Here is a 56,510-nt window from a genome sequence, read left to right as displayed (position 1 = left end):
CCCTCGTATGACCATCGGCGAGATTGTCTCTGAGCCCATGACCATTCATGGCGTGGGTACCAAGGAAGAGCGTATTGAGCGCGTCCGCGAGCTGCTGGACGTCGTCGGTCTGAACCCCGAGCACATCAACCGCTATCCGCATGAGTTCTCGGGCGGCCAGCGCCAGCGTGTCGGCATCGCCCGCGCATTCGCTCTGAAGCCCAAGCTGATCATCTGCGACGAGCCTGTCTCTGCACTTGATGTATCCATTCAGGCCCAGGTTCTGAACCTGCTCAAGGAACTGCAGGACAAGTTCGGTACCGCGTATCTGTTTATCGCTCACGACCTGTCTGTCGTGCAGCACATCTCCGATCGCGTTGCCGTTATGTATCTGGGTAAGATGGTCGAGGTTTCGGACTGGAAGACACTTTACAGCGAGCCTCACCATCCGTACACGCAGTCGCTGCTGTCTGCCGTGCCGGTTCCCGATCCTGATATCCAGAAGACCCGCAAGCGCATCATCCTCGCCGGCGATCCGCCGTCACCGCTGGATCCGCCGACCGGTTGCCGTTTCCACACCCGCTGCCCGATCGCGCAGGGTATTTGCTCTGAGAAGCTTCCCGAGTTTAAGGAAGTCGCACCGGGTCACTGCTGCGCCTGCCACTTCGCGGAGCCGTTCCCGATCAAGGAATCGCACATCGACCTGTAGTCGGTGAACTGTCCGGGCCCGCTCTGGAGTTGCCTTTCAGGACGTCCTCGACCATGGAAGCCCCCTTATCCTGCTCCTTCTGAGCTGCGGATAAGGGGGCTTCCTGGTCTGTGGAATGTCCTGAAAGGCAACTCCAGAGCGGGCCCTACGTTAACGCGGCGGAGGGGAGTGCGATTCCTTGATCGCTCACTTAATCTAATAGGAAATTGAGCGAGGCCGGAGCTTTAGCTCCGGCCTCCTTATATAAAGGGTCGGCAAAGCCGAGCCACAAACTTCTATTCAGCCCCAGAATAAGCTTGAGAATCGTACTTGGAGTACGTGGCTGTAGGGGCGGAATGGGGGTAACTTCCCAACGCATTCCGCAGGGGGCGGTACATTTTGTAGCGCGAAGCGCGAATCAAAATGTACCGCATGCCCGAGGACGCGTTGGGAAGTTACCCCCACTCCGACCCGGACATAACCGTCTACCAGCGCATTCACAAATTCGAAAACTTTTTTCAAAAAAGTGCTTGCACAGTTCTCGAATCATAGGTTATTATCTTCCTCGTTGAACGCGCGGGTCCAACAAAGCGAACCGTAAGTCAACAACATAGCATGTCGGAGTGGCGGAATTGGCAGACGCGCTAGCTTGAGGTGCTAGTGACCGCTTTTTGGTCATGCGGGTTCAAGTCCCGCCTCCGACACCATCGCATTTGAGAAGCCTCTTCGGAGGCTTTTTTGTTACCGATAGACGGTGGGGTCCACGATGGAAACGCTTGAACGCAACGAGTGGGCAGACGTTGCCCAACTAGTCGAGATCACGAGCGATGCTGTCATCATCTGCGAGCTCGACGGAACAATTCTGCATGTGAATAATCGCTTACTTGGTTTGATGTGCGAGGAACGCGCCGACGTCATCGGTGGAGATGTTAAAGACGTCCTGTACTCGTCCGCTTTTGAACGTGCGACGGAACATCGTCTGCCATTTGAAACTGATGGCTCCGAGAACGAACTGATGCTCAAGCTGAGTGACGGCTCCTTTATCCCCGTCTTGGTTCGTGCGGGCTCCGTAACGCCTCCACGCATCTTTGGGCGCCGCGCGCCACGTGTCCTGGTGGCGCTCCATAGCATCGAAGAACAGTATTCGCACGACCGTCAGCTCAAGCGTGCGCTTTCGGAGCTTAGAGTGGCGAACAAGCGCCTCTCTGGCACGCTCTCGGTCATTATGAGTACCGTTGGCTCCGATGAGCTGCCCAGCCTACTTGATACCGTTTTGAACCAGCTTGTAGGAACGCTCGATGCTTCGGGTGCCGCTATCTATTTTTCTGAGAGCGGCGGTTTTAAACTTCGCGGTGTTTCCAAGGAGCTGTACGACAGCTACCTGCCTGAGTTTTTGCCGTATGGCGCTGGCATTCCGACGTATGTTCTTCGTGAGTCGCGTGCCTGTCGCTTATCGATTCAACAGGACCTTGAGGGTGATAAGGCCGCCTCCGGTATGTTCATGGACTTGGACAATCGTTCTAAGCACCTGTTGCGCATGCAAGATATGCCTCCGTACCGCAGCGAGATCTGTCTTCCCGTTTTTTACGGTACGCAGATTCTTGGCGTGCTGGAAGTTGGTTGGAAACGCCCTCAGGCACCGCTCGCCTATGACGTTAATGTGCTCGAGGTCATTTGCGATTATCTATCTATCCAGCTGGTCGGCATGGCATCGAGCCTTCGCTCCCGTCGTACGGCCGAGCTTGGCCGCTCGCTCAATGTCTTGCGTGATGAGTTGTTTACCTTTCTAGACGATTCTGCCGCGGCTACCCAGGCGGTATCGTCCGAGATCTGCAAAATGCTTAACTGCCATTTTTGCCCTGTTGAGTATGACGCCAGTCTGGATTCCTACGTCATAGATTTTGAAGGCGGCAGTCGCGTTGCCTTGCCGGACGACCCTGAGAAGCTTTTCTTTTCCACGACGGCGCCAGCGGCACGTCTGGGGGCTGGCCCTGATGGCTTTGAGGCATCTGTTTTGGGCGGTACGAGTGCCGAGGACCTTAAACACGTCCGTATAACTCGCGTTGACGAATCGATGCCTATGGGAGGCTGGCTTAGGGCGCATGGTCTGCCTTGTCAAGGTCTCTACGTCGACTCCGGTATCGAGGCGGGGCGCCCGCGCTCTGAGGGTGATGGCAAGCACAGTAACGACGCGATTGTTCCTGCTTCTGTTGCGAAGAGCCCGACGACGCGCGCACTGCTGCTTCGTGATGGTAGCCAAGAGCCGATTGATGATCTTGAATATGACTACTTGGTGCACTTGGCGCATGACTTTGAACTGATCTACGAAGGCGAATCTCAAAAGCGCGAGGAGCGCCATATCGCTCAGACCCTTCAGATCGGCATGAGAAATTCCCTGGGGGATGTTCCGGGTATCGCAACCGATTCGGTGTACCTGTCGGCCACGAACTCGGCGTTGGTCGGCGGCGATTTCTATACGCTCATCCGTCTTCCCGACGACTGCGCCGTCATGATTTTGGGCGATGTGTCTGGCAAAGGCATTGAGGCTGCATCGATGTCCGCGCTCGTCAAGACGGCCCTGACGGCATATGCCTGGGAGGGCGCTGGACCGGCCCGCATGGCACGCTCCCTTAACAGCATGCTCATGGGCTTCTCGAGGGTCGAGACGTTCGTGACGGCCTTTATCGCCAAGATTGACCTTAAAGCCGGACGCGCAACGTATTGTTCGGCGGGCCATCCTCCGACCATGGTCATCAGGCCAGAGTCGATGCCGCTGGGTGGCGGCGAGGCCCGTGGGGGAGAGGTCGAGCTGCTTGGATGCCAATCGGGCGTAATCGGTGCCTTTGAGAGCATGGTGTACGAGACGGGAGTGTTTACGTTCGCTCCTGGCGACATGCTCTTCATGTATACGGATGGAACGATTGAGGCCCGCGACCGCACCGGAGCGTTCTTTGGCGAGCAGTGCCTTCGTGACCTTCTGCTCTCTGTCTCGGGTGAGGGCGTATCGGGAATCTGCGGCAAGGTCTTGGGCGAGCTTGACCGATTTACCGAATCGGCGCTGGACGATGACATTGCATTGGTGTCCCTTGAGTTTTTACGGGGTCGTTCATAGACGACGCTGGGCGGGCTGAATCCGTACGATTGGGGAAACGAATGCATCGAGTGGGCTTTTTTGGGGAACCATGGTCGTATGAATGAGTGGAATGACATAGCGGTTTTGACGCCACCAGGCGATATCGACATCGCCACGGTGCCTGCGCTGCGTCGGCGGCTGGATGCTTTGATTGGCCGCGGCGTGCGTCGTGTCGTCATCAACTGTCAGGCTGTTAGCTTTATCGATTCGACGGGCTTGGCATTCCTGCTTACGCGCGCTCGTGAGCTCATGAGGCGAGAAGGCCTGCTTTCGCTCGTCAATGCATCAGGTGAAGTTGTTCGCTTTTTGGAGATTGCTCGTCTTGTCGATATCCTTTATATCGCGGGGCCGGCGCGGGAGTCTATTCCCGCCATTCCGGTGGGGGAGCTGCCTCGCTGGAGTAAGAGCGTCGAGGTCCGTCAGGGTATCGAGAATCTTCCATACTACCGACATCGCATCGCCGAACTCCTTGAATCGCTTCCGTTGCGCCGTGACGAGCGCTACGATGTCGCATTGGCGTCGGGGGAGGCGCTGGGTAATGCCTATGACCATGCGGGCGGTATCGGGTGCGTCCTGACGGTTCAGGCCTATGGCGATCGCGTTGTGGTTGAGGTGCTTGATCGAGGTGTCGGCTATTCTATCGATGAAACGAGCGAACCGGTCGCATCTGAGGAGCGCGGCCGTGGCATCAAGCTTATGCGTATGCTCGTCGATAACGTGGAGGTTGCTCGTCGTACGGACGGCGCCGGCACGCGCGTGCAGATGGTGAAGCTGTTTAGCGGAGCGCTGGAATCGTGTGCCTAGCCAATCGCTTTAGCGCGTTTAGCTACTAAGAACATGCGGCAGACAAGTTTTTTGAAAAAAGTACTTGCGTCTTTTGGACAACTCGCGTAAATTAATAACCCGCAAGCGGACATGGCTCAGTTGGTAGAGCACAACCTTGCCAAGGTTGGGGTCGCGGGTTCGAGCCCCGTTGTCCGCTCCATTGCATTTCCGGACCGTTTAGGTGGTCCTTTTTCGGCGAAGTGGCCAAGTGGTAAGGCAGAGGCCTGCAAAGCCTTTACCCCCGGTTCGAATCCGGGCTTCGCCTCCAGGCAACATCCGGGCGCTCCGGCGCCCGTTTTGTTTTACATATGCGGACATGGCTCAGTTGGTAGAGCACAACCTTGCCAAGGTTGGGGTCGCGGGTTCGAGCCCCGTTGTCCGCTCCAAACGCAACAGCCCGGCTACTACGGTATCCGGGCTTTTTTGTATCCATCGCATGGGCTCGAACCCGAGAGGGAGCGAGCGTTTTGGGGCGTGGCTGTGGCGTTGTTTGCTGCGAATGTGCGCTTTGGGCGTATCATCGTGGGCATCTCGCATAACCTCGTTGCAAGGGAGATACGCCCCATGGTTACAGAAAAGTCTTCTTCGCGTTCATGGATGTCCGATGCCGCGATCTATCAGATCTACCCGCGCTCGTTTAAGGATTCGACTGGTTCGGGTCTGGGCGATATCGCGGGCATTACCCAGCAGATGGACTATCTTGAGCGGCTGGGTATCGAGGCCATCTGGCTGAGCCCGTTTTACCCATCGCCTCTTGTCGATGGTGGCTATGATGTGGCGGACTACTGCGATGTCGATCCACGTCTCGGCTCGCTTGACGACTTCGATGACATGATCGCTGCGGCTCACGCGCGCGGCATCAAGGTCATCGTCGACATCGTGCCCAACCATTCATCCAGCCAGCACCCCTGGTTCAAAGCCGCTCTTGCCGCCGGCCCCGGATCGCCCGAGCGCGCCCGTTATATCTTCCGCGATGGTCGCGGCGAGCATGGCGAGCTGCCTCCCACCAATTGGAATGCCAACTTTGGCGGCCCCGCATGGACGCGTGTTGCGGACGGTCAGTGGTATCTGCACATGTTTACGCCCGAGCAGCCGGACTTTGACTGGTCATGCCCTGAGGTTCACGCGCTCTTTTGCGACGTCCTGGCGTTTTGGAGCGATCGAGGCGTCGACGGCTTTCGCATTGATGTGGCGCAGGGTCTCGCCAAGGATCTCGACCGCGATGACCTCGACCGGTGGCATCTCGCCGAGGGCGATGACATGGTTGACGACGGCACCCATCCGCTGTGGGACCGCAATGAGGTCCACGAGATCTATCGCGAGTGGCGCCGCGTGTTCGACCGCTATAATCCGCCGCGCAGTGCCGTTGCCGAGGCGTGGGTGCTGCCCGAGCGCCAGTATCTCTACGCGCGTCCCAGCGAGCTTGGCCAGACATTCAACTTTGAGTTTGCCAAGGCCGCTTGGACCTATGATGACATGCACACTGCAATCGAGAAGGGCTTGAAGGCAGCCGTCGAATCCGATTCCGCCTCGACTTGGGTACTCTCCAACCACGACGTGCCGCGCGTGGCGACACGCTATGCCCTGCCGCAAATCAAGGCGACGCGCTACCACCAGATTGCGCTCGACTGGCTCTTACGCGACGGGTCGTCTTATGACGAGGACCGTGAACTCGGCGAGCGCCGCGCGCGGGCGGCCCTTTTGCTTGAGCTGGCGCTTCCGGGCTCGGCATACGTGTATCAGGGTGAGGAGCTCGGCCTTTTTGAGGTGGCTGATATCCCGTGGGCTGCACTCGAAGATCCCAGTGCGACCAATACGCACGGACCGAAGCGCGAGAAGGGGCGCGACGGCTGTCGCGTGCCCCTGCCGTGGGTGGCGGCGGACGATCCCGCGCAGGGCGGATCGTTTGGGTTTTCGCCGGCAGACGCCGATGCGGCGCCCCATCTGCCGCAGCCTGCATGGTTTTCCGATTATGCTGCCGATAGGGAAGAAACGGACCCGACATCGATGCTTGCGCTCTATCGTGACGCCCTCTGGCTGCGGCGCAAGCTGCGCGGGTGCGCCAACGATCTTGCGTGGCTCGATCTTGACGGGCGCACCGGTCTTGCGGATGGTGCCGAGGGCGCTGAGGGCGGCGTCATCGCCTATCGCCGCGATAACGGCTGGGCGTGTGTGACGAACTTCGGTGCAGCACCTGTGGAGCTGCCGGCGGGCAGGGTCCTGCTCACCTCATCACCGCTTGCAGACGGCAGGCTCACGCAGGACAGCTCTGCCTGGATCATGCTCGGCGAGATGTAGGGGCCTCTTGCGGCGAGTTTGCGTTTGCCTGCGCCTTCCGTGGTGGCTGATGTCCTCGCGAGGTTCGCGAGGGCGTCGCAAAACTTTTTAAAAAAAGTTCTTGCATTTGGGTGGATCATCCCGTATATTAAATCCTCGCAGGCGGACATGGCTCAGTTGGTAGAGCACAACCTTGCCAAGGTTGGGGTCGCGGGTTCGAGTCCCGTTGTCCGCTCCATTTGGGCGTTTAGCTCAGGGGGAGAGCGCTTCCCTGACACGGAAGAGGTCAGAAGTTCAAATCTTCTAACGCCCACCAAATGTTCGCAGCCCAGAGGCTATGTCCTCTGGGCTGTTTTGTTTTGCCACCAAGCACGCCGCCAATATAAGCCACCAAATATTGATCCAAGGTCTGTACGCGATGGTCTTCGCATCCCGTAGAGGTGCCGGCAGATTGCATACGTCCTGGCCGATCGTGACCGCAACATGTTGGTCAAGCACAATCTTTTGGATTCTTTTGGCGTGAGCGGTTTGGTTTTGGTAGGATTTGTCAGCGGCTTGACTAAGGGGGTTTTATAACTGCCATGCAGGTAGCCGTGTTGGTAACGTTTTACCGACTTGCCAAGAACCCCTCATTTTTAATGCGTCTGCAAAATGACTAATTGCTTTGACCTGCTGAAACACTATATGTTGTGTTTGACCTAAAAAAAGAATACAGGATATAGATGCTTCTTTGTCGTATGATAGATGGCGGACAGAGAACGAAGACCTTAACTGCCTCTTTTGAACGTGTCCCTGAGCCGCTTGATCGGCTCCAGGGAATGTCCGCATGGAGGCTTATGGTTTATCGAGAACACAGATTGCGCGACGGCGCCGCAAGACAGGGGCAAGCCCTGCCGGGTATCGTTTGGCTCTGAAGCGCGATGAGGCTACGATGCGAAAGAGGCAAGAGGATGAAGATCATCAAGCGCAGCGGCACCGAGGTTGTCTTTGACATCGATAAGATCGTCAATGCCATCCGCGCCGCAAACTTGGAGGTCGAGGAGAGCTCTCGTCTTACCGACCGCCAGGTGGTTTACGCGGCACAAAACGTCGCCGAGGCATGCGAGAACGCGGGCCACACCGTGTCGGTCGAGGAGATTCAGGATCTGGTCGAGGACGAGATCATGCGTCTCGACTGCTACGAGGTTGCCCGCCATTACATCATCTATCGCTATGTTCAGAGCCTGAAGCGCCAGAAGAACACGACCGACGACAAGATTCTGTCGCTCATCGAGTGCAACAACGAAGAGGTCAAGCAGGAGAACTCCAACAAGAACCCGACTGTCAACTCCGTTCAGCGCGATTATATGGCCGGCGAGATTTCCAAGGACCTGACCCAGCGCGTGCTGCTGCCCCAGGAGATTGTGGATGCCCATAATGAGGGCCTGATCCATTTCCACGATTCGGATTACTTTGCCCAGCACATGCACAACTGCGATCTGGTGAACCTGGAGGACATGCTCCAGAACGGCACGGTTATCTCGGGCACGCTGATCGAGAAGCCGCACAGCTTCTCGACCGCCTGCAACATCGCGACGCAGATCATCGCCCAGGTTGCTTCCTCCCAGTACGGCGGCCAGTCTATTTCGCTGACCCATCTCGCCCCGTTCGTTGAAGTGAGCCGTCAAAAGATTCGCGGCGAGGTCGCTCGCGAGCTTGAGGAGCTCGGCGTTTCCGCATCTCCCGAAAAGGTCCGCGAGGTTGTTGAGGACCGTCTGCGTGACGAGATCCGTCGCGGCGTTCAGACGATTCAGTATCAGGTCGTGACCCTTATGACCACCAACGGCCAGGCGCCGTTCGTGACGGTCTTTATGTATCTCAATGAGGCCCGTACGCCCCAGGAGAAGCATGACCTTGCCATGATCGTGGAGGAGACGCTCCGTCAGCGCTATGAGGGCGTTAAGAACGAGGCCGGCGTGTGGATCACCCCGGCGTTCCCCAAGCTTATCTATGTGCTCGAGGACGATAACGTTTACGAGGATTCCCCGTACTTCTACCTGACTCAGCTGGCTGCGAAGTGCACCGCCAAGCGCATGGTGCCCGACTACATCTCCGAGAAGAAGATGCGCGAGCTGAAGCTGTCGAAGGGCGAGACCGCCGGCAATGGCGATTGCTACACCTGCATGGGTTGCCGTAGTTTCCTGACGCCCGACCGTTCGGGCAACGGCTTTAACAATGTCGCCAACGCGCTGAACTATGACCCGACCAAGCCTAAGTACTATGGCCGCTTTAACCAGGGCGTTGTGACCATTAACCTGCCTGATGTCGCGCTGAGCTCGCACCAGGATATGGATAAGTTCTGGAAGATCTTCGACGAGCGCCTTGAGCTGTGCCACCGCGCCTTGCTGTGCCGTCATGAGCGTCTGATGGGTACGCTTTCTGACGCCGCACCGATTCTTTGGCAGTACGGTGCCCTCGCCCGTCTGAAGAAGGGCGAGACGATCGACAAGCTGCTCGTGGGCGGTTACTCCACCATTAGTCTGGGTTATGCCGGCCTGTATGAGTGCGTCAAGTACATGACGGGCCACAGTCACACCGAGAAGGAAGGCACGCCCTTTGCCATGGCCGTCATGCAGCGCATGAACGACAAGTGCGCCGAGTGGAAGGCTGCGAGCGACATCGATTTCTCACTGTACGGCACGCCGTTGGAGTCGACGACCTACAAGTTCGCCAAGTGCCTGCAGCGTCGTTTTGGCATCATTCCGGGCGTGACGGACAAGGGCTACATCACCAACAGCTACCACGTCCACGTGTCCGAGGAGATCGACGCATTCGACAAGCTCAAGTTCGAGGGCATGTTCCAGCAGCTTTCGCCGGGCGGTGCCATCTCCTACGTCGAGGTTCCCAACATGCAGGACAACCTCAAGGCTGTCATTCGCGTGATGCAGTACATCTACGACAACATCATGTACGCCGAGCTCAACACCAAGAGCGACTACTGCCAGGTGTGCGGCTACGACGGCGAGATCAAGATTGTCGAGGATGACGGCAAGCTGGTGTGGGAGTGCCCTAACTGCGGCAACCGCGATCAGGAGAAGATGAACGTCGCTCGTCGTACGTGCGGCTACATCGGTACCCAATTCTGGAACCAGGGCCGAACCGAGGAGATCCGCGACCGCGTGCTGCATCTCTAATAACCATCCCAGGCCGCCCCGTAGCGAGGCCCCGGACCTTTACTCGCTATTTCGGACAGTCCTGGCTCACGACGGAGGCGCCACTGGCGCCTCCTGTTCGTGCGGAACTCATATCGAGCAAAGGTCCGGGGCCTCGCTACGGGGCGGCCAAGTTGACGTAGCTGAGATGCAGCATGAGGCCTGCTCACTCCTCGAAGTTCTTAGCGGAAATAATTTGAGCTGCAGCTGCGATTTACTTGCGATGGCGGTTGAGCTGCAACAAAGTTTTTATTGGACCTCGAACCCTATACTCGATGTTCGCTTCGTTCATTGAGTTGCCCTTTGCATGAGGCCGGGACATATCGTCCCGCCCGCAGTTTCGCAGGCCGAAGGCCGAGAATGTTTGAGGACGGGATGATATGTCCCGGCCTCCCGGGAGAGTTACCTATGAACTACGCGAACATTAAGTATTTCGACATTGCTGATGGGGAAGGCGTTCGTACTTCTCTGTTTGTGAGCGGGTGCCGTCGCGGGTGCAAGAATTGCTTTAACTCCGTCGCGTGGGACTTTGCCGCGGGTGAGCCGTTCGATCGTGCCGTCGAGGACAAGATTATCGAGAGCCTCGACCATCCCTTTATCGATGGCCTGACGATTCTGGGCGGCGAGCCTATGGAGCCCGAGAATCAGGCGGGGCTTGTTGACTTTATCGAACGCGTGCGTGCGGCCTATCCCGCGGGGTCGGGCAAGACCATTTGGTGCTTTACCGGCGACGTGCTCGAGGAGCTTATGCCGGGTGGTCGTCACCATACCGAGGTGACGGACCGTATCCTTGCCTGCCTCGACATGTTGGTGGACGGCCCGTTCGTTCAGGATCTGTACGATATCTCGTTGCGCTTTAGGGGCTCGAGCAATCAGCGCGTGATTGATATGAACGCCACGCGCGCCCGTGCTGTGCGCGAGGGCGTTGCGCTTTGCGACGCTGTGGAGCTTTGGCGGGACGATCCGGTCTATTCGACCCATACTATGTAGCTTGTGGCCGATGCCAAAGGGCGTGGTACCATAGCGCGAACGTGAAATCGGAAAAGTGAGGCCCAGATGGTCGATCAGGAAAAAGTCGAGACTGCCATTAAGCTGCTACTTGAAGGTATAGGCGAGGACCCAACTCGTGAGGGCCTGCTGGAGACCCCGGCGCGCGTTGCCCGTATGTATGGCGAGATCGCCGGCGGTATGGACCAGAGTGCCGAGGAGCACCTGTCCAAAACTTTTGCCGTCGCTTCGAACGATTTGGTTATCGAGCGCGACATCACGTTCTACTCGCTGTGCGAACATCATCTGCTGCCGTTTTACGGCAAGGCTACCATTGGCTATATCCCCAACGGCCGTGTCGCAGGGCTCTCTAAGCTTGCTCGCACGGTTGAGGTTTATGCCCGCCGTCTGCAGCTGCAGGAGCAGCTGTGTGCGCAGGTTGCCGACGCCCTCATGGAGTATCTCGCTCCCCAGGGAGCGATTGTGCTCATGGAAGCTGAGCATATGTGCATGACCATGCGCGGCGTGCAAAAGCCCGGTACCAAGACCGTGACGCTCGCTCGCCGCGGCGTCTTTGAGACCGACCCCGCGCTCGAAGAGCGTTTCTTTAGGATGCTGGGACGCTAACCATGAGAGTCGTTAACGACTTTACATCGAATACTGACGAGGGAACGCCGCGTCGCGGTTTTATGGCTTCGGGCCTGGCGCCTTTTGGCGTCATGCCTCGTATCGATTACATCTGTGCCAACGGCCTGTTCCGGCGCCACCTGGGCAACATTGCTCAGCTGGAATCGGGACGCATCTTTTGTCGCCACGGTATTGACCATCTGCTCGATGTCGCCCGCATTATGTGGATCAAGAATCTCGAGGAACAGCTCGAGTTTGACCGCGAGGTCATCTACGCCACGGCACTTCTTCACGATATCGGCAAAGATGAACAGTATGAATCGGGTATATCCCATGATGTTGCAAGCGAACGCGTCGCTGATGCGATTCTCGGCGGCATGCCCGATGATGTGGCGTTTGAGCCGGCCGATGCCGCAGCCATTAAGACGGCCATTCTGGGCCATCGAAAGCTGCGTGTGAACAGCCAACCGCTTGAGCGTCTGCTCTATGCAGCCGACAAAGCGTCGCGCGCCTGCTTTGCATGCCCCGCGCGCAATGCTTGCAACTGGAGCGAGGATAAAAAGAACCTGTCGATTCGCGTGTAGTTAGTTTGCGCGGTCGGGGTTCTAAACGAAGGAGACGATCGCGATGAGCAACAAGAAACTGCCCGAGAATGCAACCAAGACTGAAGGCGCCGAGCTCGCCCGCCGTGGAAGGGGCGAAATATCCACCGCAACGGCGGTACCCCACGTGAGCTATGACGATCTGCGCCATGCCGACCGCATCACCGTTGAAGGTCTTGAGGTTTTTGCTAACCACGGCGTATATCCCGAAGAGAACGCGCTGGGCCAGAAGTTCATCGTGTCCCTGGTGCTCTATGCCGACCTGCGTGCAGCGGGGGAGCACGATAACCTGGACGCCTCGATTGACTACGGCTCGGTATGCCACGATGTCGATGGCTATCTGCGCGAGCATACGTTTAAGCTCATCGAGGCTGCAGCCGAGGGTGTGGCCCAGATGCTGCTGCGTCGTTACCCCCTGCTGCTTGGCGTGCACGTTAAGCTCGATAAGCCTTGGGCGCCCGTCGGTCTTCCCCTGGCAAGCTGCGGTGTCGAGATCGAGCGCGTGCGCTAGTCGACGCTAGAGCTTGTTGAGGGGCGGCTGCTTGAGCCGCTGCGACAGAGCTCTATTGTTGGGACAGTACGTGTCGAGCAGGGTGTGAAACCGCTGATTGTGGCTTGGCTCGAGCAGGTGGACGAGCTCGTGGGCGACAACCATGTCGAGACACTCGATGGGATAGGCGGCAAGTTCGCGTGCGATGCGAACGGCACCGGATTTGGGCGTGCATGAGCCCCAACGCGTTTTCATGCTACGTACGGAAACGCGGGAAACGGCGACACCCATTGCGATTTCGTACGCGCGCGCCATATCGCGCAGCGCCGTGGTGACCTCGGATGCATAGAGCTGGTCGATGCGGGTCTGGAGCTCATCGGACGTCAGGCCGTCGAGGGTTGCGCGCCGCTTGGCCTGTGGGCGTTCGTTCGATTTGTCGGCACCCATAAAACTTGCGAAGGTGGCCTGCTTGGGCCGCGGTGCGGGTGATGCAAAGTTGCGATCGAGCGCATCTTGTACCGTGATGGGCTTGCCCCAAAGTGCAATGATGGACGAGGGGCTGAGCGGCTCTCGTGCCGTCGCCTGACGTTGCTCGCGCTGGGCAAGTCGACTGATAATCCAGGCGCTGTTGCGCTTCACAAACGCTTCGATACGCTCGCGGCTGGCGTCGAGCGGTGCACTGGCGTGGACCTCACCGCTCGATGTGACGCGTAGGTTGAAGTTCTTGACGCGCTTTTTGGTAACGACGACGGGGATGGATGTGCCATCCGGTCGGGATACGGTAATCGTAAATTGCTGCGTCAAAAGCGGTCCTTCAGATTGGGGACGGGCCGCATGTCGACCGTTCGGCATGCGGCCCGCTCAGGGGATGTGAAATTAATAACGCTCGAAGAAGGCAAGGGCATTATCGCTGCAGAGCTTCTGCATCACGGTCTTGCCAAAGTGCTTGGAGAGCATGTTCTGGAACTCGGGCATCTTGCTGGCATCGGAGAGGAAGGCGGGCACCGTGGCACCGTCCCAGTCGCCGCCGAGCGCGATGACATCCTCGCCGCCCAGGTCGAGCCAGTGCTCGATATGTGCCGCTAGCTGGTCGAAGGTGACGTCTGCGGCGGTCTTGTCGGTTGCGTCGTTGGAAAGGAACTCGCTGCAGTAGTTGAGGCCGACGATACCGCCCATGTCGCGAATGGTGCGGAACTGGTCGTCGGTAAGGTTGCGTTTGATGCCGCAAACCGCGCGGGAGTTGGAGTGGCTGGCAACGAAGGGGCGCGTGGCGTGGGCGACAACCTCGTCAAAGCACTCATCGTTGAGGTGGGAAACGTCGAGCACCATGCCGGCGTGCTCCATCTGCGTAAGCGCCTCGATACCGGCGGCGGTGAGGCCGGCGTGGGTGTCGTGGCCGCTCGCGAGCGGTCCCTGCGCGTTCCAGCTGAGTGACGACATAAGCACGCCCAGGCTCTTGAGCACCTCGATCAGCGCGGGGTCCTCGGCAAAGAACGTGGCGTTTTCGATGGTGTGGATGCAAGCGACCTTGCCGTCTTTGAGCGCAGGGCGAATGTCTGCGGCGCTGCGTACGTTGACCATGCGGTCGTGGTTGAGCATTGCCTGGCCGCTCATATGCGCCATGATTTGCGCCTGGAAGCGCGCGGCGTGGGCGGTGGGAATCTCGTCGGGGACAAACGTGGCGAAGCACTGTGCCCACGGCGTGTTGCCGATCTTTGCGAGCGAGATGGCGCAGGCGTTGCCCTCGATGAGGTCGAAATCTTGCGGATGCGTTTCGTCGCCGGGGAAATAACCGTCGGTGCCGGCGGTAAAGCGCAGGTCGAGATCGAGCGTGGCCCAGCCGATGCGGTCGGCGGTGTCGCAGTGTAAGTCAAATACGGGATATGCCATGGATCCTCCGGTTGCAGCGTTTCTTTGCAAACTGTCTTTGAATTGTATGACTAGGGTATAGTTAGCGCCATATGTTCACGGCGGCCCGCGTTGTGCGCCGCCCTTATCACGGAGGTTACCATGTCCAACCAGGGCAAGAAGGTCAAGACTCATTATCGCGGCACGCTCGACGACGGCACGCAGTTCGATAGCTCCTACGATCGCGGCGAGCCGCTGGAGTTCACCTGCGGCGCCGGCCAGATGATCAAGGGCTTCGACGCCGCTGTTGTCGACATGCAGGTGGGCGAGAAGAAGACCGTGCACATTCCTGCTGCCGATGCCTACGGCGAGCACAATCCCGAGATGGTTATTACCTTCCCGGCCGAGCAGGTTCCCAACATCGAGCAGATCGAGAAGGGCATGAAGCTCTTCCTGTCCACGCCCAGCGGCATGCCCGTCCCCGCCGTGGTCATCGACGTGACGCCCGAGGCCGTGACGCTCGATGCCAACCACGAGCTTGCCGGCAAGGACCTCAACTTTGATATCGAGCTCGTCGAGGTCGAGGGTTAGAGTATGCCTGAACGCTTGGTTTCGACGACATGCTTGGGAAATCTCAACGACCCGTCCTATGAACTCCTGCTTCGCCGGGAGCTGGGCGGTGTCTTTGAAGTTGACGAGCTACTGCTCGATTGGGACCAGGCTGATGTATGCGCGTTTGTTGGCGTGACGGAGCTGGGGCGCACGATCGATGTTCGGCTGGATACTGCCGACGGCGGTCGTCTTGCCGATGGCGACGTGCTCGCCATTGACCGTTCGGGCGTGGTGCCTGTGGCGGTTATTGTGCGCCTGCGCAGCGCCGAGGTTTATTTGGTCGAAGTCGACCGCATGGATCCGATTGCACTCGCGCATGCGTGCTGGGAGATCGGCAACATGCATGCGCCGCTCTTCCGGGGCGACTCGGACGAGCATACCGTGCGCATGTATACGCCGGTGCAGCCTGTTTTGGGCCGCATGCTCCGGGGTGTCGAGGGTGTTCGGCTCTCGGTGGTCACGCGCGAGCTCGATGCCAGCCGACGCTTTGCGTCGAGTGCGGCGGAGGTCGTCGTGAGCATGGCTCCCGACTTTACCATCGTAAAAAAGACGCGCGGCTAAGCGCACGTATGCGCAAGACGGGCTTTGAGGGGCGACCAATCAAAGTCCGTCTTGCTGTTGATGAGGTGCTTTGGGGGAAAGCATATGGGTCTTGAGGGAATCAAGCTGATTGCATGCGATTTGGACGGCACGTTGCTGCATCCGGGGGAGCGCGAGCCGCGTTCCGAGGCCTTTGAGCTTATCGATGAGCTGCATCGTCGCGGTATCGTGTTTATGCCGGCGAGCGGCCGTCAATATGCGAGCTTGCGCCACCTGTTTGCCCCGGTGGCCGATGAGCTCGCATATGTATGCGAAAACGGAGCCCTGGTGATGAGCGAGGGACGTGCCGTTGTCAAGCGTTCCATGGAGCGCAGCCTTGCTATGGATATCGCGAATGCCGTGGTTGCGTATCCCCATGCCGACGTGACCCTTTCGTGCGAGGGGCACCTCTACACCATGAGCGGCAATGATGCGTTCGTCGACCATTTGCGCTATGAGGTCCACTGCGATGTGGCGGTGGTCGACCGTCCCGAGGACATCGACGAGGACGTCATTAAGATTGCCTTCCAGACGCCCGAGGTTGATCAGCCGGCGGCGCTGGAGCATTTTGAGCGCCTCTTCAGCGACCGTGTCGACGTGATGACGTCGGGAACCGAATGGACGGACTTTATCGGTTTCGGTTCGGGCAAGGGCTCCGCGCTTGCCGATTACGGTCGTGCCCTGGGTATTTCGCCCGATGAGATGATGGCGTTTGGCGACAATGAGAACGATCGCGACATGCTTAACGTCGTGGGCCATCCCTATCTGATGGAGAGCTGCAATCCCTCTATGCGTGGCATCAACGACCGCGTCCGCTACGTGCGCACGGTCGAAGAAGAGCTGCGTCGTCTACTTGCTGAGTAGACATTTGGGACATGTCTAGAAATCTACTTTTTGCTGCAGAGTGCGGAAAGGTGGATTTTAAGGCATGCCCCAAACATCTGCCGGCAGTCGGGGCAGAGACCCTCGAAGATGGTGTAGTGCGACGTGACGTGCCAGCCGATTTGCTCGGACGCCTTGGCGTCGAGCTGGGCATCGAAGGGGAGCGGTACGTCGATGACGCGGCTGCACGAGGTGCAGATAATATGCGCGTGCGGCTCGATGGTGCGATCGAAGCGACTGCCGCCCGGTGTCTTGATGGAGAGAATCTCGCCGGCGTCGGCCAAGAGATTGAGATTGCGGTAGACCGTACCGCGGCTGATTTTGTCATCCTGCGCGCGCACGGCGTTGTAGATTTCGTCGGCGGTGGGATGGTTATAGCTTTGGCGCACAGCGTCAAGAACCAGCTTTCGCTGCCTGGTATTCCTTCTTTGCACCGCCATGCGCCTCGCCTCTTTTCTATCAACGGTCGTAGGTAAATGATACCGTATTTAGCACACAATACTAATAACGAGGACTGAAACCGTGCTCATTGACAAGTAGGGCTCGGGTCTGGGCGTCTACGAGGCGAAAACGCGTCCCCATGCGCTCGTAGGAGGTATGAAGCGCCTCGAGATGAGATAGGATATTTGCCGGAGCTCCCTGTATCTCCATCTCGACTGAGCCGTCTTCCATGTTACGCACCCAGCCGGTGAGCGCGCGTGCCTGCGCGAGGTTGGTGTTGGTAAAGCGGAAACCGACGCCCTGGACCTGCCCCTCCCACCGCAGGAAATAGCGCTGCGGGGCGTCTTGAGTGGCCTCGTCACTTGCGAGCACGGTGAGCCTACGGCGCAGCTCGAGCTCGACGCCAGAAGGCTTTTGGGGTTCGCGGCCGCCGCCGGCGACGCTGGAGAAGAACGTATCGAAGAAGCCCATCGCTATGCCTGCTTGCCTGCGTCGGCCGGGAAGGTTATGCCGGCCTGCTGGCGCACGGCATCCATGATGCGCAGTGAGACGAGCGTGACATCGCGGTAGTGGCCAAGCTCGTGACGTCCCGCCGGGGTCTCCCAAATCTCTTCCTTGACGTTATCGATGCCGCCGATGGCGGTGATAAAGTCTGCGAGTTCGTATTCCATGGTGTTGCTCGATTTGGGCAGGTCGAGCATGCGGCCGTTGTCGCTCTGTTCGCGCGGCGCCTCGGTCGCCGAGCCGCGTACGACATCGCCGCGATAGTCGATGCGGACGTTGCGGGGCGTGGACAGATGGTCGATCTGGATAGTGCCACGCTCGCCTTCGATCTGCGAGGGCAGCAGGTCATTCGTAATTTTGGAGTGCGCGAGCTCGACGGAGATGCGGCCTCCGCCATAGCTGGCGAGTATGGAACCGCAGCCGTCGATGGGGCCGTGCGTGAGCTGTCGCGTGGTGGGGTCGAGCAGAGTAGTCATGCTCGTAAGGCCGGAGGGCATGCCGAAAATCTCGACCATGGGCTCGACGGCGTAGACGCCAATGTCCATGAGGGAACCCGATGCCATATTGCAGTCGAAGATATTGGTGGCGCGTCCCGCGAGAATCTCGTTGTAGCGCGAGGAATACTTGCCAAAGCGCAATGAGGCGCGGCGGATGGGGGCGATCTCGCCCAGGGCGTCCTCGATGGCGTGGAAGGCGGGATCGTGGAGGGGGCGCATGGCCTCGAGGGCTACGACGCCCGCCGCCTCGGCTGCGCGAAAGACCTCGAACGCCTGTGCCTCGGTGGCACAAAAAGGCTTTTCGACGATAACGTGCTTGCCGCCGGTGATACAGGCGAGCGCCTGCTCGTAGTGGAGCGCATTGGGGCTGCCGATGTAGACGGCGTCGACGTCGGCAGCGGACGCAAGCTCGTCAAGTGCGGTGAAGTTACGCTTGCCGCCGTGCTTAGCGGTGAAGGCGGCGCCGCGATCTGCATCGCGCGAGAGCGTGCCCACGAACGCGGCTTGGTCGTTGGCGTTGACGACCTGGATAAAGTCGTCGGTAATCATGGATGTGCCGATGGTCGCTATACGCAGCATGTATCCCCCTCGTGCCGTTCGGTTTACAGGATGAGTGTAGCGCGAGGGGGCAGGAAATAGCGTGCGAAAACGCCGTTACAGGTCGCTCTCGTTAAAGCCGGTGTCGATATCGAGGTTGCTGCCGTCGGCCGCCGTGGTGGCGAGCTCGTCGCAGCGCTCGTTGAGCTCATGGCCGGCGTGGCCCTTAACCCAGATGAACTCCACTTTGTGCTTGCTCTTTGCGGTGAGCAGGCGCTCCCACAGGTCGCGGTTCTTGACGGGCTGCTTGTTGGCGGTCTTCCAGCCGCGTTTTTTCCATCCGTCAATCCAGTGCTTGTTGAAGGCGTTGACGACGTACTGCGAATCGGAATGGACCTCGACGTCGCAGGGGCGGTTGAGCGCTTCGAGCGCTACGATGACCGCCATGAGCTCCATGCGGTTGTTGGTGGTCTTGGCGTAGCCGCGCGAAAGCTCGGAGGTGAAGGTCTTGCCGGCGGGGTTGGTGTATTTGAGCACGGCGCCGTAGCCGCCGCGTCCCGGATTTGATCGGGCCGAGCCGTCGGTATAGATGATGACCTTCACATGGTTCCTTTCGTTGGGTATGTTTCGTGCGAGTGACCATTGTAGCGCCATGCCCGCCGGGGGCTAGCAATCTGCGATTTCTACCCCGTCTTCCGACAGTTAGTTGGCATGGATGATGCGGTTGAGCTCATCGAGGTATTGCTGCAAGAGGGGAGAGGGCTTGCGCTCGTCGTGCATGATATAGCCTACGTGCATCGTTGGGGCGTCTGCTAACGGGATCGATGCCATACCCCATTGCATTTCATTGGAGAGGACGCCGGTCGACAGGGTGTAACCGTTCGACGTGATAAGTAAGTTGGTAAGTGTTCCGCGGTCCGAGATTCGTATGTTGCGGTCGCAAGGGATATAGCTAAAAGGTTCCTCGGCGTAATAGAAGGAGTTTGAGGTTCCCTGCTCAAAGCTGTAGCGCGTATAGGGCGTGAGGTCGGCAAGGGACAGCTGAGGGCGGCGTGCGAGCGGGTGGCGCTCGCTAACGAAGACGTGGACCGTCGCGTCGAATAGGGGATGGAAGCTTGCACGGGCATCGGCGAAGGCCTTCTGCAGAACGCGGGCGTTAAAGTCGTCCAGATAGAGGATGCCGATATCGCTGCGAAACGCGCGGACGTCATCGATAATCTGCGATGTGGTGGTCTCGCGCATGATGAACTCGAACTTGCTGTCGCGGCAGCGCTCGACCACGTTGACAAAGGCCTCGACCGAAAAGGCGTAGTGCTGGGCGGAAATGGCGAGGCGGGCTTGCGGGGTGCCGCCGTCCTCGTAGCGTGCCTCGAGCATGTCGGCCTGCTCTACGACCTGGCGCGCATAGCCCAAAAGCTCGGTGCCGTCGTTGGTGAGTGCAACACCGCGGCTAGAGCGCGTAAAAATTTCGATATGAAGTTCCTGTTCCAGGCTTTTGACGGCGTTTGAGATGTTGGACTGAGCAGTATAGAGGCGCTGAGCTGCGGCGTTGATTGAGCCGGACTCTGCCACGGCGATCAGAAAACGAAGCTGCTGGAGGGTCATCGGCGCTCGTCCTTTCGATTGTTATCTATATAACAGATAACAGGTTAGCGCTTTTAAGTGATTGACCGAGGGGAACAATGCTCGTACTATTCAAAACACACAAAGGCGGTAGGTAATTAAGCCAACCACGGAACCGGGATGCGAAAGGAGGCCCGCATATGAATTGCTTACCAAGACGAATGCCGGGCTCCTGTTTGCGCCCGTTGGCGTGATCAGGAGACAGCGACTTACTTCTCTCTTTTTATTTACTTTCGTTCGATCAAGGAGATCATCATGAGCCAGTTCATCAACAATCCCGAGCACACCTTTGGTTTCGATACCCTGCAGTTGCACGTTGGCCAGGAGAGCGCCGATCCTGCATCCGACTCCCGTGCCGTGCCTATCTACCAGACCACGAGCTATGTGTTCCGCAACTCCCAGCACGCCGCCGACCGCTTTGGTCTTGCCGACGCCGGTAACATCTACGGCCGTCTGACCAACTCCACCCAGGGCGTCTTCGAGGACCGTATCGCCGCACTCGAGGGTGGCGTTGCTGGCCTCGCCGTCGCCTCCGGTGCTGCTGCCATCACCTATACCCTGCAGGCTCTTGCCCAGGCCGGTGACCACGTGGTGGCTCAGAAGACCATCTACGGTGGCTCCTACAACTTGCTGGAGCATACACTCTCCCAGTTTGGCGTCGAGACCACCTTCGTCGATGCCCACAACCTGGACGAGGTCGAGGGCGCCATCAAGGACAACACCACGGTCATCTATCTCGAGACGCTCGGCAACCCCAACTCCGACATCCCCAACATCGACGCCATCTCTGAGATCGCCAAGAAGCACGGTCTGCCGGTTGTCGTCGACAACACCTTCGGCACCCCGTATCTGTTCCGTCCGCTGGAGCATGGTGCCAACATCGTCGTCCACTCCGCAACCAAGTTCATCGGCGGTCACGGCACTTCGCTGGGCGGTGTGATCGTCGACGGCGGTAACTTTGACTGGAAGGCGAGCGGAAAGTACGCCCAGATCGCTGAGCCCAACCCCTCCTACCACGGTGTTTCGTTTGCCGAGGCTGCCGGTCCCGCCGCCTTCGCGACCTATGTCCGCGCTATCTTGCTGCGTGACGAGGGCGCCTGCATCAGCCCGTTCAACGCCTGGGTCCTGCTCCAGGGCACCGAGACTCTGTCGCTGCGCGTTGACCGTCATGTCGAGAACACCAAGAAGGTCGTTGAGTTCCTTGCCGGCGACAGCCACGTTGCCAAGGTGAACCACCCGAGCTTGCCCGAGCACCCCGACCATGAGCTCTACAAGCAGTATTTCCCCAACGGCGGTGCCTCGATCTTCACCTTCGAGATCAAGGGTGGCCAGGAAGCTGCTTGGAAGTTCATCGACCACCTGCAGGTCTTCTCGCTGCTTGCCAACGTGGCCGACGTCAAGTCGCTCGTCGTGCACCCGGCTACCACCACGCACTCCCAGCTCTCTGCAGATGAGCTCGCCGAGCAGAACATCACGCCCTCCACGATCCGTCTTTCCATCGGTACCGAGAACGCCGAGGACATCATTTGGGACCTGAAGCAGGCCTTTGCCGCACTGGACGAGTAGGGCGACTTGTGCAAGGACCCCTTGCGACTCGATAGGTATAACTGTATAAAATGCCTGCTCAAGGCGTCTGCGCAAGCAATGGTTGCGCAGACGCCTTTTTGCATAGGAAGGGCGCTATTACAGGGTTTTTGGCATGCTTTATGCAATCGAGATGTGGAAAACTCCTGTTGAGAGGATGTGAGTTTTACGCAATTGACGTGCACCTTTTGAGAAAAACCGCAGGTCGCGATTTGCTCGGGGTACTATGCAGCGCGATCGAATCACACGCAGCTCAAACGCAGCAAAAAACGCACTACGGAGGTTTCCAGCTACATGAGGATCGATTCACGAAAACCGAAAGCCGCCGCCCTTTCCGCCGCTCTGACCGTGGCACTTTTGGCGGGCGCCGGCGCAACCGATGCCCACGCGGCAACACTGTCCGACACGGTCGGATCCACGCCGTCCGAGGCGACGCTGATGCAGCCCGTCGACTACCGCGGCGACGGTTATGGCTCTATGCAAGAGTGGAACGCCTCGATGGGGGCAAAGCGCGATTCCCTGGAGATGCGCGCTCAGATCATTATGAATATGTATGGCGACTATGCTACCGATGACGAGCGCGCTGTGTTGCAGGGCTGCATCGACGGTGCGGGTAGCCTGTTGACGATGGGGGAGGTCGACGCCAAGTCGACCGAGCTCGACGAGCTTCGCTCCACGCTTGAGGATGCCAAGCGCGAGGCGCTCGAGGCTGCCGCAGCCGAAGCCGAGGCCGCTGAGGCCGTTCAGGCTTCGTATTACAACGCCGGCTCCGGCTCGTCTTACACGTCCGCTGCGTATTACGCGAACGGCTCGGGCCTGACGCGCTCGAGCGGCGTCAATAACTATAACGGCCGCCGCGAGACTTATTACAGCAGCAACGTGTTGTATCACCACCGCACGGGCGAATGGACGCAGGATTCCGAGGGCTTTTGGCGCGATTCCGATGGCTACTACGTCGTGGCCGCGGGTGATAAAGCTCAGGGCTCCACGTTTACCGGTTCCAGGGGCGAGTGCAAGGTCTATGACTCCGGCTGCGCAGCCGGAACCACCGACTACTACACCGGTTGGTAATTTTTCTGCATCACGGATATTTGGCGGATGGGCGTCTTTACCGAGCTTTAGGGCAACGTAAGGACGCCCGTTCTATGTATGCGTTTGAGCTAACAGAGCCCTTACCGTGACGGTACGTCGCGCATATGGGCGCGGGGCACACTAGTTCATGAGAAATAAGGTCTTTCTCGTGGAGGAAGTGGTCTTGTGAACGCTCGAGATATTGCCATTGCCGCCGTCGCATTGGTGCTTGGCTGCCTTGGTCCTACGGCCGCGCTCGTTGCGGGCATGCAGGGGTCTTGTGGGGCTGCCTCTATCGTGGTCAGTGCGTTGGTCGCGGCCGCACTGCTGGGAAGTGCGGGTGTAGTCCTTTGTCGCGACGATGAGGACCAGGCGTCGGAGTCGCAGCTCTAACCGTCGGGACATCGACTACTGGTTATAGATGAAGATGAAAGCCGCCGTAAGGGGAGTGCTCCTTGTGGCGGCTTTGCTGTTGAGCCTGTTGACGTGGTGAGCCGGGCGCTACCAGCTTTTCTCGATATCGCGGATGCGCTGATAGAGCCAATCGTTTTGCGGCACTTGGATATCGTGTTTGACGGCCAGGCGGCAAATGGTGCCCGCGAACTCCTCGACTTCGGTTTTTCGTTGCGCGATGCGGTCCTGCGCCATCGAGGGCATACCGGTGGGGTCGATTCCCTCGATGAGGTGCACCATCTGCGTCAGGTCTGCCTCGGTCAGCTCAATGCCCTCGGCGTTGGCGACCGCAAGCGTTTCGCGCATGGCAGTAACAAAGCAGCGACGCTGTTCGGAGCCCGGCTCCGTGGCGCTTCCGTAGGTCCCGCCGTAGGCCATGCACGTCTGGTTGATGCCGTCGTTGAGCATGAGTTTGGCCCACATGCGGTGCGCAACGTCGCTCTCGACGGTATGGGCGATGCCGCAGCGCGTGTAGAGCTCGTCGATGGCGGTGACGGTTGCGGGCTCGGTGCCGGCCGCCGCGCCAAAGCGGATTTCGCCCGCACTGGTAAAGGTGAGCTCTCCGTTGAGGAACACGGCGTCCATGCCCTGGCAAATACCAAGAACGGTATGCTCCCAGCCAAAGCGCTCGGCAATCTTCTGCTCGCTCGTAATTCCGTTACACAGCGAGGCGATGAGCGTATTGGGCCCCACGACGCGCTCCATAGTCTTGAGTGCCGCATCGAGTCCAGTCGTCTTGACCGCAAGAATGACCAGATCGACGGGCGTTGCCTCGCTGGCGCGGACGGACTTGAGCGCACAGGGCTTGCCATTGACGGTGAGCGCATCGCCCGCGTGACGCTCAAAACGGGCGTCATCCATGACGTATTCGACGGCATCGTTGCCGAGTGCCTGGGCGATCATGCTGCCGTAGAGTAGCCCGACGCCGCCCTTGCCGATAAAGGCGACCTTGTTGATCTGCATGTGAATCATCTCCCCATATAAAAGGCGCCCGCGTGGGGGCGCCTGATGGATTGTATGCTGCCAGCGCACCTTGTGCATGCAGGGTGGCGATTTTTAAATGAATGGACGCGCGGAGCTTACGCTGCGGGGCAGACCGCGAAAACGCGTGCGGGATATCCAACGCCATCGCGTACCTTGGGGAAGGTGCAGAAGATGACGGCGCCTGTGGCGGGAGGCTCGTCCAGATGGTCCATGACCTCGATCTGATAGCGGTCGACCGAGAGGATGTATTGCTCGCCGGGGTAGGGGTAGGCGTCCTCGCGCGTGGTCATGCCCGGCTCCTTTCATCGGGCTTTTTGCTGATGTTAAAGCGGTGCCGTGACAGCTCGATTTCTGCTGCGTTACGATACGTTCTCGATTGCGATTCCACGATGTTTCGGCTGCGTGACCATTGTGTTTCGCCTTGCCGGGGCGCTGATGGCGAAGGGAGGGGCCGTGCAATATCGCGTTGACCCCAAAAGCGGCAACCGTATCTCGGCGTTGGGTCTGGGCTGCATGAGGTTTCCCGGTGCGCCGGGACGTCCGGATGCGAAGACAGCCGATGCCATCATTTCCCGTGCGGTGGAGCAGGGGATTAATTATCTGGACACCGCGTATCTCTATCCCGGTAACGAGGCGTGCGTGGGCGCCTCGCTTGAGTGCTTGGGGCTGCGTGACCGGGTGTTGCTGGCGACCAAGTTGCCGCATGCTTCGTGCAAGTGCGCGGAGGATTTCGACCGGTTCTTCGATGAGCAACTGCGGCGCCTGCGGACCGACCATATCGACTATTACCTCATGCATAACATTACCTCGCCCGCCCAGTGGGAACGTGTGGTGGCGTTGGGCATTGAGGACTGGATCGCGTGTCAAAAGGCGGCGGGGCGCATTCGCCAGATTGGTTTTTCGTACCACGGCAGCGCGGTGGATTTCCTGACGATGCTTGACGCATATGATTGGGATTTTTGCCAGATACAGTACAACTATGCCGGCGAGCGTTACCAAGCGGGAACGGCAGGACTCATGGCGGCTGCGGAGCGCGGGCTCGCGGTGTTTGTGATGGAGCCGCTTTTGGGTGGACGCCTGGCGGGCAAGCTACCTCCGCGGGCCCGCGCCGTGTTCGATGACGTACGCGATCCGTATCTGAAGACGCCGGCTGCTTGGGGCCTTTCGTGGGTGTGGAACCATCCTCAAGTCACGATGCTGCTTTCGGGCATGACCGATACCGCGCAGGTGGACGAGAACGCGGCATTGGCGGATCGCGCACTGCCGGATTCGATGACGACAGAGCAGCTCGATACCATCGCACGCGTGCTGGGAGAGTTTGAGAAATCGAATCGCGTGCCCTGTACGGGGTGCGGCTACTGCATGCCGTGCCCCAAGGGTATCAATATTCCCGGCTGCTTTGGCGCCTACAACGCGAGCTATGCGCATAGTTGGTTTACGGGGCTGTCTCAATACTTTACGGCGAGCGCGGTGCGGACGAACGAGCCCAAGCTGGTGAGCAATTGCGTCAAGTGCGGCAAATGCGCACGTCACTGCCCGCAGCACATTGATATTCCCGAGCGTCTCGACGATGTGCGCCGACGTTTCCAGCCTGGTCCCGTAACGGCCGCGCTTAAAGCCTTTTGCAAAACGCGCTCCTGATGCCCCTTTTATAACTTGCGGTGGAATAGTTCCTGTTTGCGGCAGAATAGGGGCCAAGCAGGAACTATTCCACCGCAACTGAAGGGGGCTGTCGTGGGCTATCGGGATTCATGTGATGGTTTGCGTGATGTTCGCTGGGGCGTTTTGGGCGCTGGACACATTTCGCATCGATTCGCATCGTCGCTCAAGGAGGTGGACGGGGCACGGCTTGTGGCTGCCGCCGGTCGCACTCCTTCGCATGTTGAGGAGTTTTGCAGGGCGTTTTCGATTGACGCCGCGCGCAGTTATGCCACGGCTGACGATAGCGGCGATGCGGCTTATGATGCGCTGATTGCCGACCCCGATGTCGACGCAATCTACTTGGCTCTTCCGCATGGCATGCATGCGCATTGGGTCTGTCGGGCACTGCGCGCGGGAAAGGCCGTACTGTGCGAAAAGCCGGCCGTTTTGAGTGAGGAAGAGGCTCTCTCGATTGCCTCCACCTCTCGCGAGCGCGGCGTGCTGTTTATGGAGGCGATGAAAAATCGGTTTTGCCCGATGCGCACTCGCGTGAAGGACTTGCTTGCGTCGGGCGAGCTCGGCCGTATCGTCTCGATTGAAAGCGTGCAAAAACTCGATTATGGTGAGCCCCCTTCGAGTTATCTGCTCGACCCGTTGCAGGGTGGCTGTCTATATGACATGGGCTGCTATGCGGTCGGGTGGTTTGAGGATCTACTTGCGGGTGCGTGCGATGTTTCGTCTCGTGAAGTTCGCTGGCGTGACGTATCGGGCGGCCGCGTGGATTGGGCCGACGAGATCCGTATGAGCGTCGGCGGCATACCCATTCATATGGTGTGCGACGGCAAAGCAGCATATGAAAGCCGCTTAACGATTGCCTGCGAGCGGGGCTCGTTGGAAATCGAGCGTCTCCATCGCCCCGAGCTCGCCCATGTGAAGTACTCCGACGGACGGATGCTCGAAATAAATGCCCCGTTTGAGGTCGATGATTTCTACGGCGAAATCCAGCATGCGACCCAGCTCATCCGGGCGGGGAAACTCGAGAGTCCCGTCATGCCCCTTGCCGCCACACAGCGCTGCGCGCGCATTATCGATGCAATCCGTCTGGCCCTCTAGGACTTGGCGCTGACGCATAGGGGATTATGACGCTGGCGCCCGTAGCCGTAGTGCTTGGCGGCCCGCATCTCTGATGCCCCTTTTATAAGTTGCGGTGGAATAGTTCCTGTTTGCGGCAGAATAGGGGCCAAACAGGAACTATTTCACCGCAACTGATGAGGGGGAGCTGGAGATGCTGACGATTGGGTGTCATCTTTCGACGACGAAGGGCTATCGGGCAATGGGGGAGACGGCGCTGTCCATTGGCGCCAATACCTTTGCATTCTTTACGCGCAACCCGCGCGGCGGCAAGGCGAAAGACCTTGACATGGATGATGTGGCGGCCCTGCGCGAGCTTATGGAACAAAACGATTTTGGCCCACTCGTGGCGCATGCCCCCTATACCTACAACCCCTGTTCTGCCAAAGAGCGGGCGCGCGAGTTTGCCCTGGAGGCAATGGCCGAGGACTTGCAGCGTCTGGAAGCACTGCCCGGCAACTATTACAACTTCCACCCCGGCGCGCATGTGGGGCAGGGGACTGATGCCGGCATTCAGATGATCGTCGACACCTTGTGCCAGGTGATGTTTGAGGGGCAGCAGACGACGGTGCTGCTCGAGACCATGGCAGGAAAGGGTACCGAGGTGGGCCGTAGCTTTGAAGAGCTGGCGCGCATTATCGGGGGTGTTGCTGCCAGACGTCCAGAGCTGTCGGCCAAGCTGGGCGTGTGTCTGGATACCTGCCATGTGAGTGATGCCGGCTACGACATCATCCATGATCTGGACGGCGTACTCGACGAGTTCGATCGCGTGGTGGGTATCGAGCGCTTGCGCGCCGTGCATATCAACGATTCGAAGAACCCTTGCGGCGCCCATAAGGACCGCCACGAATGCATCGGTAAGGGTTATTTGGGTAGTGAAGAGTTTGGCGGCGGTATGCAGGTTATGCAGAATATTGTATCGAATAGCCGCTTGCGCGCATTGCCATTCATTTTGGAGACACCGAACGAACTTGCAGGTTATGCGGCTGAAATCAGACTGTTAAGGTCGTTGCAGCAGTAATGACTGTCACAAAGTGCAGTGTTCCATTCACGTTATGGGTTTGTTTCAATCAGTTTTCTAATTGCAGATTCTCCCAAGCGGGTGCATAATAGCCATCAGTTTTTGCAGACCTCTGAATCAAACGAGGTCACCGGAAGGAGACTGATTATGAAGCTGAAGAAGCTTGGCGCATTTGCCGCCACGGGTGCTATGGCACTCGCCCTTGCTCTGACGGGCTGCGGTTCGTCCAACGCCACCTCTGGTTCTGATGCCGGTTCCAGCAGCTCTGACGACGCTAAGGTCGAGAAGGTCGACGGCTCCAAGGAGTACGCGCTCGTCAAGGACGGCACGCTGACCGTCGGCACCTCTGCCGAGTACGCGCCGTTTGAGTACAAAGATGACAACGGCGATTATCAGGGCTTTGACCTTGAGCTCATCAAGGCTATCGGCGACAAGCTGGGCCTGGATGTCGAGTATGTCAACAATGACTTTGACACGCTGGTTCCGGGCGTCGCTTCGGGCGCCAAGTATGACGTTTCCATCGCGGCTATCACCGACACGCCCGAGCGTGAGAAGGAAGTCACTTTCTCTGATTCCTACTACATGGACGATCAGGCTATCGTGACCAAGGTCGATAACACCGACATCACGGCCGACAACTACAGCGAGAAGCTCAACAACGCCGACGCTACCATCATCGTCCAGTCTGGCTCGACCGCCGAGGCCTTTGCCCAGGAGAACTTCCCCAAGGCCAAGATCGTCCCCTACAAGGACGCCACCGAGTGCTTCAGCGCCCTGCAGTCCGATAAGGGCGACGCCGTAGTCACCAACCGCTCCGTTGCGAGCCAGCTGACCGCCGAGCAGTTCAACACCTGCCAGACCATCAAGCAGATCAGCACCGGCGAGGAGTACGCCATCGCCATCAACCAGGGCAACACCAAGCTCAAGGACGACATCAACCAGGCTATCAAGGACCTGACCGACGACGGTACCGTCGACGCCCTCATGGCTAAGTACAATATCAAGTAAAATAACTACTTGATTGCGCGCGGGCCCTTTCCGTTTTGGCGGAAAGGGCCTTTGCGCTTCTCTTGACGGAGAGCGTTTCCGTCTCTTTTTGCCGGCAACTTCTACGATAGGAGCCACCTTGTCTCGACTGAACAAAGGGGCCGCGGAGCAGCGTTTTCCACTGCCCTCGATGCTCCAAAAGCTGGCCTGTGCCCTGGCTGTGGCGCTCGCCCTGGTATGCGCGGGGGCCTGCGTGCCCACGACCGCCCAGGCGCTTGAGACCGCAAAGATTACCGCCCGACCCAATACCGGTTCGGGTAGCGATGTGGTCGGCGGCACCGAGACGCGCATCACTTGGGAAGTTCAGGCCGATGCCGACGAGGAGCTGAGCGGTCTTTCGCTGACGTTTGTCGACGGCACGACGTTTGGTACCGATGACACGCGATTGACGATGCTCTCGGGCGAGGACCTCATGGATCGTACGCCCATGAAGCCCACGTGCAAGGCTGACGGCCAGACGCTCAAGATTGACTTTGGCGAGACGGCGCCTGCCGGCGGCTATTTCCGCGTCGAGGTTTACGGTGTGACGTTTCCCGTCGAGGGCGGCGATGAGGCCTTTAGCGGCACCTATACGCTCGCCGACGGTTCGACCAAGAAGATCTCCAAGATTCCGTCGGTGGAGATCAAGGGCGTGACGGCCTTCGATAACTTCCTGGCCGACCTTAAGGAGCAGCCGTGGGTCGAGGCGTGGAACTCCAATATGTTCCTGCGCCTGTTCCTGAACCCGGTCATTTTGGTCCAGAGCCTGCCGATCGTCTTCAAGGGCTTCCTTATGTCGCTTTCGATCGTGCTCGTGGCGTTTCCGCTGGCAATTCCCTTTGGCTTTGCCCTGTCGCTTATGCGCATCTCCAAGTCGCGCATCCTGCGCTGCCTCGCCGGCATCTACGTGAATATCATTCGCGGTACGCCGGCGTTCCTGCAGATCTATATCGCGTTCTTCGGTCTGCCGTTGGCCGGCGTCAAGGTGGACGACTATGTTTTGGGCGTTATCGTCATGGCCATGAACTCGTCCGCCTACCTGTGCGAGATCTTCCGCGCCGGTATTCAGTCGATCCCCAAGGGCCAAAACGAGGCCGCTCGCTCGCTGGGCATGAATGCCTTCCAGACGCTGCTCTACGTTATGATTCCGCAGACGTTCCGCAATGTCCTGCCTACGCTGACCAGCGAGTTTATCCTGCTTTACAAGGATACGTCGCTGCTCGCGGCCGTGGGCGTGGTCGAGATCGTCATGAACGCCCGCACCATCGTGGCCACGACGGGCTCCATCACGCCGTATGTGGTTGCCGCCCTGTTCTATCTGGTCATTACCCTGCCGCTTGCACGCTTGGTGAGCGGTCTTGAGGCGAGGCTTTTGGGCACGGCCGAAACCAAAAAGAAGCGTCCCACCAAGAGCGCCGGACAGGTTGTCGCGACGCCCGCCGACCATATCGCTGGTCTGTAAGGAGGTTCTATTATGAGCGAAACCAATAACTCGAACGAGGTCGTCGTCAGCATCAAGAATCTCCAGAAGGCCTTTGGCGATAACGTGGTCCTGCGCGATATCGATCTGGATGTGCACAAGGGCGAGGTCGTCGTAGTCCTGGGTCCTTCGGGCTCGGGCAAGTCGACGATGCTTCGCTGCATCAATCGTCTGGAGCATCCCACGAGCGGCTCGATCATCGTTGAGGGCGTGGATGTGTGCGCCAAGGGTGTCGACCTCAACAAAGTGCGCACGCACTTGGGCATGGTCTTTCAGCAGTTCAACCTGTTCCCGCACCTGTCAGTCAAAAAGAACGTCATGCTCGCGCAGCAAAAGGTGCTCAAGCGCAGCAAGGAAGAGGCCGAAAAGATTGCCGTCGAGGAGCTGACCAAGGTCGGTCTTGCCGAGCGTATCGACTTTATGCCGAGCCAGCTTTCGGGCGGTCAGCAGCAGCGCGTGGCCATCGCCCGTGCCTTGTCGATGAACCCTCACGTCATGCTCTTTGACGAGGCTACGTCGGCGCTCGACCCCGAGCTCGTCCGCGACGTTCTGGGTGTCATGCGCGACCTGGCACGCGACGGCATGACCATGATCGTCGTGACGCACGAAATGGGCTTTGCCCGCGACGTCGCCGACCGCGTTGTCTTTATGGACGGCGGCGTTATCGTGGAGGAGGGCACGCCGAGCGAGGTTTTCGACCATCCCAAGAGCGAACGCACCAAGGCGTTCTTGGGCAATATCTCGTAGCGGCGCATCGAGGTTGTCGATATAACAAACGGGGACCGGATAGTATCCGGCCCCCGTTTTTGTTTGGGCATGAGCGACTGTTGTTGTACGGCACTCGGCTGTCAGTTGCCTTGCGACTTTCTGACGGCTTCGTTAGGCCAGCTCCGCTCCCAGGGCCTTGCAGGCCGCTTCGCCCTCGTCGTCGGGTGCGTCGTAGCAGATGACGGAATCTGCGACGTTGACGCCGGCCTCGTCGGCATCGGCCTTCCAGTTGTCCATCCACTCGCCCTCGGCCCACGAATAAGAGCCAAAGAGGACGACTTTCTTGTCACCGAGGGTCTCCTTGACCTCGTCCCACATAGGCTGGAACTCGTCATACTCAAGCTCCTCGGAACCCATGGCGGGGCAGCCGAAGGCAATGGCGTCATAGTTGGCGGCCTTGTCGGCGGAGAAGTCGGCGCAGGAGATGACCTCTGCCTCGGCGCCGGCACCGGTTGCGCCCTCGGCAACGAAGTTTGCCATGGCCTCGGTGTTGCCTGTACCGCTCCAGTAGACGACTGCGATCTTGCTCATATGTTTTCCTTTCGGTTGCGCGGCGTGCGGCCGCGTTTTGTATGCTCTATCGGGTTGCCTGGACAAGTTGTTCCAGGGTGCAGCCCTGTTGATAGATGTAGGTAAGGTATTGCGTGCATGCACGATAGGAATCGAAGGTCGTGAGCGCCTGCTCAACGTTTGTGTATACCTTCCATGCGCCAAAGACCTTATAGTTTTCGCCGTGCTGGACGATAAACTGATGGACATCTTCGTAGGGATAGCCCAAAAAATAGCCAATTTCGTGGGGGAACTCGCACATGCACCCCGTATCGCAGTGCCTATTTCGCGCTAGCGCGCAGACGCTGCCGTCATAGGCGCTCTCTGCGGCATTGCTGCTTGCCAGCGTGATGCGCGCGGCGAGATGCACCAGGGATGCGGGCAGGTTGTGGACATCGTAACCTTCGGCGGCTAGCGCCGTCGTGGCACGGGGGTCGGAGAGGTATCGCATGAGGTCCGCAGGGCGATACACATAGATGAGCGCTCCGCAGGGGCGCCAGACCAAAACGCTCATATGGATTCCGAGTGGCTGGAGCTCGCGGTTGCATTGGGCTATGACGGCGAGCAGGCGAGAGCGTCGCTCTTCGATATGGGCGGCGCCGGGTTTTCCGTTTTGGTTGGCGTAAACGCCGGGATAGGTAAAGAGCGAAGCCGGCTTGATACCTGCGAGCGTAGGGGAGCAGTTGCGCACGACAGCCGTTTGGTATGTTGGGATGTCAATGGTTCGAGTCACGATGCTCCTTTCTGGTCCTCAGTTGTTAGCCTAGGAAAACTTATACACGAAAGTAAGCCATGGTCAACAAAAAAGTTTGAAGAGGGAAACTAATTGACCGAACGGACACGATTTTGGGTTAAGATGAGGACACCCCATGGGGGTATCTAGATAGTGCTACTTGAAAGGGGAACGCATGAGCGACTTGCTCAACCCTGCGAATCTCATCGTGTTGGCCGTCATTGCCGTCGGCATGTTTTTTGGACTGCGTCGCATTGTCGCTTCGACACACGGAAAGAGCTGCTGCAGCGATGGCGCGAGCGGTAAGAAGGCCAAAAAGGTTGTTGTGGTGGATACCGATGCATCGCACTATCCCTATAGCGATGAGCTACTCATCGGCGGCATGAGCTGTGACGGCTGCGCTCAGAACGTAGCCAATGCCCTCAATGCGCTGGATGGCGTGTGGGCAACGGTGACGTATGCGGACCACACAGCGCGCGTGCGCTCCAAGCGGCCGATCGATCGCGGTGTCCTTGAGGCTGCCGTGAGAGATGCGGGTTACTACGTCATGACGCTGTAGGCCTTGCCTTGGATGCGCGTCCTTGTCTAGGCTCGTCCGCGTAGCTCGATGTCCTGGATGTCGTCGAAGTCGATGGCGATATCTTTGAGCTTGAGGAGCTTGAAGGCAGGGAGCACCTCGTCAAGGATGCCCGTGCGGCTACGATAGCCGTACGTATCGTAATAGGTGACGCGCACCAGGTCGCCGCGTTTGATGCCCTCGAGCTTTTTCGAAAGCTCGAGGGCTTTTTCTTCCGTGAGTTCGCATTTGGGCTCAACAGTGATCTCTTGTTTGCGCACGAGCTCGTAGTATCCCGTGAGGGCGGCAAAGGGCATAAACTGTGCGGCGCGGTTGGCGCGCACAGCACCGTTGGCGGTGAGCTTGGGGTCGGCGGAGCGACGTCTTCCCTCGGGGTCCGCTAGGCGTTCAAAAGGCGTCGGTGGCCGCATCGGCTGTTGTTGGGACTTAGGCACGATGTCCTCCTACCTGATCGTTGCGTTCGCGTGCGGTGGCGCCGGCGGTAAAGCTTAATCCCTTGACCAGGGCGTTCTTGCCGTACTTGCCCTTCACGGCCAGGACGGCGCGCGCCAGGTCGCGCTCGCGCTCATCCGCCTTAACATCGCTAAACAGGTCGATAGTGGCAAATTCCTCGGGCATGAGGTTGCCAAATCCCAGGTTGATGCGTTTGACCGGGCGTTTGGGATCGACGGTCTGCGCCCAGAGCTCATCGAAATAGCCCATAATCTTCTTAAACGAATTGGTGCGCTCGGGCAGCTTTCGCGAGGCGTTAGAGTGTGCAAAGAGTGCGGCGTAGCCACCACGCGGTTTGCCGCCGTGCTCTCCCACAAAGATGCCGTCGATTGCCTGTGCTTCGCGCACCAGGCGGTGCCGTTCGTCATCGCGTTGGACGGGCTTGGGCGCACGGGGTGCGAGCTCGGGGCCGGCGGTTGCGGCGGGTTCTATGCTCGACGTGCTCGAACGCAAATGCCCGCATCCGTCTACATATTGCGCCGTGCCGCTGGCGTCGAGGCGGCGTATGTCGGCTCGTTCGCTCGCATAACCTACGAAGAGCGAGATGCTGTCGCAGACCACGTGCTTATCGACTAAGTCCAACACGGCGTTGTCGACCATCTCGCGCAAGACGGTGTAGGCCTGCTCATAGGCATAGCCTTTCGATAGCACTTGCCCCGTGGTTGTTGAGGTTGCCTGTGGGCGATAGGCCTGAATATCGGCGATGGTTGTCGGCTCGCGCCCGAAGGCGTGGTCGATGAGATACTCGGCATTGACGCCGAGCTCGTCGTAAAGCAGGTTTTCGTCGAGCGCCGCGACGCCCATCAGATCGTAGACGCCGTATTTCTCGAGACGGGCCGCCACGCCGGGGCCGATGCCCCAGATGTCGGTGATGGGGCGATGGGGCCAGATCTCCTTGCGAAAGGTCTCGTCGTCGAGTATGCCGATGCGGCTGGGTACGTGCTTGGCGGTAATGTCGAGTGCCACCTTGGCTTGGAATAGGTTGGGGCCGATGCCAACCGTTGCCGTGATGCCGGTGCGTGCCAGGACCTCGTCGCGCAGCATGCAGGCGAAGCCTTCAGCGTCGGTATGGTAGAGGTCCAGATAGGGCGTCACGTCGATAAAGCATTCGTCGATGGAGTAGACGTGCACGTCCTGGGGGCTGACGTATTCCAGATAGATACCGTAGATTTTCGCCGACACCTCCATGTAATGCTGCATGCGCGGTACGGCCGTGATGTAGTCGATGCCATCGGGAATCTCAAATAGGCGGCAGCGGTTGTGAATCCCTAAGTCCTTCATAGCCTGTGTGATGGCGAGGCAGATGGTCGTGCGCCCGCGCGATTCGTCGGCAACGACCAGGTTGGTGGTGAGCGGATCGAGCCCACGGTCGACGCACTCGACGCTGGCATAAAACGTCTTGAGGTCGATGCAGATATAGGTGTGCTGCTCGTGCGCCATCCGTGTCCTTTCATCAAACACATGTTCTTATCGAATATCTGTTCGATAATACCCGCTCGACCGGACACCGTCAAAACCTACCAAAAAGGGACAGGTTTTTTTGGTCGGTTTACCGAGTGCTTACGGTGGGTCGGTAGCCTTAATGTGTTAAATACGCTGAGGGGGTATGGATGACCATAGGTATGGGTGATCTTGCACTTTTGATACTGTTCGTGCTGTGCCTTGCGATCTTTGTTTACCTGCTGATCAAGGTCCTCAAAGGACGGGCTATAAGAATCGATGAGGTGGGATACTTGCTGCTTGTCGAGAGGCTTCGGTCGCCGGTGTTGACGGCCGCGATGAAAGCCGCCTCGAGTTTGGCGTCGCTGCCGTTTGTCGTCGGTGTGCTAGCCGCGGCGATGCTGTGGGCGCCCAATTGGGCCCATGTTGTCTGGGCCGCCTTCAATGTCGGTGCTATCAGCGCAATCGACCAGCTGTTAAAGGTACTTGTGCGTCGACCTCGTCCACAGGGATTTCGGCTTGTCGAGGCACCGGGGCTGAGCTTCCCCTCGGGCCACTCGATGGCGGCCATGGCGTTTTATGGCTATGGCATATGGTTGGTGCGGTGTGGCGTGTGTGGCCTTCCGTTCGGCGCCGCCATCGAGGTTGCACTTGCGTGCGTCATCCTTGCGGTGGGTGTCAGCCGTGTCTATCTGGGCGTGCACTACGTTTCGGATGTGCTGGGCGGGTTTTGCCTGTCTTTTGTCTGGCTCATCCTGTTCGTGCGTCTTGGCCCTTGGATTTTGACCGCCTAATTGTCGCAACTGGACGCCATGTCGGATCGAATCTGATTTTAACGCAGCCCTAAAGAGCGCGAAACAGCTCGGAAAAGCTCGCTTCGTAGCATGAGCCTAACGATCGATACCACCATAAAGCACGGAAGGGTTGTGGGGACAATGGTCAACTATGGGTTTGGTATGCCGACGCGCCTTGTTGCGGATGGAGACGTGGCTCGCTGGTGCGGGCGATTGGTCGCTCACTACGGTGGCACCAAGGCGCTGGTCGTGCTGGGCGGCGACAAGCATACGCGCGATGAGCTTGTCTCGGCGGCACTCGGCTCGCTTGATCGCGCCCTGCTCGAACGCGTGCTTTTTCGCTGCGACTCGGTTGAGAGCGACGGGGGAGACGAGCTGATCGACGAAGCCGTGGCCCTGGTGACCGACGAAGGCGTGGACTTTGTCCTGGCGATTGGCGATGCCGATACTGCCGGCTTTGCGCGCGAACTCGCGCGTCGAATGGCGGTGCTCGATGCCGGCGAAGACGGTTTTGTCCCTTATGGATGTATTGTCTCGGAGGGCAAAGTGCCTGCCGTCGTGGGAGCCGGCGAGGTTCCCGTTTTTGCCATTATCGCTCCCGAACTGCTTGAGGGCATTGGGTCTCCTCTGCGAGAGTTGCTCGGTAGCGTCTGCGCCGCGGCCTAGTACCTGCCAGGAAGGGACAGGTTAATTTTGGTAGGTAAAGCGTTTGACCTGCCAAAATAAACCTGTCCCTTTTTGGCGGGTCGCCGTTTGGGGGCGGATTGGCAACGCTCGCTGATTGTAGTCTTGACCTGCGCTAGAATAGGGGCATCTGATTATCCGGGCGCATGGAGGTATGCGCCCGTATGCTGAGGAGGACTTTATGGCAACTGTTGCCGCACCTATCGACGCTACGTCGACCGCCGCTTGGAAGGCGCTCGAGGCCCATCAGGAGAAGCTCGAGGCCGAGGGCATCGACCTCAAGGCCTGGTTCGCTGCCGATCCCGAGCGTGTGAACAAGCTGAGCTTTGACGCTGGTGACCTGCACTTTGACCTGTCCAAGAACCTGGTGACCGATGAGACCGTCAAGCTGCTGTGCGATCTTGCCCGCGAGGTGAAGCTCGAGGAGCGCCGCGACGCCATGTTCTCCGGCGAGCACATCAACACCACCGAGGACCGCGCTGTTCTGCACACCGCGCTTCGCCGTCCGGCAAGCGAGAAGGGCCAGCTCATCGTTGACGGCCAGGATGTCGTCGCCGACGTGCACGAGGTCCTCGACCGCATGTATGCCTTCGCCGAGCGCGTGCGCTCCGGTGAGTGGAAGGGCGTTACCGGCAAGAAGATCGAGCATCTGGTGTCCATCGGCATCGGCGGCTCCGATCTGGGCCCGGTCATGGCCTACGAGGCCCTGCGTCCCTATGCCGACGCCGGTATCGACTGCCGCTACATCTCCAACATCGACCCCAACGACCAGGCCGAGAAGCTCAAGGGCCTGGATCCCGAGACTACGCTCGTGATCATCGTCTCCAAGACCTTCACCACGCTCGAGACCCTCACCAACGCTCGCGAGGTCAAGACCTGGATGCTCGAGCAGCTCAAGGCTCAGGGCGCCATCGACGGCTCCGATGAGCAGAACGCCGAGGCCGTGGCAAAGCACTTCGTCGCCGTCTCCACCGCACTCGAGAAGGTCGAGGCCTTCGGTATCGACCCCGCCAACGCCTTCGGTTTCTGGAACTGGGTCGGTGGCCGCTATTCCGTTGACTCCGCCGTGGGCCTGTCGCTGATCGTCGTGCTCGGCCCCGAGCGCTTCCAGCAGTTCCTCGAAGGCTTCCACGCCATCGACGAGTACTTCTGCAACACCCCGCTCGAGAACAACGCCGTCGCGCTGATGGGCCTGCTCAATGTCTGGTACGTCAACTTCTTCGGTTCCAAGAGCCACGCCGTGCTTCCGTACTGCCAGTATCTGCACCGCTTCCCGGCCTACCTGCAGCAGCTCACCATGGAGTCCAACGGCAAGCACGTCCGCTGGGACGGCAGCGCTGTGACCTCCGATACCGGTGAGATCTTCTGGGGCGAGCCCGGCACCAACGGCCAGCATGCCTTCTATCAGCTGCTGCACCAGGGCACTGTGGTGGTCCCGGCCGACTTTATCGCTTTCGCCAACACTGCCAACCCTGCGACCGACAGCGGCCAGGATGTCCACGAGCTGTTCCTGGGCAACTTCCTGGCCCAGACCAAGGCGCTCGCCTTTGGTAAGACGGCCGACGAGGTTCGTGCCGAGGGCACGCCCGAGCAGATCGTCCCGGCCCGCTGCTTTGAGGGTAACCGTCCGACGACTTCGATCTTTGGCGACACGCTGACCCCGTTCGCACTCGGCGAGCTCATCGCACTGTACGAGCACATCACGTTTGTCGAGGGCACGGTCTGGGGCATCGACTCCTATGACCAGTGGGGCGTTGAGCTGGGCAAGCAGCTTGCCAAGCAGATTACCCCGGCCTTCCACGACGACGCCGCCAAGGCCGAGCAGGACGCTTCGACCCAGGCGCTTATCGAGTTCTATCGCGCTCACCGTAAGTAGCCGCTGCTGTTAACGCATCGCGCCTTATAGTCAGGGGCCCGTATCCTATTGGATGCGGGCCCCTTTGCTTTGCCGTGGTCCCGGGGCGCACGGCCTTTGTGGAACATCGCCGGGGCGCTGCGCGCTGCGAGAACCCTGCGCCTAGATCTCGGCCTCCGCATGGCCTCGCTGCGCCTCGGGCAGCTCCCCGTAGAGCGGATGGTCTTCGAGCCTAAAGCGCTCGACCTGTTCGGGAGTGCGACCGCGTACAAAGAGCCACGAGCGATCAATCGGCGTCGCCATGAGCGTGCTGGGCAGCGCGTCGGCGCGGTCGGAAAACACCCGGGCACTCTCGGGATCCTGGAACGCCAGCACCAGATGCGTGTCGCAGTTGCCCATGATGGAGCGTGCGCGTGCCTCGCCATAGAGCGCATCGAGCTGGTTGGTCGACTGCAGCAGCAGCGTTGCCCAGATGTTGCGGCTTCGGATAATCGAGAGCACGTTGTCGATCTGGGGGATCTGCAGATTTGCGAAGTCATCGAGCATAAAGCGCACGGGCACGGGCAGGCTGCCGTCGGGCTGCCTATCGGCCTCACGAATGAGGCCCATAAACGCCTGCGAAATAAAGAGGCCGGTCAGCGGATCGAGATTGCGGTCAATATCGCTCACGGTTACAAACAGGGCGCAGGGGGTGTGTCCCATGGAAGCGAAGTCCACCTGATGGCACTCACGATAGAGCTGTGCCGCACCGTCGAATCCCAGACACATGACCTTTTCGGCAAGGATGCCGACGATGCTCGCGTGCATGCGCTCGGCATTTTGCGTAATGGCGTAGCGCCGCCATAGCGAGAGGGCATAGCTTTGGGGGTCGGTCGTGATCAGGTCGTCAAACAATCGACCCGTGGCACCGTCCTGCAGGTGCTCGATCAGCTTGATGACCGAGCTGATCGTCTGCTCGTCGGCGGGTAGCTGTTCGGTGACGTAGGCGATAAGACACGACAGCAGGTTTGCCGCCGCATGATCCCAAAAAGGCTGGTTGTTGTCCTCGATGGGGCAGATGGCCTTTGCCACCGAGAGGATGTCCTGCTGGTTGGGCCTGCCGTCCGCCTTGCGGCGAATGTGCCTCAGGGGGTTGTAGCCGCAGCGCTCGATGCCGGGCGCAAGGGCCGGGACGGTGTTGAGGTCGGCGAAGTTGAGACATTGCACGCGGTAACCGTGGGCTGCCAGCACGGGTCCCACTTCGCGACAGAGCGTGCCTTTGGTGTCGAGCACGATGTAGCTTGCGTTCATTTGCAGCAGGTTGGGCTTGAGGACGTTTCGGGTCTTGCCGGCTCCCGAGGGGCCGATCACAAGTGCGTTGTTGTTGAGTCCCGTTTGGCGGGTGTCGCAGGAAAGCGTTCGATCCTTGGCGAGGATGGTGGACGATGCGGACTTAGATGCGGCGAGGCGGCTGGCGAGGTTAGACATGGGCGACCTCCTTGGTGGTCGAGAGGATTTCGTGGGCAAAGCCGAGCTCGACGGCGCGCTCGGCCGAAAGGTAGGTGTCTTTTGCAGTGAGGGACTGGATGCGCTTGGGCGTGAGGCCGCTGCGGTCCGAGAGGATTTGCGTGAGGGTCTTGCGGGTCTGCATGAGACGCCGGCTGGTTTCTTGCAGCGCAAGTGCCGAGCCGCCTGCCCCCTGGGGGATCAGCGGGTCGTGAATCATGAGCTCTGCATGGGGCGCCATACGGCGATCGTCGCCGCCCATAAAGATCACGGCGCCCATGGACGCGGCGAATTCCAGACAGACGGTGCGGATGGGGCACGATGCGAGGCGCATGGCGTCATAGATCGCAAGGCCCGATCGCACGCTTCCGCCGGCGCTGGCGACAAATATGGTGATGGGGCGGCTGGGGTCGGTGGCATCGAGCAGGCGGATCTGCTGGCATAGGTCGTGGGCCATCGGGGTTTCGATGTTTCCCATGACGGAGAGCTCGCGACGGGCGAGCATCTCATCGTAAATGCTGGTGAGCGTGATGCCTCGGGCGGATTCACGCATGGTGAGGGGGCTGATGATGGGGGAATGATTGGTGTCCATGAGGACTCCTTTCTGTTGGTTGTGTTGTGGAATAGGATTGTTGCCCGCGGAGGGGCTGGCGGGCTACAGGGTTCGTCCGAGCCTGAGATCGAGCTCGGTTGTGGGGCAGACTGCCTGTTCGTGCGGCTCGCAAGCGCCAAGGGCTCCAAAGCGATAGAGCGTTGCGGCGGGCGTGGTGTAGGCGAGCCGCAGCTGATGCTCGACAGGGGCACATCCGTCATTTTTGTAATGAGCCGCGTAGTACTGCGCGATGCTGGCGTTCATCTCGCTGCCATTGCGATGGCGCTCAAACTGGCGTCTGCAGGTCTCGATGATCTTTGCTACCGACTTGGGTGCCGTCGCGGGAACAAGGGCGAGATAGCCCTCAAATAGCTCGTTGATGCTCAGGAGGCACAGCAGGTCGATTAGCGTCCTTATGGCTGTTCCCTCGGCAGAAAAATGCGCGGTCATGCGGTTATATCGGTTGCGGTCGACGATGGCCGCATGGGGTCTTGGAGTTTTCTGCCCCGTGGTCCCGGGCTTTTGCCGCGCCTGTGTATTGAGCTCGACGTTGCAGCGCTTGAGGCCGTCCAACGGAAGGAACAGTGCGGTGCGCAGGGTGTTCCGCTTGCTTTCGAGTTCATGACGCTCGTCGGGTTCCCATTCGAGCTTGAGTTTCGTGTCAAGCGCCGTAAGCATATGGGCTAGGCAGCCTACGGTAAGAACGTACGAATCGTTGTCGCGTTTTGGGGCATAGGGGTCTGTCAGCTTGCGAATGTCGGGGTCGCCCATGATCTTTGTGCAGCGCTTCAGCAGTTGAGGGTGGTCGGCCAAGATCGTCGCGAGCGGTAGCGACGCGTAGTTCTTGATGGTCGCGGCGGCAAAGGCGGCGTCATATTCGTTTGCATATGCTCGCTCAATGCGGGCATCCAGAATGCTTTTCTTATCGCCGTCTTCAGCGTGGTGGTTTGTCATAGCTTCTCCAATCGGTTGATGTTCGTGCTGTTTGTTGATGTGTTGGTTGTCGTGAGTGATGTGCTTGCCGTGGGTGATGTGCTGACGTTGGGGTGCTATGCGGTTTTCAATGAGCCCGTGAGGCAGTTGCTGCAGGGGCGGGATGGAACGGCCCATGCAAGGCGGAAGGCATCGTGCTCAAAATCGAGACAGCAATGCCCCGGGTGCCTCACATGTGGCAGTTACCTCATTAAGTTGTCATTGCGTTTGGGGCTGTACTTTGCCGATCTTCTTTCTCTTACACGCTAAAAACTGAAACTTCATATGCTCGATCTACTTAAAACCGCAACGGCGGTCTTTTATCAACTTATATGTCGGAACGCGTCTTTGCAAGTACTTTTTTGTCTTTGTTTCAAATGGGGTGGTTTTGCAACCGTCATACGCGCGCCGTGCGAACGTGCCCCGGCTCGGATAAGATAGTGCGCGATAAAAACGATGCAAGGAGGCACATATGGCAATTAAAGCCATCGCAATGGATATCGATGGTACGCTCACCAACGATCAGAAGGTGATCAGCCCGCGTACGCGCGAAAAGCTGCTCGCGGCGCAGGAGTCGGGCATTAAGCTCATCTTGGCTTCGGGTCGTCCCGCATGGGGGCTACATGCTCTGGCACAGGAGCTCGACCTCCAAAACCATGACGGTCTGCTAGTCGCTTTCAATGGCGCGCATGTTGTCGACGCTCAGACCGATGAGGTCCTTTTTGACCAGGCCATGCCAGCTGACGAACTGCACCGTCTGATTGATCACCTGCAAAACTATGATGTGATCCCCATGATCTCGCTCGGGCGCGACCTGCATGTAGAGGACTCGTATCGCTGCATGATTACACTGCCGGACGGCTCGCAGAAGAATATCGTCAAATACGAGCGCGATGCCTGCGACCTTAAGATCCGCGAGGTCGAGAGCTTGCATGAGGTCGTGGACACTTATCCCGTAGACAAGCTGCTGACGGCAGGCGATCCGGCCTACCTGCAGGCGCATTACGAGGAGATGTATGCGCCCTTTACCCAGACGCTTTCGGGCATGTTTACGGCCGACTGGTACTTTGAGTACACGGCGCCTGGTATCGACAAGGCCCGCGCGCTCGAGGGTGCCCTGCCCAAGCTCGGCATCGATGCCAGCGAGGTCGTCTCGTTTGGCGACGGCCAGAACGACAAGTCCATGATTGAGTGGGCCGGCACCGGTGTTGCCATGGGCAACGCCGTCGATGAGGTCAAGGCTGTAGCCCAGATGGTGACCGCCAATAATAACGAAGACGGCATTGCGGTGGCGCTGGATAAGCTGCTGGGTTAGAATCGCCGATAGTGCATGGCTCGGGCGTCCGCTTGCGGGCGCCCTTTTGTTAGGGAGGGTGCCGTGTCCGCATTTCCGTTCGACGCCGTTATCTTTGACATGGACGGCGTGATTGTCGATACCGAGTATTACTACCTGGGCGAGACTGCCGCGTTTGCCAAGGAGCTTGGGCTTAACCTGACTCAAGAGGAGTTGAATGGGCAGGTCGGTACTTCGCACCAGTTCTTCCTGCATATGCTGGTCGATTGGTTTGAGCGCGCCGGTAAGGGGCATTTCACTGGCGAGGAAGCGTTGGCCCGTTGGAACGAGTGGGCGCATAAGCGTCCGCGCGACTATCAGGCTTTGATTAACCCAGGCGCCGTGGATACGATTCGAGAGCTGCCGCGCCGTGGCGTTCGCGTGGCGCTTGCCAGCTCGTCTCCCATGGATAGCATCGAGGAAGTGCTCAACGCATGCGGGCTGTCGGATGCCTTTGAGTATGTGGTGAGCGGCGAGCAGTTTAAGGAGAGCAAGCCCGAGCCCGACATCTACCTGCATGCGCTGGACCTGCTGGGGCTGCCCGCGAATCGCTGCTGCTGCGTCGAGGATTCGGTGCCTGGCATCACCGCTGGCAAGCGAGCCGGCCTGACAGTCATTGCCAAGCGCGAGGAACGCTTTGGCTTTAGCCAGGATGCCGCGGACAAGATTATCGACCAGCTGCCGGAGCTGCTCACGCTTTCTTAGGAGCGCGGTAGTTGCGCGTTTTTCGGGTCTGATGAGTAAATAGCCAACATTTTGGTGCGACACCTAGCATACTTTAAGCTAATGCGGGCTTAAGGGCTTGTTGAATGCCCTTAAGCCCGTTTTAGAATTAATTGTGCTGGGAGAGGGTATATGCCACCGACTGAAGGGCCAACTGACGGTAAAGCAGCGATACCGCTGTACCAACAGGTCATTGATATCATTAAAAACGAAATCAACTCCGGCGCCTACAAGGCAGGCGCGCGGATACCCAACGAATTCGAATTGGCTGAGAGCTATAAAGTTGGCCGCGTTACCGTGCGACGCGCTATTGAGGAGCTCGTCCAGCAGGGCTATCTAACGAAGCGACAGGGGAAAGGCACGTTTGTCAATGCCCCCAAGCTCAAGCGCAAGATTCGCCAGAAGGATGACGTCCAGAGTTTTTCGGACGCATGCCGCGTTAACGGAATGGAACCGGGGGCGTGTGTCATTTCGAGAAAGATACTGCCGGCGGATTCCACCGAAGCGCAGTTCTTTGGTGTTCCCGTTGGAACTGACTTGATTTGCGTTGAGCGCGTGCGCACTGCCGATGGCGTCCCTGTCATGCTCGAGAACAACATATATGTTTACGAGGACAACGCCTATCTATCAACGGCACTTCTATCTAACCAATCCATTTTTGAGTTCGTGCGCAACCGGACGGGCCGCACGCCCGCGTTTACCGACCCGTGCACGCTCGAGATCGCGTGCGCGTCGCCCGAGGTCGCTCGACTGTTGGCAGTTCCCGTTGGCGAACCCTTGTTTTATATGGAAGCCTTCTTTTTCGATGAGCAGCGGCGGCCGTTTATCATCGGTCGTCAGCGGATCGTTGGGTCTCGCTACGTTTTTGACATCTAGGACATTGCGAATGGAAACGCCCGGTGGATCATCTCACCGGGCGTTTCCATACCGTTCATGGCGCAAACGCGACCGTTCAACCGCGTTGCGGCAATCAGTTTGAAATTATCTTGATGAAGGGAAAAGCTGCTGGTAATCTATGGGACGTCATAGAACGTTTGCATTGTGCAAACGTTGAAGCGAGATGCGATGCAGTCTCGAGTTCTTTGGAGGTATCTATGTCAGATACGAAGGCGAAGAAGACAAACAGACGTTTTAAGTTCAAATTACCGCATGTCTATACGATCATGTTCTTGCTGATCGTTGTCTTTGCGGTCCTGACTTGGATCGTTCCCTCTGGTCAGTATCAGCGCAAGACAATTTCGACAGCGGCGGGCGAGCGTGAAGTCGCCGTTGCTGGAACCTATGAACAGGTCGATAAGAACTACACCGATTCCGAGACCGGCGAGACCATCAATCTGGGCCAGGATATCTTCGCGGTTCTGCAAGCGCCCACCAAGGGTATCCAAGAGGCTGCCGACGTCGTTGCGTTCGTCTTATTGATTGGCGGATCGTTCGCGATCATCACCAAGACCAACGCTTTGAATGCCGGCATGAGCCGTGTGATTAAAAAGCTCAAGAACAAGGACATCCTCATCATTCCCATCACGATGACATTGCTGTCCATTTGCGGCACTACGTTTGGCATGTCTGAGGAAGCCCTGCCGTTCTATGCCATCTTCATTCCCATCATGATGGGTATCGGTTATGACTCGATGACGGCATTCATCATCTGCTTCCTTGGTCCTAACCTGGGATATTGTGCTTCGACCATCGACCCGTTTAATGTTTTGATCGCCCAAGGCATCATTGGCATCGAGGGTAATCCGCAACTGTGGCTGCGCGCCGTTTCTTGGGTCATCTTCACTGCCGTCGGTATCGCATGGGCCATGCGCTACGCCATGCGCGTCAAGAAAAACCCCGAGTCGTCCATTGTGTACGAGGACGATAAGCTCAAGCGTATTGAGTTTTCCGTGACCGATGCCTCCATCGAGGAAGAGTTCACTATCCGTCAGAAGCTCGTGCTTATCGATTTTGCTTGCGGTATGGGCATTATCGTCTGGGGTCTTGTTACCCAGGGCTGGTACATGAATCAGATTTCCGCCGTGTTCCTTGGCATGGGCTTGCTTGCCGGTATCCTGGGCGGCCTTGACCAGCAGACGATCGCAGAGGAGTTCGTTAAGGGTCTCGCCGACTTTGCGTACGCTGCCGTCGTTATCGGTATCGCTCGCGGTATTCTGGTCATCGCCGAGGGCGGCATGATCATCGACACCATCCTCCAGGCGCTTGCTACCGCGCTCGCCGGTGCACCTGCCGCCGTCTACACCACGTTTATGTATGTCGTCCTTGGCCTGCTCTCTTTGCTGGTTCCCTCGAGTTCTGGCCTGGCGGCGCTCACCATGCCCGTTATGGGCCCCCTGACCGAGCTCATGGGCCTCAATCCCGAGGCGGCCGTCACCGCGCTCCAGTTTGCCAACCAGACCATCAACACCATCAGCCCCGTGGCGGGTATGACGGTCGCCGGCCTTGCCGTGGCTAAGATTTCGTTTGGCCAATGGTGGAAGACCATTTGGAAGTTCTTCATCTTCATGGTCGTGTTTGGCTTGGTCATTACTGCCATTTCCGGCATGCTTCCGGCGTAGGTGGTTGTGATGTCTGATCGTTTGACGGTCCTGACGTCTAAGAGCGTCTTTACCGGTACGGGGGACCTGCCGTTTGAAGGTTTCGTAGCGGTCCGTGGCAATCGAATTGAGGCTGTTGGCACCAAGTGTGAGGCGGCTTCGTATTTGACCCAGGCGGACGAGGTAGTTGACCTGGGCGACCGTACCGTCATGCCTGGCCTGATCGATGTGCATACCTTCTATACAGGCTGGGCGCTGCGGACGTTGGGGTCTGATCTGTCCGGCATCGCCGATGCCAAAGAGGCCGTGTCGCTCTTGCGTGCATGGAAAGAAGGTCATCCGGATTGCGCGGCGGCTTTTGGCCACAACCTACCCGAAACGTTGGCATCGGATGCCGAGAACGCAAATACGGCAGCTGTGTTTGACGATTGTTTTGGCGATATCCCCGTTGTCTGCTTTACATCGGGTGCGGAGACCTGCGTTCTCAATGCTGCCGCTAGTGCGCGATACGGCTTTACGCCCCAGGCGTGCTATGCCGAGAAGATCTGGCGCATGATGAGCGATTTCCTCGCGCTGCCCGAGGTGCGTGCCGGGTATTCGGACTACATGAACATGCTTAACGAGCGCGGCGTCACCGCCATCAAGGAGATGGCGTTTGATGACTATTACGGCTTTGCCGACGAAATGGCTCGCCGTGAGGAATCTGGTGAGCTGACGGTTCGCGTCTCTATGATGTCGCAGCCGGTGGGTGCCGGTGCAAATCTGGCATATGCCCGCGAGGCGCGAGAGCGCTTCCGGGGACCGTTCGTTCGTTTTTCTGGCTTCAACCGTATGACCGATCGCGGCGTATGGGCGGGGCTTGCCGAGATGATTGAACCCTATGAGGACACGGCCGATGCGGGCGCTGCCGGCAAGACGGTCGTCGAGGAGCCAGAGTGGGATCTGATTGAGAACGAGCTGCGTGCAATTGATGCTGACGGCTTCCGATATTCCTTGCATTGCCAGGGCGATGGCGCCGTTCGTCGCACCGTGGCGCTCTATGCCTCGCTGCCTCGAGACGAGCATGGACGGATGCTTCGCCGCCATGCGATTACCGATCTCGAGAACTCTGACCCGACCGATCTTGTCGAGTTTGGCAAGTTAGGTGGAATTTGCGAGGTCTATCCGCAGATTCTAACGCTGGACCGGCGCGAGGATTGCCTGTCGATGATGCGTCGACAAATTGGTGAGACGCGACTTTTGCACAGCTGGAATCGCCGCGGCATGGAAGATTCCGGATGCACAGTGTGCTGTGGCACGGATTTACCGCTGTTGATTCCGAGTTTGGGCGAGTCAATCTACAGTGCGTGCGGCGGATACTTCGACGACGGACTGCCCGTGAATGAGGTCAACGCGCTGACGCTTGTCGAGCTCTTGCGCGCTTGGACTGCCGGGGGCGCGTACGACCTGATGCGCGAAGACGAGCTGGGTACGCTTGAGGTTGGCAAGCTTGCCGATATCTGCGTGCTCGATCGGGATGTGTTCGACCTCGATTATCGCGACGCACGCGATCTTGCGGTTGATATGACGATGTCGGACGGACAAATCGTGTTCGATCGAAATAAGGAGGCATAAGATGTCTGAATCCAAACCGACGCTGCACCGCGAACAGATTGCGGGCATGAATATCCACTACATCATGTGGTCGCTCGATTACTTCCTTGATGTGCAGCAGCGTTTGGGCTTTGAGTCCATTGAGCTGTGGTGTGCGGAGCCGCATGTGACGCTCGACCACACGGGCTACTTTGAAGCTGAGGTCCTGGCGAAAAAGGCTGCAGACCGTGGGCTTAGGTATCGTACTCTGTGTCCCGAGAATGTTGTCTATCCTTGGCAGTACTGCGCACGCAAACCGCTGCATGAACAGCGCAGCTTGGCGTACTTTAAGCACGGCATTGAGCTTGCCGAGGTACTTGGGTGCGACCGCATGTCCATCAACTCGGGCTGGGGCGACTGGGACGAGGACCGCGAGGAAGCCTGGAAGCGCAGCCGCGAGCACTTGTCCATTCTGGCGGAGTATGCCGGCGAGCACGGTCTGGTGCTTACGATGGAAAGCCTGCGTCCCGAGGAGAGCAACCTTGTGACGACGGTTTCCGATGCGAAGCGCATGATTGACGAGGTCGCGAGCCCGTACTTACAGCCCATGGTTGATACAACCGCGATGGGCGTTGCAGGCGAGACGCTCGAGGACTGGTTTGCCGCCTTTGGTGATGGGGCAATTCACGAGATGCACTTTATCGACGGTGACCCGTATGGCCATCTGGTGTGGGGCGATGGCAAGCACGATATGGACGCCTTCGTCGCCACGCTCAACGCCCATGGTTTCGACGGCATGCTGGGCCAGGAAATCACGGACGGTCGTTACTACGATGACCCGGCGGCGGCAGATGCCAAGAACATGGCCGCATTCGAGAAATATCTGATTGACTAAAACAACCATCGGCCACGCAACCAACGTCATTGATTGCGGGCCAAATAAGAAAGGAACTGGATATGAACGCACACGATCTGATCAAAGAGGCAATTGCCGAGAAGGGCAAGTTCGACAGCGTCTACTGGATTGCTTGCGGTGGCTCCATGATCGATTTGATCCCGGCTCATGAGCTTCTGCAGCGCGAGGCAACCACCTTCACTTCGTATATCTATACGGCTCGCGAGTTCGATATCATGCGTCCGCGTCGTCTGGGCGAGAAGTCCCTGGTCATCGCTTGCAGCCACAGCGGCAACACCCCGGAGGTCGTCGAGGGCTGCGAGATTGCCCTTGCTGCCGGTGCTACGGTGATCGCCCAGACCGACAACGCTGGATCCAAGATCGACTCCGGCAAGTGGACCACGTGGGTCTACCCATGGGGCGAGGGCGTGCCGCAGGCCGAGGTTCCCGCTGGTATTTCGCTGTCGCTTGCGGCAGAGCTGCTCGATCAGCAGGAGGGCTACGCCGATCTTGCCGATATGTATGCCGGTATCGCCGAGATGGATAAGATTCTTCCCCCGGCACGCGAGAAGGTAAATGCCGAGCTGGGCGATCGCTTTGCCAAGCTTTGCCAGGAGCACGAGTTCTTCTATATTCTGGGCAGCGGTCCCAACTTTAGCCAGACCTACGGTTTCGCTATCTGCTCTCTTATGGAGATGCAGTGGCAGCACTGCAGCTACATCCACTCCGCCGAGTACTTCCACGGCCCCTTCGAGGCTACTCAGGATGGCGTTTTTTACTTCCTGCAGATGGGCTCCAGCGAGTGCCGTGCTATGGACGAGCGCGCCCTGGCGTTTCTTAAGACGCATACCGATACGCTGATGGTGCTCGATGCCAAGGAGTACGGTATGGAAGCCGTGCCGGCGAGCGTCCGCGCCTATCTGGACCCGGTGCTGTTCTACGCCATGAACTGCGAGCTGCGTGCTGCACGCGGCAAGGTGTTTGATCACGACCCCGATTTCCGTCGCTATATGGGTGTTGTCGAGTACTAGAAGGGACAAAGGCCATGGCATTTAACGTTAACGCGCTCGGATTTGGCGACAACGTCGTCGATCGCTACGAGCATATCCACACCATGTATCCTGGCGGCAATGCGGTGAACTTCGCCGTTTATGCCAAGAAATGCGGTGCCGCACGCTCCGCATACATGGGAATTTTTGGCAATGATGCCGCTGCCGAGCATGTCATTGCAAGCCTCGAGGATGAGGGTATCGAGCTTGACAAGTGCGAGCAGATGATTGGCGAGAACGGAGCGGCTCGCGTGACCGTCGTCGACGGTGACCGTGTCTTCCTCGGCTCCAACGAGGGCGGTATCCGTGGCGATGCGCGCTATGTCCTCAATCGCTTTGACCTTGCGTACATGAAGCAGTTCGATGTGGTTCATTCGGGCAACTATTGCTTTACCGAGCGCGAGCTTCCCAAGTTGAAGGCTGCGGGCGTCACGGTCTCTTTTGACTTTTCGGACGACTCCACCGACGAGTACTACGAGCAGATTGCGCCCTACGTCGATTTTGCTTTCTTTAGTGCGGCGGATGCTGCGAGTGAGGACGAGATTCGCGAGCGTCTGGCATGGGTGAAGGGCCTGGGTCCGCGTTTTGTGTCGGCTACGGCGGGCGCCGAGGGCTGCATTGCTTACGACGGCGAGCGTTATTACCGCCAGCTGGCTAAACCGGTAACGGACATGAAGGACACCATGGGGGCGGGCGACTCGTTCCTCACCTCGTTTTTGATGTGCTATCTCGATTCCGCCAAGCGCGGTGAGGATGGCGCCGAGGCCATCGAGCGCGCGCTCGACTTTGCTGCCGGGTTTGCCTCGACCGTGTGCGGCATGGAAGGTTCTTGGGGCCACGGAGCGCCGATTTCCGAATAGGTGAGCAGTGCCGGGGAGTCGAATTGTCGACTCCCCGGGACCTCGTGTGCAAAAAACGCCAAATATGAGTACTGTATCCATTCCGGTAACAGTACTCATATTTGGCGTTTTTTGCACACCGAGCTTAGCGAAGGTCAAAAACAGCGTGCGCATTTGCTAAAACTACCGACTCGATGCGCTTTGCGTCACAGTTTTTGAGTGAGGCAATGCGCATCGAGGTCCTTGCGAGCGATCTGATGAGCGACTGCGCGCTTGTTTCTGTGTTTGCCTCCGCCGGCGCATCGGTTTCGAGCAGTAAACGATCGAGTGGAATCTGTCGTGCGTATTCGCGACCGCGCTTGGTCGCGAGCATGCGTTCGTTGACGGAAAAATAACAGCCCGCATTACGCGCGCGGACGAGTTCGTCCGAAGTACCGCTAAACCAGTGGAAGATGATAACGGGGGAGTCGGGGTTTGGGATGAGTAGTCCATGCGATTCGAGGACGTCCAGTACGGCTCCTGCCGAACGAACGGCGTGAATTGATATCACGCGCCCGGTAAGAGGATGCTGCACGAGCGCATCGCAGAGCCGGTTAAGTGCCTGTATTTGTAGCGGCTCACTTCCAGCAAAGCGCGCGGAAAAGTCGAGTCCGACTTCGCCGATGTAGTGCTCTTGGGCGGCAACTTCGCAAAGCAGATTGACTTCGGCAGGACCGCAGCGGCCGTCGGCGAGCCACCAGGGATGGAGGCCGACGCCCGCGATAATGTTTGGGTAGCGGCTGGCACGCTTTTTTGCTGCCGCGAAGTCGCGTGGGTCGACCCCGCAATCAAAGACCCCCAGTCCTATAGCCGCAGTTTCGTCGGCAACAGCATTCGGGTATGCCATCAAATCAAGATGGCAGTGTGCATCAAATAACCGGGGCTCCATCTCGGCGCGTTCCGCTAGTCCAGGCGCTGGCCATCGGAGCGTACACGTTCGGTGCCGCGGCCGCTGATCTGGCGGATAACCTCGCCGGCAATCATCTGACCCATGATGGGCGGCATAAAACTGGCGGTTCCGAGCTCGGTACGCTCGTGGATGTTGGAAGGGTCGCGGGGCTGTGTCTTAACCGATTCCTCGCAGCTAAACAGCACGTGCAGGCTCTTGATTCCGCGCTTCTTACATTCTTTGCGCATAATGCGGCTCATAGGGTCACGTACCGTATCGAAGATGTCGGCAAAGCGGAGACACTCGGGATGGAGCTTGTTGGCCCCGCCCATGGAGCTAACCAAACGAATGTCGTGGTCCTGAGCATATTTGGCAATGGTGAGCTTGGCCGAGATGGTGTCGATGGCGTCGATGACGTAATCGAGCTTGCCGCCTGTCTGCTCCAAAACGCTTGCGAAGAATTCGTCGATGTTGTCGCTTAGCAGGTATTCGGTACGCTTGATGACGGTGGCGGCAGGATTGATGTCTTTGATCATGGCCTCCATAACGTCGACCTTGCGCTTGCCGATGGTGCTGTGAAATGCGATGGCCTGGCGATTGATATTGCTGGGCGCGATGATGTCCTTGTCCAGAATGACGAAGTGACCGATGCCGCCGCGGGCGAGTGCCTCGCAGCAGTTGGAGCCCGCGCCTCCGCAGCCGAGCACCAGCACCGTGGCGTTGGCGAGCTTATCGAGTGCCTCGCGGCCCATGATGATCTCGAGCTTGGTGTCGCGTGTCTCGATGGGAGTTGCGGCTGTGGTTTCGGTCATAAATATCCTCCGATGGGGAAGCGAATCGTGTTTTAGCTATCGTCATTATAGGTAATCGCCCATAGGTTGCGATGGCGTTTGCTTTAATGTGGTTTGAAGCATTGCGATTAGATAGTTAGACAAACATCTAAATATCGAGTATAGTATGCGCGTCATGAGAGATGATGAGAGGAGGTCTTATGCCGGGAGAGGGTTTTAAGGCGCTGGCCGATCCTACGCGGCGGCGCATTTTGGAACTACTGCGCGAGGGCAATTGTACGGCCGGGGAGCTTGCCGAGCATTTTGACATTAGCAAGCCGTCACTGAGCCATCACTTGGCGACGCTTAAAAACGCCGGGTTGGTAACCGACGAACGTCATGGCCAAAACATCGTTTACAGCTTAAACACCACCGTCATGCAGGACTTGATCGGTTGGTTTATGGGCTTTACAAACACGGAAGGTGATAAGGATGAATAACGAAAACAAGGGCATTCACCCCACGGGGGTATCGTCTCGCGTGTGGATTGCGCTGGTCGCTCTGTGCGTCGCCAATGTCGTAGCGCACCTCATGGTGATGCCGAGCTTGCCTGCGCAGATTCCCACGCACTGGGGCGCGAACGGCGCCGTCGACGGTTGGGGTCCTAGCTGGATGGCCTCCGCGCTCGGCGCGCTGCCTCTGGCGCTTCTCGCAATGTTCTGCGTGGTGCCGCGCATCGACCCCAAAGGTGAGGCATATCGAACCTCGGGCAAGTTCTACCAGGGCTTCGTAATCGCCTTCACCTTGTTCATGTGCGCCATAAGCTGGCTGGGAGAGCTTACGGTCTGGGGCGTGGTGCCGGCGGTCGGTTCGGTTAACGTGCTGATTTCCGGTGTTGTCGGTTTGCTGTTCATCGGCGTAGGCAACTACTTGCCGCGTGTGAAGCAGAACTATACGCTCGGTATCAAGACACCCTGGGCGCTTGCCGATCCCGAGAACTGGCGCCGTACGCAGCGTTTTGGCGGCGCCTGCTTTATGGTGCTGGGTATTGGCCTGATTGTGATGGGCGTGGCAGGCAGCGTGCTTTCGAGTGAAGTCGTCGCCGCGGTGATTGCGGTTCTGGCGTTTGGTTCGGTTGGAGCCGTCTACGTCTACTCGTATCTGTTGTGGCGCAAATCGCAGCGAGCCGCTCGTTAAGGTTGCGGAAAACTAGCGTACGCAGTTCATAGTATGTTCCGGGGGACTTTTCCCAGGTAGTATTAGGGGGTATGGGCAACCATGCCCCTTTTTATTAGAACGCGCGAACTGCCTCTCCGCTTTTTCCAAAACGGAGAGGGGGAGAAGATTTCCGCAGCTAGATAAGGAGAAATGACTGTGGCGGAGTTCATTTATCAGATGTATCAGGCTCGCAAGGCCCATGGCGACAAGGTAATCCTTGACGACGTGACCCTGAGCTTCTACCCTGGTGCCAAGATCGGCGTCGTGGGTCCCAACGGCATGGGCAAGTCGACCCTGCTCAAGATCATGGCCGGCATCGAGGAGGTCTCCAACGGCGATGCTAGGCTCACCCCCGGCTACACCGTGGGCATCCTGCAGCAGGAGCCGCCGCTCGACGATGACAAGACCGTCATCGAGAACGTGCGCATGGCGTTTGGCGATATGATCGCCAAGGTCGATCGCTTCAACAAGATCGGCGAGGAGATGTGCGACCCGGATTGCGACATGGATGCCCTCATGGCCGAGATGGGCAAGCTCCAGGACGAGATCGATGCCGCCGATGGCTGGGATATCGATTCCAAGCTCGGCCAGGCCATGGACGCCCTGCAGCTGCCCGATTCCGACATGCCGGTCAACGTGCTTTCCGGCGGCGAGCGCCGTCGCGTGGCCCTGTGCAAGCTGCTGCTCGAGGCTCCCGACCTGCTGCTGCTCGACGAGCCCACGAACCACCTGGACGCCGAGTCGATCCTGTGGCTCGAACACTTCCTGCACAACTACCAGGGCGCGGTGCTTGCCGTCACGCACGATCGCTACTTCCTGGATAACGTTGCCGAGTGGATCTGCGAGGTCGACCGCGGTCACCTTTATCCCTACAAGGGCAACTACTCCACGTATCTGGAGACCAAGGCCGCGCGTATCGAGGCACAGGGCAATCGTGACGCCAAGCTCGCCAAGCGCATGGAGGCCGAGCTCGAGTGGGTGCGCAGCTCGCCCAAGGCTCGCCAGGCAAAGAACAAGGCCCGTCTGGCTCGCTACGAGGAGATGGAGGCCGAGGCCCGCGCAAGCCAGAAGCTCGACTGGACCGACATCCGCATCCCTGTGGGCCCGCGTTTGGGCAACAAGGTGCTCGAGGCCCATCATCTGCACAAGGAGTTCGATGGCCGCGTGCTCATCGATGACCTTTCGTTCACCCTGCCGCGCAACGGCATCGTGGGCGTCATCGGCCCCAACGGTGTCGGTAAGACCACGCTGTTCAAGACGATTGTGGGTCTGGAGCCGCTGACTTCGGGCGAGCTTGAGGTGGGCGAGACCGTCAAGATCTCCTATGTCGACCAGAACCGTTCCGGCATCGACCCCGATAAGAACCTATGGGAGGTCGTCTCGGACGGCCTGGACCACATGATGGTCGGCGAGACCGAGGTTCCGAGCCGCGCTTATGTGGCGAGCTTTGGCTTTAAGGGCCAGGACCAGCAGAAGCGCGCTGGCGTACTTTCCGGTGGCGAGCGCAACCGTCTGAACCTGGCGCTCACGCTCAAGCAGGGCGGCAACCTGCTGCTCCTCGACGAGCCTACGAACGACCTCGACGTCGAGACGCTGTCCTCGCTCGAAGCGGCGCTGCTCGAGTTCCCGGGCTGCTCGGTGGTCATTAGCCATGACCGTATGTTCCTGGACCGCGTCGCCACGCACATTCTGGCGTGGGAAGGCACCGACGAGAACCCGGGCAACTGGTATTGGTTCGAGGGCAACTTCGAGGCCTATCAGGCCAACCGCATCGAGCGCCTGGGCGAGGACGCGGCCCAGCCGCATCGTATCCACCGTAAGCTGACGCGCGACTAGATCGTTACGCGGTTTTCCAAACCGCGTAACTGCTCGACGCTGCGCGGGTCGCAAGCACCCCATCTTGCCGTTCAAGCCGTCGCTCGCGTACCGAAGTACGCGTCGCTCCTCTTTCACGGCAACCTGGGGCACTTGCGGCCCGCTCGCTGTTGGTTACGCAACATCAACAAATAAAAACGGCTCAAATCCTGATTTGGATTTGAGCCGTTTGTCGTTACTGCTCGGGTTCTTCGACTTTATCGATGGCCCAGGTGGATCCGAGGCCACCGGTGGTGTTGCGGCGGACGCGCACGGTAACTTCGTGGCGCTCGCCGGCCTGCGTGTAGCGCAGGGGGAAGCTTGCGCGGTTTCGCGCGGCCTCGATGGTACCGCGCTCGCGGGCGATCCAGTAGTACTCGCCGACGATGCCGAGGGTATCGGCGCCGTAGGGGAGATAGGTCGACAGCTGGTGTAGCAACGGACCGGGGCAGAAGACCTCGGTTGCGAAATCGACGGGGAAGTCCTCGGGGATGGCGGGCGCTACGGGTGCGGGGGCCGGTACCATCGTCGGTGCGAAGGCCTGCTCATTGACGGGCGTCACCTCGATGACGGGCGCGGGTTCGGCGCCGAGTACTGATTCGGTGTCCGCTTTCGGCATCGCCGCGGAATCTGCGGGCTCGACGATGGCAGGTGCGTCTGCGGTCGCGGTGTCGAACTCGACTTGCGGAGCGCTCTGATTCTCGACGCTCGACTTTGCCTCGATGGGCGTGGATGCCATGGTGGTGATGCCGGCGTTTGCGTTCTCGGGGTCATAGACGACCGTGAGCGAGATGGCGGGCTGCGGTGCCTCGGGCTCCGGCGTCGACTCGGTAGCGTCTTGATCTGCGGGCTCGTCGGACTGATCGTCCTCGGCCTTGTCACCAAAGACATCGCTGTTTTGGAATGCAGACGTCTCGGGCTGGTCAGCGGCTTCTTCGGTTGTCGACTTGGGAGCTTCGTTGAGCTCCGCAGTGGTTTCCTGCTCAGATATGACTTCGGGATCGGTCGTGGCGGTGATTTCGGTTTCTGCTGTTACCTCAATAGCGACTTCGATCTCTGCCTCGGGCTCGGGCTCCGGCACGGCTTCAACCATGGTTTCTGGCTTGGGACGTTTAACGTGCTTGGGACGCACGGCCTT

The 56,510-nt window shown here is 58.8% G+C and carries 55 protein-coding genes and 6 tRNA genes (2 of these 61 cut by a window edge); 42 read left to right on the top strand and 19 right to left on the bottom strand.

Annotated features, from left to right (window positions below; all coding sequences use genetic code 11):
- From KSY82_RS01820 to folB, 15 genes are all read left to right on the top strand, one after another.
- A protein-coding gene (locus tag KSY82_RS01820) for an ABC transporter ATP-binding protein (RefSeq protein WP_022094888.1) crosses the window boundary here: on the top strand, nt 1-688 show its 3' portion. The gene continues 341 nt to the left of window position 1, outside the view; 688 of the gene's 1,029 nt are visible here — the last part of the coding sequence; its start codon lies off the left edge, out of view; the stop codon is at nt 686-688.
- 596 nt (nt 689-1,284) lie between these two features.
- Nucleotides 1,285-1,374, top strand: a tRNA-Leu gene (locus KSY82_RS01815).
- 59 nt (nt 1,375-1,433) lie between these two features.
- On the top strand, nt 1,434-3,779 hold the full coding sequence (locus KSY82_RS01810) for a GAF domain-containing SpoIIE family protein phosphatase (RefSeq protein WP_217749993.1): 2,346 nt from the start codon (nt 1,434-1,436) through the stop codon (nt 3,777-3,779).
- A 78-nt stretch (nt 3,780-3,857) separates the two neighbouring features.
- The gene (locus tag KSY82_RS01805) at nt 3,858-4,604 is read left to right on the top strand and encodes an anti-sigma factor antagonist (protein WP_217749992.1); all 747 of its coding nucleotides are present in this window, start codon (nt 3,858-3,860) and stop codon (nt 4,602-4,604) included.
- A 105-nt stretch (nt 4,605-4,709) separates the two neighbouring features.
- A tRNA-Gly gene (locus KSY82_RS01800) sits at nt 4,710-4,785 on the top strand.
- A gap of 34 nt (nt 4,786-4,819) precedes the next feature.
- Nucleotides 4,820-4,893: transfer RNA gene (locus KSY82_RS01795), tRNA-Cys, on the top strand.
- A 42-nt stretch (nt 4,894-4,935) separates the two neighbouring features.
- Nucleotides 4,936-5,011: transfer RNA gene (locus tag KSY82_RS01790), tRNA-Gly, on the top strand.
- A gap of 178 nt (nt 5,012-5,189) precedes the next feature.
- Nucleotides 5,190-6,923: a glycoside hydrolase family 13 protein gene (locus tag KSY82_RS01785; protein ID WP_217749991.1), complete on the top strand. Its 1,734-nt coding sequence runs from the start codon at nt 5,190-5,192 to the stop codon at nt 6,921-6,923.
- A 141-nt stretch (nt 6,924-7,064) separates the two neighbouring features.
- Nucleotides 7,065-7,140 (top strand) — tRNA-Gly (locus KSY82_RS01780).
- Nucleotides 7,141-7,143: 3 nt separating this feature from the next.
- Nucleotides 7,144-7,218, top strand: a tRNA-Val gene (locus KSY82_RS01775).
- A 634-nt stretch (nt 7,219-7,852) separates the two neighbouring features.
- Nucleotides 7,853-10,075 (top strand): anaerobic ribonucleoside-triphosphate reductase, encoded by a 2,223-nt coding sequence (gene nrdD, locus KSY82_RS01770; RefSeq protein WP_217749990.1) that lies wholly within the window; start codon nt 7,853-7,855, stop codon nt 10,073-10,075.
- Between the two features lie 426 nt (nt 10,076-10,501).
- Nucleotides 10,502-11,083 carry an anaerobic ribonucleoside-triphosphate reductase activating protein gene (gene nrdG, locus KSY82_RS01765; protein ID WP_217749989.1) on the top strand — a complete coding sequence of 194 codons (582 nt, stop codon included), beginning with the start codon at nt 10,502-10,504 and terminating at the stop codon, nt 11,081-11,083.
- Between the two features lie 66 nt (nt 11,084-11,149).
- Nucleotides 11,150-11,707, top strand: a complete 558-nt coding sequence (folE, locus tag KSY82_RS01760; protein ID WP_217749988.1) for a GTP cyclohydrolase I FolE — start codon at nt 11,150-11,152, stop codon at nt 11,705-11,707.
- Between the two features lie 2 nt (nt 11,708-11,709).
- Nucleotides 11,710-12,291 (top strand): HD domain-containing protein, encoded by a 582-nt coding sequence (locus tag KSY82_RS01755; protein WP_217749987.1) that lies wholly within the window; start codon nt 11,710-11,712, stop codon nt 12,289-12,291.
- A 43-nt stretch (nt 12,292-12,334) separates the two neighbouring features.
- Nucleotides 12,335-12,820 carry a dihydroneopterin aldolase gene (folB, locus tag KSY82_RS01750; RefSeq protein ID WP_195624795.1) on the top strand — a complete coding sequence of 162 codons (486 nt, stop codon included), beginning with the start codon at nt 12,335-12,337 and terminating at the stop codon, nt 12,818-12,820.
- A gap of 6 nt (nt 12,821-12,826) precedes the next feature.
- Here folB and KSY82_RS01745 read toward each other — a convergent pair whose 3' ends face one another.
- Both KSY82_RS01745 and KSY82_RS01740 read right to left on the bottom strand, forming a co-directional pair.
- A complete protein-coding gene (locus KSY82_RS01745) occupies nt 12,827-13,603 on the bottom strand; it encodes a M48 family metallopeptidase (RefSeq protein WP_217749986.1) in 777 nt (258 codons plus the stop codon).
- A gap of 72 nt (nt 13,604-13,675) precedes the next feature.
- Entirely contained in the window at nt 13,676-14,689 is a 1,014-nt protein-coding gene (locus KSY82_RS01740) for a dipeptidase (RefSeq protein ID WP_217749985.1), read from the bottom strand.
- A 120-nt stretch (nt 14,690-14,809) separates the two neighbouring features.
- Between KSY82_RS01740 and KSY82_RS01735 the strand changes: the two genes are divergently transcribed.
- The 3 genes from KSY82_RS01735 (at nt 14,810) to KSY82_RS01725 (ending at nt 16,702) form a co-directional block, all read left to right on the top strand.
- Nucleotides 14,810-15,238, top strand: coding sequence for an FKBP-type peptidyl-prolyl cis-trans isomerase (locus tag KSY82_RS01735; protein WP_055286916.1), 429 nt, complete (start codon nt 14,810-14,812; stop codon nt 15,236-15,238).
- Nucleotides 15,239-15,241: 3 nt separating this feature from the next.
- Entirely contained in the window at nt 15,242-15,820 is a 579-nt protein-coding gene (locus KSY82_RS01730; protein WP_117745846.1) for an urease accessory protein UreE, read from the top strand.
- Between the two features lie 84 nt (nt 15,821-15,904).
- A complete protein-coding gene (locus KSY82_RS01725; protein WP_161144853.1) occupies nt 15,905-16,702 on the top strand; it encodes an HAD-IIB family hydrolase in 798 nt (265 codons plus the stop codon).
- 23 nt (nt 16,703-16,725) lie between these two features.
- On the opposite strand, the gene KSY82_RS01720 is transcribed toward KSY82_RS01725, so the two are convergent.
- The 5 genes from KSY82_RS01720 to KSY82_RS01700 form a co-directional block, all read right to left on the bottom strand.
- Nucleotides 16,726-17,160, bottom strand: a complete 435-nt coding sequence (locus tag KSY82_RS01720; RefSeq protein ID WP_217749984.1) for a Fur family transcriptional regulator — start codon at nt 17,158-17,160, stop codon at nt 16,726-16,728.
- A gap of 61 nt (nt 17,161-17,221) precedes the next feature.
- The gene (locus KSY82_RS01715) at nt 17,222-17,632 is read right to left on the bottom strand and encodes an acylphosphatase (protein ID WP_217749983.1); all 411 of its coding nucleotides are present in this window, start codon (nt 17,630-17,632) and stop codon (nt 17,222-17,224) included.
- Nucleotides 17,633-17,634: 2 nt separating this feature from the next.
- On the bottom strand, nt 17,635-18,741 hold the full coding sequence (locus KSY82_RS01710) for a Gfo/Idh/MocA family protein (RefSeq protein ID WP_217749982.1): 1,107 nt from the start codon (nt 18,739-18,741) through the stop codon (nt 17,635-17,637).
- Between the two features lie 75 nt (nt 18,742-18,816).
- Nucleotides 18,817-19,353 (bottom strand): ribonuclease HI, encoded by a 537-nt coding sequence (gene rnhA, locus KSY82_RS01705; RefSeq protein ID WP_192934620.1) that lies wholly within the window; start codon nt 19,351-19,353, stop codon nt 18,817-18,819.
- Nucleotides 19,354-19,401: 48 nt separating this feature from the next.
- Nucleotides 19,402-20,304, bottom strand: a complete 903-nt coding sequence (locus tag KSY82_RS01700) for a LysR family transcriptional regulator (protein WP_035138871.1) — start codon at nt 20,302-20,304, stop codon at nt 19,402-19,404.
- A 273-nt stretch (nt 20,305-20,577) separates the two neighbouring features.
- Between KSY82_RS01700 and KSY82_RS01695 the strand changes: the two genes are divergently transcribed.
- From KSY82_RS01695 to KSY82_RS01685, 3 genes are all read left to right on the top strand, one after another.
- Nucleotides 20,578-21,888, top strand: a complete 1,311-nt coding sequence (locus KSY82_RS01695; protein ID WP_217749981.1) for an O-acetylhomoserine aminocarboxypropyltransferase/cysteine synthase family protein — start codon at nt 20,578-20,580, stop codon at nt 21,886-21,888.
- A gap of 312 nt (nt 21,889-22,200) precedes the next feature.
- A complete protein-coding gene (locus tag KSY82_RS01690) occupies nt 22,201-22,977 on the top strand; it encodes a hypothetical protein (protein WP_217749980.1) in 777 nt (258 codons plus the stop codon).
- Nucleotides 22,978-23,163: 186 nt separating this feature from the next.
- Nucleotides 23,164-23,370, top strand: a complete 207-nt coding sequence (locus KSY82_RS01685) for a hypothetical protein (protein ID WP_035138870.1) — start codon at nt 23,164-23,166, stop codon at nt 23,368-23,370.
- A 108-nt stretch (nt 23,371-23,478) separates the two neighbouring features.
- On the opposite strand, the gene KSY82_RS01680 is transcribed toward KSY82_RS01685, so the two are convergent.
- Nucleotides 23,479-24,393, bottom strand: a complete 915-nt coding sequence (locus KSY82_RS01680; protein WP_254881664.1) for a ketopantoate reductase family protein — start codon at nt 24,391-24,393, stop codon at nt 23,479-23,481.
- A gap of 116 nt (nt 24,394-24,509) precedes the next feature.
- Entirely contained in the window at nt 24,510-24,704 is a 195-nt protein-coding gene (locus KSY82_RS01675) for a cyclase family protein (RefSeq protein ID WP_055309748.1), read from the bottom strand.
- 163 nt (nt 24,705-24,867) lie between these two features.
- Between KSY82_RS01675 and KSY82_RS01670 the strand changes: the two genes are divergently transcribed.
- The 6 genes from KSY82_RS01670 to KSY82_RS01645 all read left to right on the top strand — a co-directional run bounded on the left by KSY82_RS01670 (nt 24,868) and on the right by KSY82_RS01645 (nt 31,460).
- On the top strand, nt 24,868-26,055 hold the full coding sequence (locus KSY82_RS01670; RefSeq protein ID WP_217749978.1) for an aldo/keto reductase: 1,188 nt from the start codon (nt 24,868-24,870) through the stop codon (nt 26,053-26,055).
- Nucleotides 26,056-26,148: 93 nt separating this feature from the next.
- Nucleotides 26,149-27,168, top strand: a complete 1,020-nt coding sequence (locus KSY82_RS01665; protein ID WP_368042018.1) for a Gfo/Idh/MocA family protein — start codon at nt 26,149-26,151, stop codon at nt 27,166-27,168.
- 172 nt (nt 27,169-27,340) lie between these two features.
- On the top strand, nt 27,341-28,207 hold the full coding sequence (locus KSY82_RS01660) for a deoxyribonuclease IV (protein WP_217749977.1): 867 nt from the start codon (nt 27,341-27,343) through the stop codon (nt 28,205-28,207).
- Between the two features lie 147 nt (nt 28,208-28,354).
- On the top strand, nt 28,355-29,215 hold the full coding sequence (locus KSY82_RS01655; protein WP_099431468.1) for an ABC transporter substrate-binding protein: 861 nt from the start codon (nt 28,355-28,357) through the stop codon (nt 29,213-29,215).
- 118 nt (nt 29,216-29,333) lie between these two features.
- A complete protein-coding gene (locus KSY82_RS01650; protein WP_254881663.1) occupies nt 29,334-30,695 on the top strand; it encodes an ABC transporter permease subunit in 1,362 nt (453 codons plus the stop codon).
- A gap of 12 nt (nt 30,696-30,707) precedes the next feature.
- Nucleotides 30,708-31,460 (top strand): amino acid ABC transporter ATP-binding protein, encoded by a 753-nt coding sequence (locus tag KSY82_RS01645; protein ID WP_055286888.1) that lies wholly within the window; start codon nt 30,708-30,710, stop codon nt 31,458-31,460.
- A gap of 132 nt (nt 31,461-31,592) precedes the next feature.
- On the opposite strand, the gene KSY82_RS01640 is transcribed toward KSY82_RS01645, so the two are convergent.
- Nucleotides 31,593-32,012, bottom strand: coding sequence for a flavodoxin (locus KSY82_RS01640; RefSeq protein ID WP_217749976.1), 420 nt, complete (start codon nt 32,010-32,012; stop codon nt 31,593-31,595).
- A gap of 46 nt (nt 32,013-32,058) precedes the next feature.
- Nucleotides 32,059-32,763 carry a DUF3793 family protein gene (locus KSY82_RS01635; RefSeq protein ID WP_055251432.1) on the bottom strand — a complete coding sequence of 235 codons (705 nt, stop codon included), beginning with the start codon at nt 32,761-32,763 and terminating at the stop codon, nt 32,059-32,061.
- Between the two features lie 175 nt (nt 32,764-32,938).
- On the opposite strand from KSY82_RS01635, the gene KSY82_RS01630 reads away from it, so the two are divergent.
- Complete coding sequence (locus tag KSY82_RS01630; protein WP_195192515.1) at nt 32,939-33,322, top strand: heavy-metal-associated domain-containing protein; 384 nt, start codon at nt 32,939-32,941, stop codon at nt 33,320-33,322.
- Nucleotides 33,323-33,348: 26 nt separating this feature from the next.
- Here the strand turns inward: KSY82_RS01630 and KSY82_RS01625 are convergent, their stop codons facing one another.
- Nucleotides 33,349-33,774 carry a hypothetical protein gene (locus tag KSY82_RS01625; protein ID WP_368042017.1) on the bottom strand — a complete coding sequence of 142 codons (426 nt, stop codon included), beginning with the start codon at nt 33,772-33,774 and terminating at the stop codon, nt 33,349-33,351.
- Nucleotides 33,767-35,272, bottom strand: a complete 1,506-nt coding sequence (locus KSY82_RS01620) for a Y-family DNA polymerase (protein WP_217749975.1) — start codon at nt 35,270-35,272, stop codon at nt 33,767-33,769. Before KSY82_RS01620 ends, KSY82_RS01625 begins: the two co-directional genes overlap by 8 nt.
- Before the next feature lie 182 nt (nt 35,273-35,454).
- Here KSY82_RS01620 and KSY82_RS01615 point away from each other — a divergent pair, with 182 nt between their 5' ends.
- From KSY82_RS01615 to pgi, 3 genes are all read left to right on the top strand, one after another.
- Nucleotides 35,455-36,066: a phosphatase PAP2 family protein gene (locus KSY82_RS01615; protein WP_195521232.1), complete on the top strand. Its 612-nt coding sequence runs from the start codon at nt 35,455-35,457 to the stop codon at nt 36,064-36,066.
- A gap of 141 nt (nt 36,067-36,207) precedes the next feature.
- A complete protein-coding gene (locus KSY82_RS01610) occupies nt 36,208-36,732 on the top strand; it encodes an iron-containing alcohol dehydrogenase (RefSeq protein WP_217749974.1) in 525 nt (174 codons plus the stop codon).
- Nucleotides 36,733-36,931: 199 nt separating this feature from the next.
- Complete coding sequence (pgi, locus tag KSY82_RS01605; protein WP_217749973.1) at nt 36,932-38,626, top strand: glucose-6-phosphate isomerase; 1,695 nt, start codon at nt 36,932-36,934, stop codon at nt 38,624-38,626.
- Nucleotides 38,627-38,767: 141 nt separating this feature from the next.
- On the opposite strand, the gene KSY82_RS01600 is transcribed toward pgi, so the two are convergent.
- From KSY82_RS01600 to KSY82_RS01590, 3 genes are all read right to left on the bottom strand, one after another.
- The gene (locus KSY82_RS01600) at nt 38,768-40,072 is read right to left on the bottom strand and encodes a VirD4-like conjugal transfer protein, CD1115 family (protein ID WP_148332751.1); all 1,305 of its coding nucleotides are present in this window, start codon (nt 40,070-40,072) and stop codon (nt 38,768-38,770) included.
- Complete coding sequence (locus KSY82_RS01595; RefSeq protein WP_022094432.1) at nt 40,065-40,682, bottom strand: ATP-dependent Clp protease proteolytic subunit; 618 nt, start codon at nt 40,680-40,682, stop codon at nt 40,065-40,067. Before KSY82_RS01595 ends, KSY82_RS01600 begins: the two co-directional genes overlap by 8 nt.
- A gap of 63 nt (nt 40,683-40,745) precedes the next feature.
- Nucleotides 40,746-41,636: a hypothetical protein gene (locus KSY82_RS01590; protein ID WP_217749972.1), complete on the bottom strand. Its 891-nt coding sequence runs from the start codon at nt 41,634-41,636 to the stop codon at nt 40,746-40,748.
- 490 nt (nt 41,637-42,126) lie between these two features.
- Here KSY82_RS01590 and KSY82_RS01585 point away from each other — a divergent pair, with 490 nt between their 5' ends.
- From KSY82_RS01585 to KSY82_RS01550, 8 genes are all read left to right on the top strand, one after another.
- Complete coding sequence (locus KSY82_RS01585; RefSeq protein ID WP_195544145.1) at nt 42,127-42,969, top strand: Cof-type HAD-IIB family hydrolase; 843 nt, start codon at nt 42,127-42,129, stop codon at nt 42,967-42,969.
- Between the two features lie 63 nt (nt 42,970-43,032).
- Nucleotides 43,033-43,692 (top strand): HAD family hydrolase, encoded by a 660-nt coding sequence (locus KSY82_RS01580; RefSeq protein ID WP_324252562.1) that lies wholly within the window; start codon nt 43,033-43,035, stop codon nt 43,690-43,692.
- A gap of 150 nt (nt 43,693-43,842) precedes the next feature.
- Entirely contained in the window at nt 43,843-44,586 is a 744-nt protein-coding gene (locus KSY82_RS01575) for a GntR family transcriptional regulator (RefSeq protein ID WP_217749971.1), read from the top strand.
- A 218-nt stretch (nt 44,587-44,804) separates the two neighbouring features.
- Entirely contained in the window at nt 44,805-46,268 is a 1,464-nt protein-coding gene (locus tag KSY82_RS01570) for a YfcC family protein (protein WP_117745873.1), read from the top strand.
- A gap of 9 nt (nt 46,269-46,277) precedes the next feature.
- Nucleotides 46,278-47,861, top strand: a complete 1,584-nt coding sequence (locus KSY82_RS01565) for an amidohydrolase (RefSeq protein ID WP_217749970.1) — start codon at nt 46,278-46,280, stop codon at nt 47,859-47,861.
- Between the two features lies 1 nt (nt 47,862).
- Nucleotides 47,863-48,714 (top strand): sugar phosphate isomerase/epimerase family protein, encoded by an 852-nt coding sequence (locus KSY82_RS01560; RefSeq protein WP_195503316.1) that lies wholly within the window; start codon nt 47,863-47,865, stop codon nt 48,712-48,714.
- Nucleotides 48,715-48,776: 62 nt separating this feature from the next.
- Nucleotides 48,777-49,745 (top strand): SIS domain-containing protein, encoded by a 969-nt coding sequence (locus KSY82_RS01555; RefSeq protein WP_022094440.1) that lies wholly within the window; start codon nt 48,777-48,779, stop codon nt 49,743-49,745.
- Between the two features lie 14 nt (nt 49,746-49,759).
- Complete coding sequence (locus KSY82_RS01550) at nt 49,760-50,623, top strand: PfkB family carbohydrate kinase (protein WP_215673803.1); 864 nt, start codon at nt 49,760-49,762, stop codon at nt 50,621-50,623.
- Nucleotides 50,624-50,747: 124 nt separating this feature from the next.
- Here the strand turns inward: KSY82_RS01550 and KSY82_RS01545 are convergent, their stop codons facing one another.
- Complete coding sequence (locus tag KSY82_RS01545; protein WP_195503312.1) at nt 50,748-51,530, bottom strand: TatD family hydrolase; 783 nt, start codon at nt 51,528-51,530, stop codon at nt 50,748-50,750.
- Between the two features lie 14 nt (nt 51,531-51,544).
- Entirely contained in the window at nt 51,545-52,342 is a 798-nt protein-coding gene (locus KSY82_RS01540; RefSeq protein WP_217749969.1) for a tRNA threonylcarbamoyladenosine dehydratase, read from the bottom strand.
- Nucleotides 52,343-52,521: 179 nt separating this feature from the next.
- On the opposite strand from KSY82_RS01540, the gene KSY82_RS01535 reads away from it, so the two are divergent.
- The 3 genes from KSY82_RS01535 to ettA all read left to right on the top strand — a co-directional run bounded on the left by KSY82_RS01535 (nt 52,522) and on the right by ettA (nt 55,354).
- Nucleotides 52,522-52,800, top strand: a complete 279-nt coding sequence (locus KSY82_RS01535) for an autorepressor SdpR family transcription factor (protein ID WP_022094448.1) — start codon at nt 52,522-52,524, stop codon at nt 52,798-52,800.
- Nucleotides 52,793-53,497 (top strand): SdpI family protein, encoded by a 705-nt coding sequence (locus KSY82_RS01530; protein ID WP_117583905.1) that lies wholly within the window; start codon nt 52,793-52,795, stop codon nt 53,495-53,497. Before KSY82_RS01535 ends, KSY82_RS01530 begins: the two co-directional genes overlap by 8 nt.
- Before the next feature lie 177 nt (nt 53,498-53,674).
- Nucleotides 53,675-55,354, top strand: coding sequence for an energy-dependent translational throttle protein EttA (gene ettA, locus KSY82_RS01525; protein WP_055251458.1), 1,680 nt, complete (start codon nt 53,675-53,677; stop codon nt 55,352-55,354).
- 214 nt (nt 55,355-55,568) lie between these two features.
- Here the strand turns inward: ettA and KSY82_RS01520 are convergent, their stop codons facing one another.
- On the bottom strand, nt 55,569-56,510 hold the 3' portion of the coding sequence (locus KSY82_RS01520; protein WP_217749968.1) for a hypothetical protein. The gene runs 354 nt beyond the window's last position; 942 of the gene's 1,296 nt are visible here — the last part of the coding sequence; its start codon lies beyond the right edge, outside the window; its stop codon occupies nt 55,569-55,571.

This window comes from Collinsella aerofaciens, from assembly GCF_019131995.1.
GTDB classification, from domain to species: Bacteria; Actinomycetota; Coriobacteriia; order Coriobacteriales; family Coriobacteriaceae; genus Collinsella; species Collinsella aerofaciens_S.
The sequence above is the reverse complement of the archived record's forward strand: the minus strand, read 5'-3'. Positions and strand labels throughout refer to the sequence as shown.

Excerpts from the sequence above, each read along its gene's own strand:
- KSY82_RS01810 (WP_217749993.1), top strand. The coding sequence starts at position 1,434 with ATGGAAACGCTTGAACGCAACGAGTGGGCAGACGTTGCCCAACTAGTC.
- KSY82_RS01805 (WP_217749992.1), top strand. The coding sequence starts at position 3,858 with ATGAATGAGTGGAATGACATAGCGGTTTTGACGCCACCAGGCGATATC.
- KSY82_RS01785 (WP_217749991.1), top strand. The coding sequence starts at position 5,190 with ATGGTTACAGAAAAGTCTTCTTCGCGTTCATGGATGTCCGATGCCGCG.
- nrdD (WP_217749990.1), top strand. The coding sequence starts at position 7,853 with ATGAAGATCATCAAGCGCAGCGGCACCGAGGTTGTCTTTGACATCGAT.
- nrdG (WP_217749989.1), top strand. The coding sequence starts at position 10,502 with ATGAACTACGCGAACATTAAGTATTTCGACATTGCTGATGGGGAAGGC.
- folE (WP_217749988.1), top strand. The coding sequence starts at position 11,150 with ATGGTCGATCAGGAAAAAGTCGAGACTGCCATTAAGCTGCTACTTGAA.
- KSY82_RS01755 (WP_217749987.1), top strand. The coding sequence starts at position 11,710 with ATGAGAGTCGTTAACGACTTTACATCGAATACTGACGAGGGAACGCCG.
- folB (WP_195624795.1), top strand. The coding sequence starts at position 12,335 with ATGAGCAACAAGAAACTGCCCGAGAATGCAACCAAGACTGAAGGCGCC.
- KSY82_RS01740 (WP_217749985.1), bottom strand. The coding sequence starts at position 14,689 with ATGGCATATCCCGTATTTGACTTACACTGCGACACCGCCGACCGCATC.
- KSY82_RS01735 (WP_055286916.1), top strand. The coding sequence starts at position 14,810 with ATGTCCAACCAGGGCAAGAAGGTCAAGACTCATTATCGCGGCACGCTC.
- KSY82_RS01730 (WP_117745846.1), top strand. The coding sequence starts at position 15,242 with ATGCCTGAACGCTTGGTTTCGACGACATGCTTGGGAAATCTCAACGAC.
- KSY82_RS01725 (WP_161144853.1), top strand. The coding sequence starts at position 15,905 with ATGGGTCTTGAGGGAATCAAGCTGATTGCATGCGATTTGGACGGCACG.
- KSY82_RS01720 (WP_217749984.1), bottom strand. The coding sequence starts at position 17,160 with ATGGCGGTGCAAAGAAGGAATACCAGGCAGCGAAAGCTGGTTCTTGAC.
- KSY82_RS01715 (WP_217749983.1), bottom strand. The coding sequence starts at position 17,632 with ATGGGCTTCTTCGATACGTTCTTCTCCAGCGTCGCCGGCGGCGGCCGC.
- KSY82_RS01710 (WP_217749982.1), bottom strand. The coding sequence starts at position 18,741 with ATGCTGCGTATAGCGACCATCGGCACATCCATGATTACCGACGACTTT.
- rnhA (WP_192934620.1), bottom strand. The coding sequence starts at position 19,353 with ATGGCGCTACAATGGTCACTCGCACGAAACATACCCAACGAAAGGAAC.
- KSY82_RS01700 (WP_035138871.1), bottom strand. The coding sequence starts at position 20,304 with ATGACCCTCCAGCAGCTTCGTTTTCTGATCGCCGTGGCAGAGTCCGGC.
- KSY82_RS01695 (WP_217749981.1), top strand. The coding sequence starts at position 20,578 with ATGAGCCAGTTCATCAACAATCCCGAGCACACCTTTGGTTTCGATACC.
- KSY82_RS01690 (WP_217749980.1), top strand. The coding sequence starts at position 22,201 with ATGAGGATCGATTCACGAAAACCGAAAGCCGCCGCCCTTTCCGCCGCT.
- KSY82_RS01680 (WP_254881664.1), bottom strand. The coding sequence starts at position 24,393 with ATGCAGATCAACAAGGTCGCCTTTATCGGCAAGGGCGGCGTCGGGCTA.
- KSY82_RS01675 (WP_055309748.1), bottom strand. The coding sequence starts at position 24,704 with ATGACCACGCGCGAGGACGCCTACCCCTACCCCGGCGAGCAATACATC.
- KSY82_RS01660 (WP_217749977.1), top strand. The coding sequence starts at position 27,341 with ATGCTGACGATTGGGTGTCATCTTTCGACGACGAAGGGCTATCGGGCA.
- KSY82_RS01655 (WP_099431468.1), top strand. The coding sequence starts at position 28,355 with ATGAAGCTGAAGAAGCTTGGCGCATTTGCCGCCACGGGTGCTATGGCA.
- KSY82_RS01645 (WP_055286888.1), top strand. The coding sequence starts at position 30,708 with ATGAGCGAAACCAATAACTCGAACGAGGTCGTCGTCAGCATCAAGAAT.
- KSY82_RS01640 (WP_217749976.1), bottom strand. The coding sequence starts at position 32,012 with ATGAGCAAGATCGCAGTCGTCTACTGGAGCGGTACAGGCAACACCGAG.
- KSY82_RS01630 (WP_195192515.1), top strand. The coding sequence starts at position 32,939 with ATGAGCGACTTGCTCAACCCTGCGAATCTCATCGTGTTGGCCGTCATT.
- KSY82_RS01620 (WP_217749975.1), bottom strand. The coding sequence starts at position 35,272 with ATGGCGCACGAGCAGCACACCTATATCTGCATCGACCTCAAGACGTTT.
- KSY82_RS01615 (WP_195521232.1), top strand. The coding sequence starts at position 35,455 with ATGGGTGATCTTGCACTTTTGATACTGTTCGTGCTGTGCCTTGCGATC.
- KSY82_RS01610 (WP_217749974.1), top strand. The coding sequence starts at position 36,208 with ATGGTCAACTATGGGTTTGGTATGCCGACGCGCCTTGTTGCGGATGGA.
- pgi (WP_217749973.1), top strand. The coding sequence starts at position 36,932 with ATGGCAACTGTTGCCGCACCTATCGACGCTACGTCGACCGCCGCTTGG.
- KSY82_RS01600 (WP_148332751.1), bottom strand. The coding sequence starts at position 40,072 with ATGTCTAACCTCGCCAGCCGCCTCGCCGCATCTAAGTCCGCATCGTCC.
- KSY82_RS01595 (WP_022094432.1), bottom strand. The coding sequence starts at position 40,682 with ATGGACACCAATCATTCCCCCATCATCAGCCCCCTCACCATGCGTGAA.
- KSY82_RS01590 (WP_217749972.1), bottom strand. The coding sequence starts at position 41,636 with ATGACAAACCACCACGCTGAAGACGGCGATAAGAAAAGCATTCTGGAT.
- KSY82_RS01585 (WP_195544145.1), top strand. The coding sequence starts at position 42,127 with ATGGCAATTAAAGCCATCGCAATGGATATCGATGGTACGCTCACCAAC.
- KSY82_RS01575 (WP_217749971.1), top strand. The coding sequence starts at position 43,843 with ATGCCACCGACTGAAGGGCCAACTGACGGTAAAGCAGCGATACCGCTG.
- KSY82_RS01570 (WP_117745873.1), top strand. The coding sequence starts at position 44,805 with ATGTCAGATACGAAGGCGAAGAAGACAAACAGACGTTTTAAGTTCAAA.
- KSY82_RS01565 (WP_217749970.1), top strand. The coding sequence starts at position 46,278 with ATGTCTGATCGTTTGACGGTCCTGACGTCTAAGAGCGTCTTTACCGGT.
- KSY82_RS01560 (WP_195503316.1), top strand. The coding sequence starts at position 47,863 with ATGTCTGAATCCAAACCGACGCTGCACCGCGAACAGATTGCGGGCATG.
- KSY82_RS01555 (WP_022094440.1), top strand. The coding sequence starts at position 48,777 with ATGAACGCACACGATCTGATCAAAGAGGCAATTGCCGAGAAGGGCAAG.
- KSY82_RS01550 (WP_215673803.1), top strand. The coding sequence starts at position 49,760 with ATGGCATTTAACGTTAACGCGCTCGGATTTGGCGACAACGTCGTCGAT.
- KSY82_RS01545 (WP_195503312.1), bottom strand. The coding sequence starts at position 51,530 with ATGGAGCCCCGGTTATTTGATGCACACTGCCATCTTGATTTGATGGCA.
- KSY82_RS01540 (WP_217749969.1), bottom strand. The coding sequence starts at position 52,342 with ATGACCGAAACCACAGCCGCAACTCCCATCGAGACACGCGACACCAAG.
- KSY82_RS01535 (WP_022094448.1), top strand. The coding sequence starts at position 52,522 with ATGCCGGGAGAGGGTTTTAAGGCGCTGGCCGATCCTACGCGGCGGCGC.
- KSY82_RS01530 (WP_117583905.1), top strand. The coding sequence starts at position 52,793 with ATGAATAACGAAAACAAGGGCATTCACCCCACGGGGGTATCGTCTCGC.